52 protein-coding genes (1 of these 52 running past the window's edge) are annotated in these 57,467 nt (G+C 57.7%); 29 read left to right on the forward strand and 23 right to left on the reverse strand.

Annotated features, from left to right (window positions below; genetic code table 11):
• Both CLV83_RS06105 and CLV83_RS06110 read right to left on the reverse strand, forming a co-directional pair.
• A protein-coding gene (locus tag CLV83_RS06105; protein WP_132288951.1) for a restriction endonuclease subunit S crosses the window boundary here: on the reverse strand, positions 1-646 show its 5' portion. 713 nt of this gene lie to the left of the window's left edge; only the first 646 of its 1,359 coding nucleotides appear in the window; it begins with the start codon at positions 644-646; its stop codon lies beyond the left edge, outside the window.
• Positions 643-2,946 (reverse strand): type I restriction-modification system subunit M, encoded by a 2,304-nt coding sequence (locus CLV83_RS06110; protein ID WP_132288954.1) that lies wholly within the window; start codon positions 2,944-2,946, stop codon positions 643-645. Before CLV83_RS06110 ends, CLV83_RS06105 begins: the two co-directional genes overlap by 4 nt.
• Positions 2,947-3,272: 326 nt before the next feature.
• On the opposite strand from CLV83_RS06110, the gene CLV83_RS06115 reads away from it, so the two are divergent.
• Genes CLV83_RS06115 through CLV83_RS22680 form a run of 6 tightly spaced genes read left to right on the forward strand, consistent with a single transcriptional unit; the run spans position 3,273 to position 6,010 of the window.
• A complete protein-coding gene (locus CLV83_RS06115; RefSeq protein WP_132288957.1) occupies positions 3,273-3,959 on the forward strand; it encodes a hypothetical protein in 687 nt (228 codons plus the stop codon).
• Between the two features lie 34 nt (positions 3,960-3,993).
• Positions 3,994-4,323: a hypothetical protein gene (locus tag CLV83_RS06120; RefSeq protein WP_132288960.1), complete on the forward strand. Its 330-nt coding sequence runs from the start codon at positions 3,994-3,996 to the stop codon at positions 4,321-4,323.
• Positions 4,316-4,999 carry a hypothetical protein gene (locus CLV83_RS06125; protein WP_132288963.1) on the forward strand — a complete coding sequence of 228 codons (684 nt, stop codon included), beginning with the start codon at positions 4,316-4,318 and terminating at the stop codon, positions 4,997-4,999. Before CLV83_RS06120 ends, CLV83_RS06125 begins: the two co-directional genes overlap by 8 nt.
• A 58-nt stretch (positions 5,000-5,057) precedes the next feature.
• On the forward strand, positions 5,058-5,327 hold the full coding sequence (locus CLV83_RS06130; RefSeq protein ID WP_132288966.1) for a ParE family toxin-like protein: 270 nt from the start codon (positions 5,058-5,060) through the stop codon (positions 5,325-5,327).
• Positions 5,328-5,362: 35 nt separating this feature from the next.
• Positions 5,363-5,860 (forward strand): glycine-rich domain-containing protein, encoded by a 498-nt coding sequence (locus CLV83_RS06135; RefSeq protein ID WP_207894740.1) that lies wholly within the window; start codon positions 5,363-5,365, stop codon positions 5,858-5,860.
• Between the two features lie 15 nt (positions 5,861-5,875).
• Positions 5,876-6,010 carry an alpha-amylase gene (locus CLV83_RS22680; protein WP_207894741.1) on the forward strand — a complete coding sequence of 45 codons (135 nt, stop codon included), beginning with the start codon at positions 5,876-5,878 and terminating at the stop codon, positions 6,008-6,010.
• A 471-nt stretch (positions 6,011-6,481) separates the two neighbouring features.
• Here the strand turns inward: CLV83_RS22680 and CLV83_RS06140 are convergent, their stop codons facing one another.
• The gene (locus CLV83_RS06140) at positions 6,482-7,363 is read right to left on the reverse strand and encodes a LysR family transcriptional regulator (RefSeq protein ID WP_132288969.1); all 882 of its coding nucleotides are present in this window, start codon (positions 7,361-7,363) and stop codon (positions 6,482-6,484) included.
• Positions 7,364-7,507: 144 nt separating this feature from the next.
• Here CLV83_RS06140 and CLV83_RS06145 point away from each other — a divergent pair, with 144 nt between their 5' ends.
• A complete protein-coding gene (locus CLV83_RS06145) occupies positions 7,508-8,233 on the forward strand; it encodes a sulfite exporter TauE/SafE family protein (RefSeq protein ID WP_132288972.1) in 726 nt (241 codons plus the stop codon).
• Here the strand turns inward: CLV83_RS06145 and CLV83_RS06150 are convergent.
• From CLV83_RS06150 to CLV83_RS06165, 4 genes are all read right to left on the reverse strand, one after another.
• Positions 8,230-9,144: a DMT family transporter gene (locus tag CLV83_RS06150; RefSeq protein WP_243642289.1), complete on the reverse strand. Its 915-nt coding sequence runs from the start codon at positions 9,142-9,144 to the stop codon at positions 8,230-8,232. The two genes, CLV83_RS06145 and CLV83_RS06150, sit on opposite strands and share 4 nt — an antisense overlap.
• 155 nt (positions 9,145-9,299) lie before the next feature.
• The gene (locus CLV83_RS06155; protein WP_132288975.1) at positions 9,300-9,812 is read right to left on the reverse strand and encodes a DUF934 domain-containing protein; all 513 of its coding nucleotides are present in this window, start codon (positions 9,810-9,812) and stop codon (positions 9,300-9,302) included.
• Positions 9,809-11,539: a nitrite/sulfite reductase gene (locus CLV83_RS06160; protein WP_132288978.1), complete on the reverse strand. Its 1,731-nt coding sequence runs from the start codon at positions 11,537-11,539 to the stop codon at positions 9,809-9,811. Before CLV83_RS06160 ends, CLV83_RS06155 begins: the two co-directional genes overlap by 4 nt.
• A gap of 137 nt (positions 11,540-11,676) precedes the next feature.
• A complete protein-coding gene (locus tag CLV83_RS06165) occupies positions 11,677-13,080 on the reverse strand; it encodes an aminotransferase-like domain-containing protein (protein ID WP_132288981.1) in 1,404 nt (467 codons plus the stop codon).
• 129 nt (positions 13,081-13,209) lie between these two features.
• Here CLV83_RS06165 and ccoG point away from each other — a divergent pair, with 129 nt between their 5' ends.
• From ccoG to cydB, 3 genes are read left to right on the forward strand one after another with little or no spacing between them, the layout of a single operon-like run.
• Positions 13,210-14,568 carry a cytochrome c oxidase accessory protein CcoG gene (gene ccoG / locus CLV83_RS06170; protein ID WP_132288984.1) on the forward strand — a complete coding sequence of 453 codons (1,359 nt, stop codon included), beginning with the start codon at positions 13,210-13,212 and terminating at the stop codon, positions 14,566-14,568.
• A gap of 17 nt (positions 14,569-14,585) precedes the next feature.
• Positions 14,586-15,983: a cytochrome ubiquinol oxidase subunit I gene (locus CLV83_RS06175; RefSeq protein WP_132288987.1), complete on the forward strand. Its 1,398-nt coding sequence runs from the start codon at positions 14,586-14,588 to the stop codon at positions 15,981-15,983.
• A 2-nt stretch (positions 15,984-15,985) separates the two neighbouring features.
• Positions 15,986-16,990 (forward strand): cytochrome d ubiquinol oxidase subunit II, encoded by a 1,005-nt coding sequence (gene cydB / locus CLV83_RS06180; RefSeq protein ID WP_132288990.1) that lies wholly within the window; start codon positions 15,986-15,988, stop codon positions 16,988-16,990.
• A 149-nt stretch (positions 16,991-17,139) separates the two neighbouring features.
• Here cydB and CLV83_RS06185 read toward each other — a convergent pair whose 3' ends face one another.
• Together CLV83_RS06185 and CLV83_RS06190 are read right to left on the reverse strand one after the other, a co-directional pair.
• Positions 17,140-17,991 (reverse strand): thymidylate synthase, encoded by an 852-nt coding sequence (locus CLV83_RS06185; RefSeq protein ID WP_104001707.1) that lies wholly within the window; start codon positions 17,989-17,991, stop codon positions 17,140-17,142.
• Positions 17,992-18,004: 13 nt separating this feature from the next.
• Positions 18,005-19,405 (reverse strand): aminotransferase-like domain-containing protein, encoded by a 1,401-nt coding sequence (locus CLV83_RS06190; protein WP_207894744.1) that lies wholly within the window; start codon positions 19,403-19,405, stop codon positions 18,005-18,007.
• A 370-nt stretch (positions 19,406-19,775) separates the two neighbouring features.
• Between CLV83_RS06190 and CLV83_RS06195 the strand changes: the two genes are divergently transcribed.
• The 9 genes from CLV83_RS06195 to scpA all read left to right on the forward strand — a co-directional run bounded on the left by CLV83_RS06195 (position 19,776) and on the right by scpA (position 28,585).
• A complete protein-coding gene (locus CLV83_RS06195; RefSeq protein ID WP_104001706.1) occupies positions 19,776-20,258 on the forward strand; it encodes an MSMEG_0572/Sll0783 family nitrogen starvation response protein in 483 nt (160 codons plus the stop codon).
• A gap of 14 nt (positions 20,259-20,272) precedes the next feature.
• Positions 20,273-21,283: a Nit6803 family nitrilase gene (locus CLV83_RS06200; RefSeq protein ID WP_132288993.1), complete on the forward strand. Its 1,011-nt coding sequence runs from the start codon at positions 20,273-20,275 to the stop codon at positions 21,281-21,283.
• Positions 21,240-22,340 (forward strand): MSMEG_0568 family radical SAM protein, encoded by a 1,101-nt coding sequence (locus CLV83_RS06205; RefSeq protein WP_132288996.1) that lies wholly within the window; start codon positions 21,240-21,242, stop codon positions 22,338-22,340. Before CLV83_RS06200 ends, CLV83_RS06205 begins: the two co-directional genes overlap by 44 nt.
• Before the next feature lie 16 nt (positions 22,341-22,356).
• On the forward strand, positions 22,357-22,956 hold the full coding sequence (locus tag CLV83_RS06210) for an MSMEG_0567/Sll0786 family nitrogen starvation N-acetyltransferase (RefSeq protein WP_132288999.1): 600 nt from the start codon (positions 22,357-22,359) through the stop codon (positions 22,954-22,956).
• Positions 22,953-23,936 carry a sll0787 family AIR synthase-like protein gene (locus CLV83_RS06215; protein WP_132289002.1) on the forward strand — a complete coding sequence of 328 codons (984 nt, stop codon included), beginning with the start codon at positions 22,953-22,955 and terminating at the stop codon, positions 23,934-23,936. The genes CLV83_RS06210 and CLV83_RS06215 overlap by 4 nt, the downstream gene beginning before the upstream one ends.
• 69 nt (positions 23,937-24,005) lie before the next feature.
• Entirely contained in the window at positions 24,006-24,290 is a 285-nt protein-coding gene (locus CLV83_RS06220) for an MSMEG_0570 family nitrogen starvation response protein (RefSeq protein WP_132289005.1), read from the forward strand.
• 32 nt (positions 24,291-24,322) lie between these two features.
• Positions 24,323-25,615, forward strand: a complete 1,293-nt coding sequence (locus tag CLV83_RS06225) for an MSMEG_0569 family flavin-dependent oxidoreductase (protein WP_132289007.1) — start codon at positions 24,323-24,325, stop codon at positions 25,613-25,615.
• Between the two features lie 16 nt (positions 25,616-25,631).
• Positions 25,632-26,510 carry a Pnap_2097 family protein gene (locus CLV83_RS06230; RefSeq protein WP_132289010.1) on the forward strand — a complete coding sequence of 293 codons (879 nt, stop codon included), beginning with the start codon at positions 25,632-25,634 and terminating at the stop codon, positions 26,508-26,510.
• Positions 26,511-26,512: 2 nt separating this feature from the next.
• On the forward strand, positions 26,513-28,585 hold the full coding sequence (scpA, locus tag CLV83_RS06235; RefSeq protein WP_132289013.1) for a methylmalonyl-CoA mutase: 2,073 nt from the start codon (positions 26,513-26,515) through the stop codon (positions 28,583-28,585).
• 316 nt (positions 28,586-28,901) lie between these two features.
• Here the strand turns inward: scpA and CLV83_RS06240 are convergent, their stop codons facing one another.
• From CLV83_RS06240 to ilvC, 4 genes are all read right to left on the reverse strand, one after another.
• The gene (locus tag CLV83_RS06240) at positions 28,902-31,967 is read right to left on the reverse strand and encodes an AAA family ATPase (RefSeq protein ID WP_132289016.1); all 3,066 of its coding nucleotides are present in this window, start codon (positions 31,965-31,967) and stop codon (positions 28,902-28,904) included.
• Positions 31,964-33,112 (reverse strand): exonuclease SbcCD subunit D, encoded by a 1,149-nt coding sequence (locus CLV83_RS06245; RefSeq protein ID WP_132289019.1) that lies wholly within the window; start codon positions 33,110-33,112, stop codon positions 31,964-31,966. The genes CLV83_RS06240 and CLV83_RS06245 overlap by 4 nt, the downstream gene beginning before the upstream one ends.
• Before the next feature lie 135 nt (positions 33,113-33,247).
• The gene (modF, locus tag CLV83_RS06250) at positions 33,248-34,675 is read right to left on the reverse strand and encodes a molybdate ABC transporter ATP-binding protein ModF (protein WP_132289022.1); all 1,428 of its coding nucleotides are present in this window, start codon (positions 34,673-34,675) and stop codon (positions 33,248-33,250) included.
• A gap of 99 nt (positions 34,676-34,774) precedes the next feature.
• Positions 34,775-36,247, reverse strand: a complete 1,473-nt coding sequence (ilvC, locus tag CLV83_RS06255; protein WP_132289025.1) for a ketol-acid reductoisomerase — start codon at positions 36,245-36,247, stop codon at positions 34,775-34,777.
• 202 nt (positions 36,248-36,449) lie between these two features.
• Between ilvC and ilvY the strand changes: the two genes are divergently transcribed.
• Positions 36,450-37,358 carry an HTH-type transcriptional activator IlvY gene (ilvY, locus tag CLV83_RS06260; protein ID WP_132289029.1) on the forward strand — a complete coding sequence of 303 codons (909 nt, stop codon included), beginning with the start codon at positions 36,450-36,452 and terminating at the stop codon, positions 37,356-37,358.
• A 315-nt stretch (positions 37,359-37,673) separates the two neighbouring features.
• Here ilvY and sodN read toward each other — a convergent pair whose 3' ends face one another.
• The 3 genes from sodN to nikR form a co-directional block, all read right to left on the reverse strand.
• A complete protein-coding gene (gene sodN / locus CLV83_RS06270) occupies positions 37,674-38,180 on the reverse strand; it encodes a superoxide dismutase, Ni (RefSeq protein ID WP_132289035.1) in 507 nt (168 codons plus the stop codon).
• A gap of 104 nt (positions 38,181-38,284) precedes the next feature.
• Positions 38,285-38,743, reverse strand: a complete 459-nt coding sequence (locus CLV83_RS06275; RefSeq protein WP_132289038.1) for a hypothetical protein — start codon at positions 38,741-38,743, stop codon at positions 38,285-38,287.
• Between the two features lie 525 nt (positions 38,744-39,268).
• Positions 39,269-39,706 (reverse strand): nickel-responsive transcriptional regulator NikR, encoded by a 438-nt coding sequence (gene nikR, locus CLV83_RS06280; RefSeq protein WP_132289041.1) that lies wholly within the window; start codon positions 39,704-39,706, stop codon positions 39,269-39,271.
• 125 nt (positions 39,707-39,831) lie between these two features.
• On the opposite strand from nikR, the gene CLV83_RS06285 reads away from it, so the two are divergent.
• The 6 genes from CLV83_RS06285 to CLV83_RS06310 all read left to right on the forward strand — a co-directional run bounded on the left by CLV83_RS06285 (position 39,832) and on the right by CLV83_RS06310 (position 45,980).
• Positions 39,832-41,427 (forward strand): ABC transporter substrate-binding protein, encoded by a 1,596-nt coding sequence (locus tag CLV83_RS06285; protein ID WP_243642290.1) that lies wholly within the window; start codon positions 39,832-39,834, stop codon positions 41,425-41,427.
• A 6-nt stretch (positions 41,428-41,433) separates the two neighbouring features.
• Positions 41,434-42,435 (forward strand): ABC transporter permease, encoded by a 1,002-nt coding sequence (locus tag CLV83_RS06290; protein ID WP_132289044.1) that lies wholly within the window; start codon positions 41,434-41,436, stop codon positions 42,433-42,435.
• Positions 42,432-43,295, forward strand: a complete 864-nt coding sequence (locus CLV83_RS06295) for an ABC transporter permease (protein WP_132289047.1) — start codon at positions 42,432-42,434, stop codon at positions 43,293-43,295. Before CLV83_RS06290 ends, CLV83_RS06295 begins: the two co-directional genes overlap by 4 nt.
• Positions 43,292-44,137: an ATP-binding cassette domain-containing protein gene (locus CLV83_RS06300; protein ID WP_132289050.1), complete on the forward strand. Its 846-nt coding sequence runs from the start codon at positions 43,292-43,294 to the stop codon at positions 44,135-44,137. Before CLV83_RS06295 ends, CLV83_RS06300 begins: the two co-directional genes overlap by 4 nt.
• The gene (locus tag CLV83_RS06305) at positions 44,130-44,720 is read left to right on the forward strand and encodes an ABC transporter ATP-binding protein (RefSeq protein WP_132289053.1); all 591 of its coding nucleotides are present in this window, start codon (positions 44,130-44,132) and stop codon (positions 44,718-44,720) included. The genes CLV83_RS06300 and CLV83_RS06305 overlap by 8 nt, the downstream gene beginning before the upstream one ends.
• Positions 44,721-44,849: 129 nt before the next feature.
• Entirely contained in the window at positions 44,850-45,980 is a 1,131-nt protein-coding gene (locus CLV83_RS06310) for a 5-methyltetrahydropteroyltriglutamate--homocysteine S-methyltransferase (protein WP_132289056.1), read from the forward strand.
• A gap of 89 nt (positions 45,981-46,069) precedes the next feature.
• Here the strand turns inward: CLV83_RS06310 and CLV83_RS06315 are convergent, their stop codons facing one another.
• Genes CLV83_RS06315 through CLV83_RS06335 form a run of 5 tightly spaced genes read right to left on the reverse strand, consistent with a single transcriptional unit; the run spans position 46,070 to position 50,667 of the window.
• Entirely contained in the window at positions 46,070-46,840 is a 771-nt protein-coding gene (locus CLV83_RS06315; RefSeq protein ID WP_132289059.1) for an alpha/beta hydrolase family protein, read from the reverse strand.
• Positions 46,841-46,862: 22 nt separating this feature from the next.
• A complete protein-coding gene (locus CLV83_RS06320) occupies positions 46,863-47,672 on the reverse strand; it encodes an ABC transporter ATP-binding protein (protein WP_132289062.1) in 810 nt (269 codons plus the stop codon).
• 21 nt (positions 47,673-47,693) lie between these two features.
• Positions 47,694-48,680 (reverse strand): FecCD family ABC transporter permease, encoded by a 987-nt coding sequence (locus tag CLV83_RS06325; RefSeq protein WP_243642291.1) that lies wholly within the window; start codon positions 48,678-48,680, stop codon positions 47,694-47,696.
• Positions 48,681-48,733: 53 nt separating this feature from the next.
• Positions 48,734-49,717, reverse strand: coding sequence for a FecCD family ABC transporter permease (locus tag CLV83_RS06330; protein WP_243642292.1), 984 nt, complete (start codon positions 49,715-49,717; stop codon positions 48,734-48,736).
• Entirely contained in the window at positions 49,714-50,667 is a 954-nt protein-coding gene (locus CLV83_RS06335) for an ABC transporter substrate-binding protein (protein ID WP_243642293.1), read from the reverse strand. Before CLV83_RS06335 ends, CLV83_RS06330 begins: the two co-directional genes overlap by 4 nt.
• Before the next feature lie 128 nt (positions 50,668-50,795).
• Between CLV83_RS06335 and CLV83_RS06340 the strand changes: the two genes are divergently transcribed.
• The 3 genes from CLV83_RS06340 (at position 50,796) to CLV83_RS06350 (ending at position 56,186) form a co-directional block, all read left to right on the forward strand.
• Positions 50,796-51,455: a GntR family transcriptional regulator gene (locus tag CLV83_RS06340; protein ID WP_132289068.1), complete on the forward strand. Its 660-nt coding sequence runs from the start codon at positions 50,796-50,798 to the stop codon at positions 51,453-51,455.
• Between the two features lie 277 nt (positions 51,456-51,732).
• Complete coding sequence (locus CLV83_RS06345; RefSeq protein ID WP_243642294.1) at positions 51,733-53,739, forward strand: TonB-dependent receptor family protein; 2,007 nt, start codon at positions 51,733-51,735, stop codon at positions 53,737-53,739.
• A 164-nt stretch (positions 53,740-53,903) separates the two neighbouring features.
• The gene (locus tag CLV83_RS06350; RefSeq protein ID WP_132289075.1) at positions 53,904-56,186 is read left to right on the forward strand and encodes an ATP-dependent DNA helicase; all 2,283 of its coding nucleotides are present in this window, start codon (positions 53,904-53,906) and stop codon (positions 56,184-56,186) included.
• A gap of 15 nt (positions 56,187-56,201) precedes the next feature.
• Here CLV83_RS06350 and CLV83_RS06355 read toward each other — a convergent pair whose 3' ends face one another.
• Entirely contained in the window at positions 56,202-56,495 is a 294-nt protein-coding gene (locus CLV83_RS06355; protein ID WP_132289078.1) for an HNH endonuclease, read from the reverse strand.
• A 5-nt stretch (positions 56,496-56,500) separates the two neighbouring features.
• Entirely contained in the window at positions 56,501-57,427 is a 927-nt protein-coding gene (locus tag CLV83_RS06360) for a LysR family transcriptional regulator (RefSeq protein ID WP_132289081.1), read from the reverse strand.
• Between the last annotated feature and the right edge of the window lie 40 nt (positions 57,428-57,467).

Below are 57,467 nucleotides of genomic sequence, written 5' to 3' on the forward strand. Positions count from 1 at the left end.
CGGCATGACTTATCACCGCCTGACGCTTCTCTTTCAGCAGCTTTATCAATTGCTGCTGTTTTTCGATCAGGGTGTCGATCTTGGCGGTTTCGTGGTCGAGGAATTCCGCAATTTTTTCCTGCTCACTGATAGTAGGAACAGCTAATTCTAAGTTTGAAAACTCGGAATATCTGAACTCGGTAGATCGTTCCCTAATGCCCTTGGCAAGAGAGGTAATAAAATCCGTAACGGCCAACTGTCTAACAAGATAGCCGTAATAAGGCATATGAATTTTTATACGCGCTACGCAAACCGAACATACGGGCGAGCACTTTCCATCTGAATCGCTAACGCCTATAGCCCCAGCGAAACCATCCATCGCATGGATAAGTAGATCACCTTTCCTTACGCCTTGATACCCAATTTCCTTAATTGATTCTGTAAAACCATCGACCCTACGATTTACTCGTAGAGTTACTTGGCCGTCTCTGAATGCCGTTACAACACCATCGTTTTTTCGAACTGGCCGTTGTTTACGAGTAAATATATAACGCGATCTAACCAGCTGCCAATGAATAGGCATCTTACCGAGCCAACCGATACCGGAGTCTTTATAGTCAGAGTAGCTCTGGTACCTATTATTTGAAGAAGATGTATCTATCTTCATGAATGAACCTCCTGTAGAAGGCTCATGATATCAGCACTCACCTTATCCAAATCCGCATCAATCTCTTCCAAACTACGCGGCGGCTGGTAGACGTAAAAATGCCGATTAAACGGAATCTCATAGCCAACGATCCCGATCTCACCATCCTTGTCATCACGCTTGTTCGCGTCGATCCAGGCGTCGGGTACATGGGGCGCCACTTCGCGGTCGAAATAAGCTTCGATCAGTGCTTCCACCCGTTTTGACGGATCCAGCGGTACGTTTTCGTTATCGCGCAGGTCGCCATCGGGCTGGTATTCGACCACAGCAGGCTTACCGTTAACGGTGGCTTCAAAAGCTCCGTACTTCGGCTGGGCTTCCTCTTTCAGTACCTTCTTGATTACCCGCGCTGCTTGGGGGTTCTTCCAGGTGATGGCGTCCAGCAGCTGCTTTTTCTGTTTGGCGTCCAGCTTGATGGCCGTGGCCTTCAGCGCCTTTTTCAGCTCATCTTCAAACTGGTTAAAGTCATCGCACTGGCCAGAGACGATAGCACCCTCGCCCATCTGCTGTGCCAGTTGATCGCACAGTTGTTTTGCTGCATCCAGCAGTGCTTTCTGTTCGCGCCAGAGTTTGGCACTGAGCAGGTCCTTGATCTGTTTCTCCTTGAGTTCAGGGAAGCTGGCTTTCATCTCTACCCTGATCTCTTTCTCGAACGCTGCCAGCTCACCATAAGTGGCATCGCTCCACTGCTGGCCGAATTGCTCCCAGATCCACTGCATCGGTGCATTAAAGGGTTTGGGCGCAAAGCGCAGTGCTTCCAGGCGCGTATCATCCATCTGCACCGACAGGCGCAGCGGACGCTCGATGGTGAGGCGGCGGTAGCCGAAGTCGGTGGTATTGAAGATCTTGGTCAGCGGCTGGCCGTTGGTCGGGTCGGTGGCGCTGGCTTCATCAAAGGCACCGAATTCGCGGGTGATGGTGCGAATATCATCTTCGGTCAGGTATTTGCGCTTGGAGCCCAGCGACTTGCGCATCTTGCTGGAAAGGTTCACGCCGTTGATCAGCTGCACCTTGCCTTTGCGCTCGGCGGGCTTCTTGTTGGAGAGCACCCAGATATAGGTGGCGATACCCGTGTTGTAGAACATATCGGTGGGCAGCGCGACGATGGTTTCCAGCAGGTCGGTTTCCAGAATATAACGGCGGATCTCGCTCTCGCCGCTACCGGCGCCGCCGGTAAACAGTGGCGAGCCATTGAGGATGATACCGATACGGCCACCGCCTTCGATGGAGTCACCATCGGAGGGTGTGCGGTCACGCAGCTTGCTGATCAGGTGCATCAGGAACAGCAGCGAGCCATCGGATACACGCGGCAGACCTGGCCCAAAGCGGCCGTCGTAGCCCTTGATTGTGTGCTCATCCTTGATTTCGCCTTCGACCTTTTTCCAGTCCACACCGAACGGCGGGTTGGAGAGCATGTAGTCAAATTTGTCGGCGTAGAGCTGGTCGTTGGAGAGGGTGTTGCCCAGCTTGATGTTATTGACCTCCTGCCCCTTGATCAGCATATCCGCCTTGCAGATCGCGTAGGACTCGGGGTTCAACTCCTGACCGTAGGCGCGGATCACGGCGTTGTTGTTCATCTGAACCACATACTCCATGCCGCTGGAGAGGAAGCCGCCCGTACCCGCTGTGGGGTCGTATACGGTGCGGATGATCCCCTCTTTGGTCAGAGCTGCGTCATCCTCCATAAACACCAGCGAGGTGGTCAGGTGGACGATATCACGCGGGGTGAAGTGCTCACCCGCTGTCTCATTGGAGCTTTCCGCGAAGCGGCGGATCAGCTCTTCAAACACCAGTCCCATCTCGTGGTTGGAAAGGCGCTCTGGGCTGAGGTCGGTATCCTTGAACTTCTGCACCACCTTAAAGAGCAGGTTTACGTCGTTCAGCTGGCCGATAAATTCGTCGAACTTGAAGTATTCAAAGATCTCCCGCGCATCACGGGAGAAACACTGCACGTAGTTCTCCAGGTTATCCTTGATACCCGTCTCGCCAAGGGTCGCCAGCGTCATCGGTGAGGTATTAAAGAACGCCTGCTTGGTGGCCCGAAGCACCATCTTCTCGGCTGCATCTTCAGGCAGCCCCATGCCTTTGACCTTCTCATGAGCGGCCAGCACCGCTGCTTTGTCAGCCTCAAGTACACACTCAAGACGGCGCAGCAGCGTAAACGGCAGGATCACACGCCCATACTGACTCTGCTTGAAATCACCACGAAGAAGATCCGCCACAGACCAGATAAACGCGGCGGTTTGAGAGAAGTTTTCCATGGAAGTAATTGCCTAATCCATTAAGGCGGGCGTATGTAAGGATGAAGGATCGCCCGCGTAATTCTGTTTGGAAATCAGTGTACTACATTGGGCTCTTTCTCGGCATCGCCAACCGTTTAGATGATGCTTAACGTTTTTATTGAACTGCGATGGCGCTCACTCATAGAGAGTTCGACGCTGCTTTCTCAGTTCAGTCATTGGACGTTCGGGCTCCGTGTCAGGACTTGAAACAGCCTCCAGTTCTAATCCTTTTGTCCAACGTAGGAACATAGAAAAGCTAATCCAAAACGCGCTAATATTGCGACACAAAACACAAGGGATACAGAATGGATTCAAGGACGAAGCAGCCCGTTAAGGCTCAGATTTCGAAATTTCTTATTGCCGCTGACTGGCGTCTTAGCCGAGCCTTACATTGGTGTTTTACCACTATCTGTTTTCTAGGGTTGTTGGCTCTTGGCGGAGTCAGCCTGACAAACTGTTACATGAGAATCTTTGAGTATCAGGATGCCTGGTACGACCTCTCTTTAGCGGAATGGGTGTTTTTTCTTCTCGCCATAGCTCTGACCACACGGCTTGTTTTCATAGCAAAACGAGGGACGGCACGCTGGTGGCATAGCCCGGTCGCTTTTCTCAAATTAATGGGGACTTTTTCGGTTATCGAAGCGGTAATTATCAGCTTTGCTGTAGCAATCGATTACTTCAATGCGAATGACTCCTCATTGTCTGCATATTTTACGTTCGACGAGCTACATGGCGATAAGGTGCTGCTGGGCCTGGTCCTAATCTCACTCTACATGTCGACCCCGCCGGTTCCGCGTGCCAAGGGAGCAGCTAACGAAGTCGAAGTAGAGAAGGACGCAGAGGACAAAGAGACAGAAGTCGAAGTAGAGGAAGAGGTAGAAAAAACGAAATCAGCGCAAACAGAAACAGAGGTCGAAGCGGAAGACGTGAAAGATGCTAAAGCCTCCAACGACCCATGGATGAAAGACACCCCCTATTCCAGCACCAACTGATTGCTTAATCAGTCCGCTTAGCAAGGATGTACGCATGAAAAAGCAAACCTTGATTCCGCTCGCTTTTGTGGCACTTTTTGTGAGCCAAGAATCAGAGGCACAAAATCAGTTTTCCCTGGTTGAAAGCTGCGGAGAGCTTATCGGTATCTATAAATCACACACGGAAAAGCGTCTATTAGCGGCACAAACGACTTCACTTGCCGAAAGCCTTCGTGCCGGGTATTGCATAGGCGTTCTCGAGGAGAATGCCCGCAAGAACAGGTACTGTCGTCGCTCCTGGTTCGAACGGGCCTCGCTTATCGCTCAAGTTAAAGACTGGAATGGTTTTTCAGAAGAAGAGCTTCTGGAGCGTAGCTGTGACTGATAAAAACGATGGCATTCTGCTCGCCGATGCCATCCAGAAACTTTTCGGCATCAAGTTAGCAAAGCATAAAAAGTTCAAGGAGCAGATGGAGTCGTTGATGCGTAGCGGCTTGATCGAATACAGAAAGGCCCCTATCGAGTTCACCGCGTCTTCCCGCAACCACAAGCTCATCGATCGGCAACAGCTGACCAAACTTCACAATGCAGTCCTGCTCCACGCGTTTTTTCCGATGCCGAAGGTGATCACAGATATCTTCTCGGATCATTCCAAACGCCTTGAACAGGCAAATGTGATCTCGCTTTTGCTCACAGGCCGGAATTCAGTTGCCGGTATCGGGCTGTTACGACAAGAGGTCCTTAGATTTCTCGAGGCTCTCAAGTCCGATCAGGACTTAACGGTCACAAGGTTGCCGAACCCTTTTCAAGAGTTACCCCAGCTATCTTTCGGCGGTATCAGTAACGTCATGCAGGCACTCCTACTGCAAAGTGCAGCACTGTCGGATGCCGATAGCATGATCGCCCACTTTCTGAACGATGACCTTGGACAAGCCTACCGGCTTGCTTTAGAAATCGAGTCCGACCAGGAAATTGTGAACTTGTACAAGCAAAGGATTATCGAGGCCCACAATGCCGCGTCAGACTTCGACAATTTTCTCGATGATATTTTCAACCAATAAACCTTTTTAGTGCATTGCACTTGCCCAGACTGGCTCTATCACAACCAAGGAGCCAGTCATGAACAGCGTCAAATCTTTACTGATATCAACCCGCTTCCCGATTCCTCCCTGCCATCAAAAGCGCGCCCGATACATAGAAAAAGCGATCGCTGAGGGCGCTCCCTTCGCTTCGTTGGGTGGACAACGAATCGCGGCCTGCCCCTCGCTTGTGCGTTTCCGCCTAGGCCGCCAGTGGCGTCTCATCTTCCGTGAAGAACACAACACGCTTGTTCCTCATCGATTGATTTCTCGACAGGCATTTGATGCCGAGCTGAACCGAAGGCGCTAATCCGAGCGCATCAATCACTAGATGGAGAACACGCTATGAATGCGATGGTTAAAGCTACAAACACTGCTGAATCCTTGCACCCGCTCGTCGCGGCTATTGATTTCGAACGTTTGAAATACAAAAACACAGCGAGCCGTGAAGCGGAAATGGCCCCTGATGAATGGGACCGCGCGCAACTGGAATACCAACGCTTCCTGTCTCTGAAAATGCTGTATCCGCAGGAGGTGCTTGTACCGAGCAAGCAGGTAGATGCGATATGGCACGCCCATATCCTGGATACGCGTGCTTACCGCGCAGACTGTGAACGTCTATTTGGACGTTTTATCGATCATTACCCGTACTTTGGCATCTACGGTGATGACGACTACCAAGCGCTGCAAGACGCTTTCGAAAACACCTGCACGCTCTACGAACGCCATTTCGGCAAATTGCCGCATGACATGGAAGAGCAAGCTCAAGCTGCACGCTGCGCTGACCATGCATGCCACGTACCCAGCAGCTGCGCATGCCGTGTGCCTGGCGCCTGTAACTAATCAAGGAGTATGAAGATGACCAAGAAAATCCGCCCGCAGGACAACTCATCCAATATCAAAAACCCTAACAAAGGAACGCCTGGAACCAATCGCCAACGTGACCAAAACCAAGGCAACCGTGGTAAGCAATTGAACCCCAATAAGAAATAATTTACCCGTTAAAGCCGGCCCGTTTGGGCCGGCTTTTTCCATAACCTGATTCTATTAATTTGGCTACGTACCAGACAATGAAAGCTCTCTTCGAATTCTCCGCTTGAGGGCTGTTCATCGGGGGCAGTACAGTAAGGTCAAAGCTCCCGCCGACTCAGCGCGAAAGAGCCCAAAGGTATCCGCTTCCTCAACCCTGGCATCATGGACAAGCAGAGGGCGAGCACCCGCCACCGCATCTGGCAACAAATTATCTAAGAACTACTGCACCTAGGTCGTTAACGGACTTAATCTCTTTAACCATGGCCAGCTCCAGACTAACCGAGCGGTTATTTTTATCTCTGCGAGGCTGGGTAACACCGAAATACTAACCGTTCGTTTAGTTTGGCAAGGTTTGTTTCGTCTCCTCTTGTCTGGCCCAGCGTTGGACAGACAACCGATTCTCCAAAGGTTAGCTGGTCTGTTGTGCGTTTATTAGCTTCTGAGCTTTAACAGCTCCTGCCAAAGCGCACTGGCTTCCCGGCTTAATGGATGCTCATTCAACCTGATCAGGTAGATCGGCACCTCACTCTCCGACGGGAAGTTTTCTATCCGCAGCTGGATAAGCTCTCCGGATGCCAGCTCCTGCTCGACCATATGGGCCGGAATCCGCGCCCACCCCATTTCAGCGAGCAGCAGCGCCTTCTTCATCTGGTAGTCAGTGACGTACCAGAGATGGCCACCGGGAATGACGTTCAGGTGATCGAAGGGCGACTGAGAGCCACTGTCGGTGATCAGGATATGAGGCCGCGACCTCAGTACTGACTGGGGCACTTCATCCCCGCTTAGATCAGGTAAAAAGCCAGGTGCTGCAACGGTCACCATCTGTACGCGCGATATCTCTGCAAACTCATATCTTTGATCCAGCCCACGGTGCGGGCCGATGGCGATTTCAGCGGTTTCCAGGTGCAGCTGTTCCAGCACACCCGACAGGTGCTCCGTCTGGATATGCAGGCGCAGCTCTGGATGATCGCTGCAAAATTGCCGAATGATATCCAGCCCCGGCGGCAGCGAGCACATGGCAGTCAGCGCGATCGACAGCGTAGGCGCTGGATCTGTCGCCAGGCGGTGGCCAAGCTGCTCCAGCTCATCAGCCTGGGACATCAGCTTGCGCGCCTGATGGTAGAAGGTCTTGCCTTCACTGGTCAGTTGCGGGCGGTAGTGGCTGCGATCAAACAGCTGCAGGTCGAACTCCTCCTCCAGCACCCGCACCGAGGCACTAACGCTGGACTGTGTCTTAAACAGATGGCTGGCCGCCGCACGGAAGCTGCCCCACTCCACCACGGCGATAAACGCCCTTAACTGCTCGTTGGTCATGCTTCCCCCATCGCTTTCTACCCGGCCCAAGCGCTAACCGACCGAACATGATCGGATTAGACGATCATATTAACAAAAACATAGCGTTATCTTTGAATCATTCAGAGGCTTAAGCTAAGCACCTGAATTGATTAAGGAGAAGCGATGGACATAGCGTTAGTGTGCCTGCTTGCAGCAGGCCTGATTACCGGATTTTCAAAATTTTCCATTGGCGGGATGGGGGCGCTGATACTGCCGATTCTTCTGATCGCCTTTCCTGGCCCCGAGGTACTGGCGATCACCCTGCCCATGTATATCCTCACCGATATTCTCGCCGCGGGAACCTACCGAAAGAACATTGACTGGAGCGTGCTGGCGCGACTTGTTCCCCTGTGCGCTGTCGGCATCGCCGTCGGAGCCTGGCTGCTTTCCGGGCTGTCCAACGGTCATTTCAAGCTCCTGCTCGGCTGCCTCATCCTGGGTATGCTGATACTGGGAATCCTGCTGGACCTGCGCGATACAACCTTTATGAAGCTACCCATCGTAGGGCACCTGATGGGCGCGATCACCGGGTTCATAAGCATGACAGCGAACTCAGCCGGGCCGCTGGTCAGCCTCTACCTGATGGAACAAAAGCTGAGTAAGGAAAGCTATATAGCGACGCGGGCCTGGAGCTTTTTCCTGATCAACTTGTTCAAGGTGCCCTTCTTCCTACATCTCGGACTGCTGCACAAAGAAACCCTGTGGTTTGGAGTACAAGCGCTGCCGGGACTCGCCGTGGGAGGCTTTCTCGGATACTGGCTACTGCGTCGTCTGGAGTTCAAGCAGATAAAGTGGTTGATCCGCGGTATGTCTACGCTGGCGGCGGTTCAACTCTTTGGATTCGGTTAAGGCTGAGAGGCTGCCGGATCAACAGCGGGGCTTTTTCTGCGCCACATAAGGAAAAGCCCGGAACTGACGATCACCGCGCTGCCGAGCCAGAATGAAGGGTTCAGCGGCTCTTCAAAGACGAAGAAACCGAGCGCCACACCAAACAGAAGCCTTGAGTATCTGAACGGAGTGACCGTTGAGACTTCGCCAGTACGCATCGCCTTCATCAGTGCCATATAGGCGATAACGCCAAAGAAAATCGTGCCCAGCACAGCCAGGCTGGTCGGCGCATCGGGAATGACAAACCGGGTCCCGCTCCATAGCGATACCACCACGCCGGCAATGATAATCGCGATAAACCCGTAAAACCCAAGTGCAAAGGTGCTGAAGGATACCGGTGCCGCTCTGCTGGCCAGATCACGCCCGGCAAAGCCGATCAGTCCGACCACCGCAAGCAGCGAAAGCAGCGAAAAGTCATCACCACTGGGACGCAGAATAATCAGCACGCCGATGAGACCGATGGCAATCGCCAGCCACTTAAGCAGGCTGACCCGCTCGCCAAAAAGCAGCGCAGCACCCAGCACGACTACAACGGGCGTTGCCTGCAGAATAGCGGTGGTAGCCGACAGCGGTGTTAGCGCCAGGGCGAGAAAGTAAAACATGCGACCGATCACCTCGGAGATCATCCTCACCCGCATGACCGGCGATTTTACCGCCGCGAAAACAGGCTCTTTGCGCCAAAGCAGCCCGAGCCAGAAAACCAGCGCGCCGCCGATACCAAACAGCAACATCACCTGCCCGCTCTCGATAGCCTGGGCAGCCTCCTTGAACAGGGCATCTTCGAGCGCGAAACAGGCCATTGCCATCGTCATCCAGAGAATGCCTACCAGGTTAGCGCGCCCATGGGTTTGTATCTGTGAGGGTTTAGTCAAAACATCTTCCTTCAAGGGCGAGCTCAACGATTGAGCGTAAATAGCAGCTGCCGGACGCCATGTTAGCAGGAGCCGGCGCATCAGTCGGTTAATTCAAAGAGACGCCGCTCTTGAAAGCTCACCTTATGATTACCAGCTCATGTCACGCACTCACATTACGAACCTGGGCCGCGTCTCCTGAAAAGAGGCTCGGGGTTCGCTGCGGATCCCGCGTAGATCAGATCGAAACCTTCCAGCCCCTTGAGCGCATCGGCGACCGATTTGTCTTCACGTACCACAAAGGAACTGAAACCACAGTGGCGCATCAGCGCCAGCTGGTCACGCAACACATCGCCAACCGCTCTCAGGTCGCCTTTGAATTTGTAACGGGTTCTCAGCAGGTTGGCCTGGCTGTATGCACGACCATCACGAAAGCTGGGGAACTGCAGCGCGATCAGAGGAATCCTGTCGATCCAGGGGAACACCTCTTCCAGCTCATCGTCCGGCCCCAAAAGCACGCCGCAGCTATCCGTTTCCTCCCCTTCGACCAGCACCCGCTTTTTCCAGCGCTCCAGCGACAAAATCGCTTTGCCACCCGTTGCCCGCTCCTGTTCATCGTCAACCAGCACCCAGTCGTCATCGACCAGGTGGGTGGCAACTCCATCGATCATACCAAGGGTGTTATTCATGCGCTGACCTCCGCCTTGACCGGGTTTTGCTGGGATTGTTGGTCGCCTTTCTGGCCGTCATTCAGGTTATCGTTCTGGCGATAAACGCCCTCCTTGAACGGTTCGAGCCCGATGCGCCGCACCGTGTCCACGAACCGCTCCTCCAATTCGCGGTAATTGAGGTAAACGGAGAGCAGTCGATCGATCGCCTCCGGCACCTCCTCTGCGCGGAATGCCCGGCCCAGCACCTTGCCGATGGCGCTCTCTTTGCCCTGGGAGCCGCCAATGGTGATCTGGAAGAACTCCTCCCCCTTTTTGTCGACGCCGAGGATACCGATATTGCCGATATGGTGGTGGCCACAGGCGTTCACGCAGCCGGAGATATTCAGACTCAGCCCGCCCAGATCATGCAGGAAATCGAGATCATCGAAACGCTGTTGGATGGCACGCGCCACCGGCAGAGATCGGGTGCTGGCCAACGAGCAGTAATCGCCACCCGGGCAGGAGATCACATCGCTCAACAACCCCACGTTAGGCGTTGCCAGGTTATTTGCCTGCAGGGCTTTCCAGAGTAGGTAGAGGTCGCGTTTGCGGATATCGGGCAGCACCAGGTTCTGCTCATGTGCCACTCGGATCTCACCGAAACCATACTTGTCGGCAAGGTCCGCCACGGTGCGCATCTGCTCACCGGTGACATCTCCCGGCGGGGCCGCCGCGCCCGGTTTGGTTGATAGCACCACCGAGGCGTAGCCCGGCACCTTGTGCGCCTGGGTGTTGTTCTGCGCCCATACGGCAAAGGCGGCATCCCGCGCCAGCCAGGCGCCATATTCCGGATCCAGCGCATCGATGCGCTCATACGCTGGCGGCGCAAAACCCCTCGCCACGCGGTCATATTCCTCGTTGGTCAGCTCCGCGACACCATCGCGAATCTGCTCCCACTCCCGCTCCACCTCTTTGGCAAAGGTTTCGACCCCGAGGGCTTTAACCAGAATCTTGATACGCGCCTTGTACTTGTTATCGCGGCGGCCGTAGCGGTTATAGACCCGCAGCACCGCCTCGACATAAGTCAGCAGGTGCTGCCAGGGCAGACCTTCACGCACGGTTTCATTCAGAATCGGCGTGCGGCCCAAACCGCCACCCACCATCACCTTCAGCAGCATTTCACCGCTTTCGCCGCGGTATAGATAGAGGCCGATATCGTGCGAACGCACTGCCGCCCGGTCGGAATCGGACGAGGAGATCGCGATCTTGAACTTACGCGGCAGGAACAGAAACTCCGGGTTTACCGTGGACCACTGGCGCATGATCTCGGCCAGCGGGCGCGGGTCAATCAGCTCGTCCCCGGCGACACCGGCAAAGGCTTCCGTGGTGATATTGCGCACACAGTTACCGGAGGTCTGGATCGCGTGCATATCGCTATTGGCGAGCACCTGCAGGATATCGGGCACCTGCTCCAGCTCAACCCAGTTGAACTGAATATTCTGCCGCGTGGTGAAATGGCCATAGCCGCGGTCGTACTCGTCGGCAATCCTGGCCAGCGTGCGCAACTGATCGGACGCCAGGGTGCCGTATGGAATGGCGACCCTGAGCATATAGGCATGACGCTGCAGGTAGACACCGTTCTGCAAGCGTAGCGGCAGAAACTCCTCCTCGCTCAACGCGCCACTGAGGCGGCGTGAAACCTGATCGCGGAACTGTTCGACCCGCGCCTGCACCAGGGCGCGGTCATAGGAATCGTAGTGGTACACCTGATCTTCCCCCTGAAAGTTGGTGGTCAGGCTGGCAGACTACCGGCGGGGACAGATAAGGATCAGGCTCAAAATATTAAATATGAATGGGTACAGTTTTAAATAGGTGCAGTCATAAACAGGTACAGTGATAAGTCTCAGATCTGCAGCAGTTCTGGCAAGCGCCTCAGCGCCCGGGTTCGGGAGGCGTTCCATGGATGAGCAAAACTGATGCGCAGACAGTTGGCGAACTGCCCGGACACCGAGAATAGCGGACCCGGCGTAATAACCACGCCCTGCTCAAGCCCCTCGCCATAGGCCGCCAGCGTATCCACATGTTCGGGTAGCTCAACCCAAACGGCCAGGCCGCCCTGGGGCGCCGTCACGCGCACCTCGCCCGGCCAGGCATGGAGCTCTGCGATCAGCTGGTCGCGATTACCACGCAGCTCATTGCGCTGCCGGCGCAGGTGCGCACTAAAACCGCCATCGGCCATGAACTCGGCAACACCCTGCTGAAGATAACGGCTGCTGGCCAGCTGGGTGACCAGCTTCAGGTGCTGAATGCGATCATGCCAGCGCGCCCCGGACACCCACCCCAGACGCAGGTCCCGCGACAGACACTTGGAGAAGGAACTGCACAGAATGACGCGGTTATCGCTATCCAGTGCTTTGAGTGGATCCGGCGCCGAACCCTGAGCGGTATCGGCGTAGATATCATCCTCGATCACGGCCAGGTTATGGCGCTCTGCCAATGCCAGCAGCCGCTGCTTCGACGCCAGCGGCATCAACGCACCACCAGGCGTGCCAAACGCCGGTGAGACGATGCAGGCCCTGACCTTCCAGCGCTCCAGCACCTCTTCCAGGGCATCGATATCAATGCCGCTTTCCACCGAGGTGGGCACCTCGACAACACGCAGGTCGAGTTGCTCCAGCAGTTGCAGCACGCCATAAAAGCCGGGAGATTCGACAGCGACCACATCACCGCGCTCACAGCAGGCCATCAGCGCCAGAAACAACGCATGCTGGCAGCCAGAGGTAATACAGAGCTGCTCCGGTGAAACACTCCAGCCGCGCCGTGCGGCATGCAGCGCAAGCTGCTCGCGCAGTTGGCGATCCCCGGCCGGTTCATCGTAGTACTGATAGTCTTCACCCTTCTGACGCCGCAGCGAACGACCGATGGAGCGGTTCAGCGCCACGATGCCGGGCGGCAGATCGCCACTGTTCAGATCCGGCAGCAGATCAAACGCGGCACTGCGCCGCATGATATCCAGCAGTAGATCACTGACACTGACGGGGCGCGGCGCTTCGATACGGGCGCGGCTCAGCGGCTTTTTTACACCGTCAGGCTGCAGCGCGACAAAATAGCCCGCCTTGGGACGCGCCTCCAGCAGCCCCTGAGCCTCCAGCCGTTGCAGCGCATGCTGCACGGTAGCCTTGGACAACCCCTGCTCCTGACACAGGGTGCGAATCGAAGGCAGGCGCTCCCCCAGGCGCCAGCGCTGCTCCAAAATCCCCTGTAGCAACCAGTTCTCCAGTTGCTGGTAGCGATACTCAGATTCCATCTCGCTCTCTGCTTTCCAGTTTGTGGCTTCGCTTAATCTGTACCGATTAAGTTTAATTTATTTATACCTGAACCTATTAAACGCACAAGCGTAATCTGGGCCCAGTTAAAAAAGCTGGGATGTACCGCAATGGAAAAGATACCCGTCGTTCAAGATTACACGCCGCCCTTTGCCCGAGATGGCAAGTTTCACGTCCGCCTCACCAAAGGCCGCTTTCAGAATCTGCGCCGACTCAGCAGTTGGCCGATGCTCGCTCTGTTCTTTGGCCTGGTATGGGTGCAGGTGGATGGGCAACCCTGGCTGATGTTCTCGTTCGCGCAGCGCAAGCTGATCCTGTTCGGTAATGCGCTCTCCTGGCATGACCTGCCACTGCTGGCCGGGCTGATGATCGCCGGTGCCTGCCTGCTGTTTTTTCTCGCCGTCGCCTGGGGGCGTGTCTGGTGTGGCTTTGCCTGTCCGCAGAGTATCTGGACCTGGCTGTTTATCCGTATCGAGGATCTGACCGAGGGGCGCGCCAGCGTCAGGGCCCGCGCCGAAAACAAAGCGATGAACGCAGAGCGATTGCTACGCCGCAGTGCCAAGCACCTGCTCTGGATCGTTCTCGCCACCCTAACCGCGCTCACCTTTACCGGCTATTTCATCCCTATCCGTGAACTGGTCGGTAGTGCTCTGCAGCTTGAGATGGGCACCGGCGTTGCCGGCTGGCTGGTGATCATGGCCGGGCTGACCTACGCCAATGCCGGCCTGGTGCGTGAGAAAATCTGCCTGCACGCCTGCCCCTATTCCCGCTTTCAGGGGGTGATGTTCGATCGCGATACCCGCACGGTCAGCTACGATACCGCCCGCGGCGAGCCCCGCGCCAACCGGCGCAACGCCGATGCCAACAGTGGCGACTGCATCGACTGCGGCCTTTGCGTTCAGGTCTGCCCCACCGGTATCGATATTCGTGACGGCCTGCAAGCGGCCTGCATCGACTGCGCTGCCTGCATCGATGCCTGCGATACGGTGATGAGCAAACTGAACCGCCCCACCGGGCTGATCCGCTTTGCCTCCGAAGCCCAGCTTGAACACAAGCACTCACCGCTGCTGCGCCCGCGACTGGCCGGATATGCTGCGGTGATGCTCACAGCCTGCAGCGCCGTCGTTTACGGCTTTACCGGCACCACCGATCTGCTGGTGGAGATCCGCCGCGATCGTGGCGCACTCTTCACCCAGCTGGATGAGCACCATATCTGCAACAACTACCGCATCAAGGTTGAGGGCTTTGATCTCTCTGACTCGCTGGTGCGTATCTCGGTTAATGGAGAGGGTCAGTTTGAACTCTTCGGCCCTGCAGAAATCGACCTTAATGAAAGCAACGCCACCTGGCTGCCTTACCGGGTCTGCAATCAGGAAGGCCTGCCAGCAAGAACAGAACTGACATTTCACTTTGAAGGCACCCAGGTTCACGCCTCAAAAGAGACAACCTTCCTGGCTAAAACGATCTAGGCGATCAAGGAGTCACCGTGCACGACACTGCGTTATTGCTGGCACGGATCCAGTTTGGGTTCACCGTGTCTTTCCATATCATTTTTCCCGCCATCACCATCGGGCTGGCCAGTTACCTGGCGGTACTGGAAGGGTGCTGGCTGCGCACGCGTAACCCGGTATTCAAGCAGCTCTACCACTTCTGGAGCCGAATATTCGCGCTCAACTTCGGCATGGGCGTGGTATCCGGTGTGGTCATGGCCTACGAGTTCGGCACCAACTGGAGCGGGTTCTCCTCTTTTGCTGGCAGTATCACCGGCCCACTGCTCGCTTACGAGGTGCTCACCGCCTTCTTCGTAGAGGCGGGCTTTCTCGGCGTGATGCTGTTTGGCTGGAACAAGGTGGGCGAGAAAATACACTTCTTTGCCACCATCATGGTCGCCATCGGCACGCTGATCTCCACCACCTGGATACTGGCATCCAACTCCTGGATGCACACCCCCGCCGGCTACGAAATCGTTGACGGCGCAGTGGTACCTACCGACTGGCTCGCGATCATCTTCAACCCGTCGTTTCCTTATCGTCTCGTGCATATGGGCCTGGCTGCGTTTCTCTGCACCGCACTGTTGGTCGGCGCTAGCGCCGCCTGGCACCTGCTCAAGGGGCGGGACTCCGCAGCGATCCGCACCATGCTGGCGATGTCGATCATCATGCTGGCGGTCACTACGCCGTTGCAGATCATCGCCGGCGACGCCCATGGCCTGAATACACTGGAGCACCAACCGGCCAAAGTGGCGGCCATGGAGGGGCATTGGCGCAATGAAGGCGAAGGTGAAGGCGTACCACTACTGCTCTTTGGCTGGCCCGACAACGAAGCGGAAACCACTCACTATGCGTTCGGTATTCCGCGCCTTGGCAGCCTGATACTGACCCATAGCTGGGACGGCACCTTCAAGGGATTATCGGAGTTTCCGGCGGACGAGCGACCCAATGCAACCGCCGTATTCTGGACGTTCCGGGTCATGGTGGGCCTGGGTATGCTGATGCTGGTGCTTGGCCTCTGGGGCAGCTGGGCCCTGTGGCGGCGTAAGCTTTTTGGCAACCCTTATCTACTGCGCTTTGCCCTGCTGATGGGACCCTCCGGGCTTATCGCGCTGCTGGCGGGTTGGTTTACCACCGAGCTGGGGCGCCAGCCCTGGGTTGTTTATGGCGTGCTGAAAACCGCCGATGCCGCCAGCCCTCATCAGGTGAATGAGCTCACTATCACCCTGGTGCTTTTCGTGCTGGTTTATGTGCTGATCTTCGGTACCGGTATCCGCTATATGCTTAGCCTGATAAGGAAAGGGCCTGATCACAGCGACGAGGATGACGATAGCGACACCACGCTGTCCACTGTGCGCCGGCCGAACATCTCTGACGCTAACCGGGGGGAATAACCATGGGTGTCGATACCGCTGTAATCTGGGCCGTCATCATCCTGATTGGCATCATGCTCTATGTCATCGCTGATGGCTTTGATCTGGGCGTGGGCCTGCTGTTTCCCTTTGTCTCATCCGACGATGACCGTGATCGGATGATGGCCAGTGTGGCGCCGATCTGGGATGGCAACGAGACCTGGCTGGTCATGGGCGGCGCTGCGTTGATGGCGGCCTTTCCCTTGGCCTACGCCGTGGTGCTCAGCGCCCTTTACCTGCCGATTGTGTTTATGCTGATCGGCTTGATACTGCGTGGGGTCGCCTTCGAAGCACGGGCGAAATCCAGCGATAAAAGCCGTCACCTCTGGGACAAGGCATTTTTCGGTGGTTCGCTGCTGGCGAGCTTATCCCAGGGCGTCATCCTTGGTGCCTATATGAGTGGCATCGAGATGGCCAATGGCCAGTTCGCGGGCGGCGCCTGGGACTGGTTCAGCCCCTTCGCTCTATTCTGCGGCGTGGCGCTGACGGCCGCCTACGCACTGCTGGGCAGCACCTGGCTGATCATGAAAACGGATGACATCCTGCAGAACATCATGCGCAGGCTGACCAAGCCGCTGGTCTGGATGTTGCTGCTGTTTATGCTGGTGATTTCCGTATGGACGCCGCTGGCTCACGAGGCGATTGCCGAGCGCTGGTTCAGCACGCCAAACCTGTTCTGGCTTGCGCCCTTGCCGATACTGACGCTGGTCGCCTGTGTACTGCTGCTGCGTTCGGTAGCTCATGGCGAGAGTGCACCGTTCGTGATGACGCTGCTGGTGATGATGCTGGGCTTCCTCGGCTTGGGGATCAGCCTCTGGCCCAACGTGATACCGCCTTCGGTGAGCATCTGGGAGGCTTCTTCTCCCGCGTCCAGTCAGGGTTTCGCACTGGTCGGCGCCCTGGTGACCATACCGATCATCCTGATGTACAGCGCCTGGTCCTACTATGTGTTCCGCGGCAAGGTGAGTGCTGAAGACGCGTATCACTGATGGATATCACTGATATGCTGAAATCAAAAAGCCTGCATCAACTGCTGTGACTGGTGGCGATCTGGAGCGCCAGTGTCAGTGTCACCTATCTGGCGGCACTGATACTGCGGGCCCTGATCCCTTCGGCCTGATGTTTAAACCCAAACCTTTTAAACCGAAAACGGATAAGCGATCGGCGGATGACTCTGGTAACCCTCGACCTTGAAATCGTCGAGGGTGACCCAGTTTTCGAGATCATCCAGGGTGCGGATATCCGGATTGATCTCGAGGCTGGGTAGCGGGAAGGGTTCCCGTTTGAGCTGCACATCGCGCAGCAACTCCAGCTGGTCCTCATAGATATGCGCATTGACGATCTTGTGAAAGGCGGTACCCGGCTTATGGCCGGTGATCTGCGCGATCAGTCGCAACAGCGCAAACACCTGCACCTGATTGAAGTTCAGACCCAGCGGCACATCGCAGGAGCGCTGATAGGAGGTCAGATAAAGCGTGTCGCCGAGTAGCGAGAAGGTATGGGTGTGCATGCAGGGTCGCAGGCAACCGAGATGAAACTCACCGGGGTTATAGAAGCTCAGGATCTCGCCACGGTCGTCTATGCCCCGTTTCAGATTACCTACCAGCTTGGCCAGCTGGTCGACCTCTTTTCCCTCAGGCGTGCGCCAGTGACGCCCCTGAACACCATAAACCCGCCCCATATCGTCCGCCCCTTTACGGCAGGGGTTCGCCAGCCAGTCGGCATTCTCGTTGGAATTGGCATCCCAGGTTTTGGTACCCAGCTTGCGAAAGTCGGCGGCATTGTCATAACCGCGGATATAACCGAGCAGCTCTGCGATGGCCGCTTTCCAGTAGCTTTTACGGGTCGTGATCAGCGGCAGCTCATTGGCGGCTACGTTATAGCTGAGATCCGCGTTAATCAGTGTCAGACAGCGCTTGCCGGTGCGCTGATTGGTCACCCATTCGCCTTCATCGATGATGCGTCGACATAAATCCAGGTACTGTTTCATCAGGCGCTCCGGTTCAGGTTGTCAGTGATGACAGGTAGGCGGGCTGATCGATAAGGTCGGCCACATGCTGTAGCCCCTCTTCCCATATGTCGCGACTGATCGGACCACCAAAGCATAGCCGCAGTGCGTCCGGCGGGTTGTTATCGGTGCTGAATGCTGCGCTCGATACCGCACTGACGCCGTGACCCCGCAATTGAACGGCCAGTTCCGAGGGGTTCCAGTTCGATGCCTTCGGCAGTTTCAGCCAGAGATGAAAGGCCCCTTTGGCCGAGGCGATACGCTGGCGCCCCAGGTATTGTTCGGCCAGTTTCAGCCGTGCGATCGCTTCGTTGCGGATCGCCTTGCGCATCGCCTCAGCGGTACCATCCAGAATCCAGCTGCTCACCAGCTCATCCACCAGCGGACTCGACATCACATAGAGCGCGCGCATGGCGCCGGCAAAGCGCTGCGCCTGACGGCGCGAAGGTGCATGCACAAACGCAGAACGCAGCCCAGGCCCAAAGCACTTGGCCGTACCCATGATGTAGTAGGTCAGCTCCGGCGCCAGGTCGGCGATCGGGGTCTCCGGTTCTTCGCTCAGCAAGGTGTAGGCGTCATCTTCAATGATCGGAATGCTGTAGCGCAGCGCCACATCTGCCAGCGCCTCGCGCCGGCTCTGAGGAATCGTCGTGGTGGTCGGGTTTTGAATGGTCGGGTTAAGATACAGCACGGCCACGTTACCCTGCTTGCACACCTCCTCAAACGGACGCACCAGCGGGCCATCGGCATCGCGCTCCAGTGAGTGCAGGGTCAGCCCCAGCTGCGCAGCGATCGCTTTAATGCCGGGATAGGCCAGGCTTTCGACGCATACAAGCTTACCGGGATCGACCAGTTTGGTGAGCAGCCCCACCAACGCGCTATGAATACCGGGACAGACCAGCACCTGCTCAGGCACCGCACGACTCAATCGCTGATCCAGCCATTTAAGCGCCGCCTCTTTCGAACGTGGCGAGCCGCCAAACGCCTGATAGCGCAGCATCGAGTACAGATCATGTTGCGCCATCACCGAAATCGCGGTGTCACGCACCTGCTCCACCAGCGTCGGAATCGACGGCTCGATCATCAGGTTCATGGTCATCTCATAGTCACCTCGGCTGGGCTGAACGCTAACCGTCCTTCCCTTCACAAAGGTGCCAGAGCCGGGATGAGAGTCGATCAATCCCCGTGCCCGAGCTTCGTTGTAGGCTCGCGCCGCCGTGGTGTAGTTGATACCGACAGCCGAGGCCAGATCACGCAGGGTGGGTAGCCGATCCCTTGCCTGGAGGCGCCCACTATCAACGTCCTCTTCTATCAGATCGGCAATCAGGCGATAAGCAGGCGTCCCTTTCTCTGATTCCAACCGATGGCGCCAACGCTGAAGCTCGTGTGTACTCATTAATGCAATCAACTCTTCTCTATAAATCGGATAGTTGCAACCAGGCATTCTACTCCATTTGTTATATCGAAAATATCTACCGACAATAACCAATTGATTGGATTGAGCGCCCCAACAGAGAGCATATAGAGACTTAACGCACTAATACTGCACAATCAAGCGCTTAAATTAGAAAATATGCATAATATACAAAACTCATGCATCTGAATTTTTATCCGATTTTTGAGTTAGACACCAATCATTGATTGCATATTGATTGCAATCATACCCAAATCAATTGGCATATCGATTGCTCCATTCTGATTGCACAAAATCAAACGCGACTTTGCTTTTGGTTCAACTCAAGACAAAAAAGATGGAGTAACAGACTATGCCAACCGTAACCCAGCCACAGCACAAAGCCGGTGATTTCTTCGTCGATTACGAAGAGAAAGTGTTTGAAGATGTTCAGGCGAAACCTGGCGAAAAAGCGCTGGTGACCTTCCATACCGTTGCCTTTGAAGGCTCCATCGGCCTGGTCAACATGCTTCAGGCCACCCGCCTGCAGCGCAAAGGCTACGAGACTTCCATTCTGCTTTACGGACCCGGCGTTACCCTGGGTCTTCAGCGTGGCTTCCCCACCATCGGTGATGAAGCGTTCCCGGGTCATCAGAACTACGCCAACCAGCTGAAGAAGTTCATGGCGGAAGGCGGCAAGGTGTACGCCTGCCGCTTTGCCCTGCAGGCGCTCTATGGCCACGGCGAGCCGTCTCTGGTTGAGGGGATCCGCCCGATCAATCCGCTGGATGTGATGGACCTGAAACTCCTGCACATGCGCGACAACGCGGTCATCCTCGATACCTGGACCCTGTAAGGAGCGTAGCGGCCATGACCACCTCTAAAGTGGTACGGGCCGCTGCCGTTCAGATCGCTCCGGATCTTCGGAGCGCGAACGGCACGCTGGCCAACGTACTGAATGCAATGGATGAAGCGGCAGCGAAAGGCGTCGAATTGATCGTCTTTCCGGAGACCTTTGTCCCCTACTATCCCTACTTCTCTTTTGTTTACCCCGCCGTGGCCTGCGGCGCCGAGCACCTGCGCCTCTATGAAGAAGCGGTTGTGGTGCCGGGGCCGATCTCCGACGCGGTAGCCGAGCGTGCCCGCAAGCACGCCATGGTGGTCGTGCTTGGCGTGAACGAGCGTGATCATGGCAGCCTCTACAACACCCAGCTGATCTTTAACGCTGACGGCAAACTGCTGCTTAAGCGCCGCAAGATCACGCCCACCTACCATGAGCGCATGATCTGGGGTCAGGGCGACGCCGCCGGCCTTAAGGTTGCCGATACCGCCGTCGGCAGGGTCGGTGCTCTGGCCTGTTGGGAGCACTACAACCCGCTGGCCCGCTATGCACTGATGGCCCAGCACGAGCAGATCCATTGCAGCCAGTTCCCCGGCTCACTGGTCGGCCCCGTGTTTACCGATCAGATCGAAGCGACCATTCGCCACCACGCGCTGGAGTCCGGCTGTTTCGTGGTCAACTCCACCGGCTGGCTGCATGACGAACAGATCGAGTCGATCACCCCGGATGAGAAGCTGCAGCAAGCCCTGCGTGATGGCTGCAACACAGCCATTATCTCGCCGGAGGGCAAGCACTTGGCGACGCCACTGACCGAGGGTGAAGGGATGGTGATTGCCGATCTCGATTTCAGCCTCATTACCAAACGCAAGCGGATGATGGATTCCGTGGGCCATTACGCCCGCCCTGAGCTGCTGAGCCTGGCGATCAACGACGAGCCCGCCCGCTATAGCCGTCCACTTGCCCCCACTGCGGATGAAAGCCTCCAAGGAGCCGATGATGAGCCTAAGCAAGTCAACCCAGCGCCAGCATTTGATTACTGAGCTGCAGACCCGCGGCCTGCGCCTGAACAGTGCCGATCAGGACCATGTCAGCCGCCGTGGCGGTGCCGGCCCTTCCGATCATCAGGCGGTGACCATCGATGCCACCACGCTGATGGTACCGATCTATACCCAGTCGGCCTGGCGCTCCCCTTTTGCAGTGGAGTCTGACGAGAGCGGCCACCGATTGGTCGAGAATGCGATTCCGCTGGCGGATATCACCTTTGCCGAGACACCGCGTTTTTACGACCGCAGCACCGAGGACGGCATCCCCTACTCGCAGATCGCCACGCTGCACAGCAAGGACGTGCTGGCCACCACCGTGCTGCAAACCTGTATCCGCTATGAGAGCCGGCGCAAGGCGTGCAAGTTCTGCTCGATCGGTCAGTCGCTGCAGGCGGGTCGCACCATCGCCCGCAAAACACCGCAGCAACTGGCTGAAGTGGCAAAAGCCGCGGTTGAGCTTGATGGCGTGCAGCACATGGTGATGACGACCGGGACGCCTGCGACCGCGGATCGTGGTGCCGCCATTCTTTGCGACAGTGCGCAGGCGATCCGCGCGGCGGTGGATCTGCCACTCCAGGCCCAGTGCGAACCGCCCAATGATCCCATCTGGTATCAGCGCATGAAGGATGCCGGTATCGACACCCTCGGTATGCATCTGGAGGTGGTAACCCCTGAGCTGCGCAAGGAGCTGATGCCAGGTAAGGCGGAGGTTTCCATCGAGGAGTATCTGCTTGCCTTTCGCGATGCGGTTGCAGTCTTTGGTCGTGGCCAGGTCAGCACCTACATCCTGGCGGGCCTTGGGGATAGCAAGGAGGCGATTCTTGAGATCTGCGAGCAGCTGATCGAGATCGGCGTTTACCCCTTCGTGGTGCCGTTCGTGCCGATCACCGGTACGCCGCTGGAGGATCTGACACCGCCGGGCAGCGAGTTTATGGAGTCGATCCTGGCGCCTCTCGGCAAACGCCTGCAGCTGGCGAGCATGCGCTCCAGCGATATCAAGGCGGGCTGCGGCCGCTGTGGAGCCTGCTCCACCCTATCCGAGTACGAACACTGAGTGCGAGGGTTTCGTTATGACCAGTAAAAACCGCCATCCGGCCTACTCCGAATACACCATTAAATGGGCCAGCCTCGATTGGGAGGCCAACGAGGCCTACGCCCTGCGCCGACGCGTGTTCTGCGACGAGCAGTCGCTGTTTGAACAGGACGACCGGGATCTAACCGACCAATCGGCACAACTGCTGGTGGCGTTAGGCGGTCACGGCGGCTGGCATGAGCAGGTGGTGGGCACCGTGCGCATCCATGAAGAGGAGCCGGGAATCTGGTACGGCTCACGTCTGGCTGTTGATCCGGCGTTTCGTACCCAGGGCTATCTCGGGGCCACGCTGATCAAGCTGGCGGTTTCCAGTGCCCATGCACTGGGTTGTCGCTGCTTTCTGGCGCGGGTGCAGTCGCAGAACGAAACCCTGTTCCGTCGCCTGCACTGGGCCCGCATCGGCGAAGAGAGCGTGCGTGGGCTGCCCCACGTCATCATGCAGGCGGAGCTGGATCACTACCCACCCTGCCATACCCCCTTTGGCGGTTTCGTGCTGCGCGGTCGTAACCGCCGCTCAACGGCGGAGATTGCACCGGGACTGCTCGAGCTGGCCAGCGCCCTGGAGACAGGCGCATGAGCATTGAGCTGCGCACGCTGATTGAACAGGTCAGTCAGTACGCCGGTATCGCCCACAAAGAGGATATCGCCCGGCTGGCTCCACAACTGCCCCCCCTGCCGCAAGGCTGGCACCCCAACGGCGATGACGCGGCCGCGATTCCCGGGCCCGAGGGTTACTCGCTGCTGGCAATGGAGGGGTTTCTCAATGCCTTTGTTGAACAGGACCCCTGGTTTGCCGGCTGGTGTGGCGTAATGGTCAATATCAGCGATATCGCCGCCATGGGTGGTCGGCCGTTGGCGGTGGTCAACGCGCTGTGGAATCGGGATGTCGATCACGCCCAGCAGATTTTCGCCGGCATGAGTGCCGCTGCCGAGACATTCGGCGTACCGATTATCGGCGGCCACACCAACCTGCGTGCTAATCAAGCGCAACTCGCCGTCTCCATTCTCGGTCATGCGAAACAGCTGCTCAGTGCGTTTGCGGCACAACCTGGGCAGGTGCTGGTCGCCGCCATCGACCATCGGGGTGCCTTCCGTGCGCCCTACCTAAACTGGAACGCCGCCACGCAGGCGCCGGCCCAACGCCTGCGCGACGATATCGCGCTACTACCCGAAATCGCCGAGCAAGGGCTTGCCAGCGCCGCCAAGGATATCAGCCAGGCGGGACTGATCGGCACCGCGCTGATGCTGCTGGAAAGCTCTGGCGTGGGCGCCCGTATCGATCTGGATGCGATCGAAAAACCTGAAGGCGTCAGCTGGGCCGACTGGCTCTGCGCCTTTCCAAGCTTTGGCTACCTGCTGACGACAGATCAGGCGTCACTGCCGGCGCTGCTGGCGCAATTCCACAGCCGTGATATCAGCGCCTCAGCCATCGGCACGATCACCGACGACCAACAGCTCTGGGTGACGCATGACGCGCAAAAGGTGCAGGTACGCGACCTTGGCAGCCAACCGCTGATGGGGTTTCACCCAGAGACCGACACGGCCTCAGCGCGCTGACAACGCCTCAGACCCAGCCTTTAACAGTGCTTTAAAAAACGCCCCTAAGATATTGATGGAGAATTAAAAATGCCCGCAATTAACTTCAACGTCCGCTGGCCCGACGGCAGCGAAGACAGCTGTTACTCCCCCTCAACCGTGGTGCGCGACCACTTCAAGACGGGCGACAAAATGCCACTGGCCGAGTTCGTCAGCAAAGCGGAGGTGGCGCTCGATTCCGCCAGCCACCGCGTCGAGCAGAAATTTGGCTACTTCTGCTCCAGCGCCATGGACCAGCTGTCCGTCATCAAGGCAAAAGCCGCGCGTTTTGAAACCAGCGAGCACCCCGAGATTGAGATCACCCACATCTCCTGAACCGATAACCGATAAAGACGATGGATACCCACATGAGTAACGAGCAAACAACCAAACAGCACTACCCCGTTATTGTTATCGGCGGCGGCCAGGCGGGCCTGTCGATCAGCTACTTCCTTAAGCAGTTGCAGATTGACCACCTTGTGCTTGAGAAAAACACCCTGATGCACGGCTGGAAAAATGAGCGCTGGGACGCCTTCACCCTGGTAACGCCCAACTGGCAGTGCGACCTGCCCGGCCACCCCTATGATGGCGATGACCCCAAAGGGTTTATGACCCGCGATGAAACCATCGGCTACCTGGAGCGCTTTGCAGCGAAGGTGAACGCCCCGGTGCGTGAAGGCGTGAGCGTTAATAGCGTTGAGACCGACGCTGACGGCGTGTACCAGCTCTCCACTTCGGACGGCAACTTCAGTGCCGACCAGGTTGTGGTCGCCTCCGGTGGCTACCACATTCCGGTGATTCCGCGGATGGCGGAACGGGTGCCGGAAGCGGTGTTTCAGATGCACTCGGCCCAGTACAAGAACGCCGACCAGTTCCGCGAAGGTGCCGTGTTGGTGGTGGGCTCAGGCCAGTCGGGCGCGCAGATCGCCGAAGATCTGCACCTGTCCGGGCGCAAGGTGTTCCTCGCCACCGGCAATGCACCGCGCGTCTCACGCTTCTACCGTGGCAAGGATGTGGTGGAGTGGCTGGACGACATGGGTTACTACCAGATATCCGTCAACGAACATCCACTGGGCAAGAACGTTCGCAACAACACCAACCACTATGTCACCGGCCGTGATGGCGGTCGCGATATCGACCTGCGCGAATTCGCCAAGGAAGGGATGGAGCTCTACGGCCAGATGACCGAGTTTGACGGCGAAAACCTGATCTTCCAGCCCAACCTCGCGGACAACCTGAACAAGGCGGATGCCACCCTCAACAACATCAACGCCCGCATTGATGCCTGGATCGAAAAACAGGGCATCGAAACCGAGGAAGGTCCCTCCATTTACACCCCGGTGTGGGAGCCGCAACAGGAGCGCACCTCGCTGAACCTGGCTGGCTCGGGCATCACCAGCATTCTCTGGTGTATCGGCTTCCGTCCCGATTTCGGCTGGCTGGATGCGGCCGTGTTCAATGGCCAGGGCCATCCCAAACATGAGCGCGGCGTCACCCAGCAGCCGGGCCTCTACTTTATTGGCCTTCCCTGGCTGCATACCTGGGGCTCCGGGCGCTTCTCCGGTGTACGCGAAGACGCAGAACACCTGGCCCAGCAGATCGTGCGCTATCAGGCGCAGGTGAAAAGTGGCGCGAACGCCAAGGACGCCGTCACGGCCTGAATGGAGAGATGACCCGATGATCAGCTGTAACGCGCAATTTGTCGCCGGCATGCCCAACCTGTCTCTGTGCGGCTTGAGTGAGAACTGGCTGCTCAAGGAGTGCGGCAACCAGCATTGGCTCGCGCTGGCAAAGCAGTTCGGCCAAACCCTGCCGGATTTCAGGGCGGCGGATGGCTCAACGGTTTATGCCGCCTTTGTGGCGGTAAAAATGGATGATGCCCGTTTGCAGCTGATCAACGAAAACGATCATTTCAGCATCGAAACCCGCCTGAGCCCCATTGGGCGGGCGCGCTTCTTCAGCAGCCATCAACTGCTCTGTAATGGCCAAACCTGTGCGCGGGTGGAGATGCTCTCGACCCAGGTGAGCCGGCGGGAAGCGGGAAACAACCAGAGTGTTGTGCGTACCGAGCTGGCCACTGAGACTTCGACTCACTCAGCCAGCGATGCACTGCTGACACTGAACGCGCAAGCGATCAGGCTGGCGGACTCCGCCAAAGCCTTTCGCAACGAACACTGGCAGGAGTGGCTGGGACTCAAGCCCGACACCTCCGGCAAGCTGCCCGGTGTCATTCACCACCCCTGCCCCCATAACGATTTTAACGGCGCAGACTTTCTCTACTTCGCCAATTTCCAGGCCGCTGCCGACCGCGCCGAGTGGAGCTGGAATCGCAATCGCCAGCTGTGGCAGATCGCCGACCGGCAGTTGAACTACTACGGCAATATCAATATCGGCGATGCGCTGCACCTGAGCTTCGCCACGCTGAAATCCGATGAACGCACGCTGCTGCACTGGCTCAGCGTGCGCCGGGACTCAGACGGTCAGAAAATCGCCGATATCCTGACCCGTAAACAGCGCCTGAACGGCGCGGAATATCGCTGGGCCAACCGGGGGTGAGCATGGTAGAGCGCAAACCTTTTTACAGTGCCGATGATATTCGCCATCTGGAGTATCAACACAGTCGCCCGGGCGAAGCGCCATTTCTGCGCGGTCCGTTTACGCAGATGTATCGGCACAAGCCCTGGACGATTCGCCAGTACACCGGCTTTGCCAATGCTGAAGCCTCCAACGCCGCATTCAAGCAGACGCTGGCTGAGGGTGGTCAGGGGCTATCCGTCGCTTTTGACCTGGCAACGCACCTGGGCTTTGATTCCGACCACCCCGCCGCCCAGGCCGATGTGGCGCGTACCGGTGTAGCGATCGACAGCGTTGAGGATATGAAGCGACTGTTTGATGGCATCGACCTCAGCCGTGTGTCGGTGTCGATGACCATGAACGGTGCGGTACTGCCGATCATGGCCGCATTTATCGTCGCCGGCGAAGAGAGCGGCGTGGCCCGCGAGCAGCTGCGCGGCACTATTCAGAACGATATTCTCAAAGAGTTCATGGTGCGCAACACCTATATCTTTGCACCCAAGCCTTCGCTGCGGATCTGCGCCGATGTGGTGGATTATCTGAGCGAGGCACTGCCTAACTTCAACAGCATGTCGATCTCCGGTTATCACTTTCAGGAAGCGGGAGCAGAACCCGCGCTGGAGCTGGCACTGACACTGGCGAACGCCCGCGCATACCTGGATGCGATCAGCGCGCGGGGTCTGGATCTGGATCATTTCTGCCACCGGCTCAGCTTCTTCTTCGGCGTTGGCATGAACTTTTTTGATGAAATCGCCAAACTGCGGGCGGCGCGCCTGCTCTGGTGCGAAGAGGTTGAACGTCGCGGCGCCAGATCGGATCGCGCCAAGCGGATGAAGATGCACTGCCAGACCTCCGGCTGGTCATTGACCGCGCAGGAGCCACACAACAACCTGATTCGTACTACCATCGAAGCGATGGCCGGCGTCTTTGGCGGCACCCAGTCGCTGCACACCAACGCCTACGACGAAGCGCTGTCTCTGCCGACAGAGCACTCCGCACGCCTCGCACGTAACACCCAGCTGATTCTGCAACAGGAAACCGGCATCTGTGATGTGGCCGACCCCTGGGGCGGCTCCTACATGATGGAATCCCTGACCCAGCAGATGGCTGACAAAGTACGCGATTACCTTCGCCAGATCGATGCCCTGGGCGGAATTCTGGCCGCGCTGGAATCAGGCTGGGTCAGCAAGCAGATCCACGGCCAGGCACTGAGAACCCAGAGCCGTATCGACAACGGCCAGCATCCGATTATCGGTGTTAACCGTTTTGTCAGTGATGATGAGGCCCGCCCGCCAGTGCGCGCTATCGATGCCGGTGAGGTACTGAATCAGCAGCGCCAGCGCCTGCAGCGACTCAAAGAAACACGCGACACCCGCCGGGTAGAAGCGGCGCTGGCCGATCTTACCGCGGCCGCCGCTTCGCCAACGGCCAACCTGCTGGCATTCACCATTGAGGCGATCCGCGCCCGCGCCACGCTTGGCGAGTGCACCCAGGCCCTGCTGAAACAGATGCGCCGCCATCAGGCAGATGCGCATTACCTCGCCGGCCTCTATGGCATAGAGCGTCGCCAGGATACCCAGTGGCACAGCATCCGCCGGGAGGTTGAGGCCTACCACCAACAGTTGGGCCAAGCACCCCGCGCCCTGCTGGTAAAACTGGGGCTCGATGGCCACGACCGTGGCGTTCGCGTAGTTGCCTCCGGACTCAAGGATGCAGGCTTTGACGTGGATATCAGTCCGCTATTCAGCACGCCAGAGCAGGTACAGCGCATGCTCGATGCAGCCCCCTACGATGCCCTGGGTATCTCGCTCCTATCCGGCGCTCACCTGCCACTGGTGGAACAGCTGCTCAATACACTCGGACAGGAGGCCTGCGACCGGCTGGGCGTGTTTGTTGGCGGGATTATCCCCGATCAGGATATCCCGGCCCTCACCACAATGGGCGTCGATGCGGTTTTTCCGCCGGGAAATTCCATGGAAGCGATTATCAGCGAGCTGATCGCTGTGCTGGCCGAAAAGCACTCAGCGCGGGGCTTCAAATCGGTCAGTTACCGCTGATCACTCAAGGAGCAGATACGGTATCTCCGCTACACCTGCATGCCTGCACGTCACTCTTTCAATGGCCACCGGTGAACTGTCACTAGGCAGTGGCAGAGTGGGTTTGGGCTCCAGGGGGTATTGTGCAAATATCTGCCCATTAATAACGATGCACACAGGTTTTGAGCAAAGATTTGCTCAATCGATTATCGCGGAGCTGACTCAGCCAATGACGATTTCTATCAGGAGCAACGCCTCAAGACCTTTAGCGGGATCATGAGGCGTTCTGTTTTCCCAGATAACGATTACGGGACCTGCCACTTCACCGCTTAGGTCATTACGCCTGACTCATCGAAACATAGCTGCCATCCCGCCCGCACTTCACATCGATTCTCAGCGGCATCTGATCCTTGAGCTCGGATACGTGGGAGATAATGCCGATGGTACGGCCAGTGGCCTGGAGTTCCACCAGCATATCGATGGCCAGTTGCAGGGATTCCTGGTCGAGGCTGCCGAAGCCTTCGTCGATAAACAGCGTATCCAGTTGGATACCACCGGAGCGCTGCTGAACCACTTCGGAGAGCGCCAGCGCCAGCGACAACGAGGCCATGAACGACTCACCGCCGGACAGGGTTGCCACGGGTCGTGTCTTACCGCTGTAGGCGTCGTCGATGGCGAGATCGAGACCCGCGGTGACGTTGCGCTTCTGCTCGGTCTCGTTCTGCCGCACCAGGCGGTACTGCCCCTTGCTCATGGTATAGAGGCGCTGGCTCGCCACGCTGAGTACCGAGTCCAGCAGGTTGCCTAGCACAAAGCGCTCCAGGCTGACGCGCACTTCCCCTCGGCCGGAGGCGGCTTTCGCCATTTTGCCGACCACTTCGTACTGCTGCTTAACCGCTTGCTGCTGCTCCTCCAGAGAACGGATCTTCTCCAGGGTGCGCTCAAACAACGCTTTCTGCTGCTGAGCCTCGGCCCAGCTATGCTCAGCCTGCTGATAGGCGCTTTCCGCCTGCTGATAGCGCTCCTGCAGCGCTTCAAGTTCCGGCGGCTGCTGATCTTTCAGCTGCTCTGCCATCAAGGCCAGCTGCGCCTGCAGTGACTTCACTGTTTCGTCGTACTGGACGATGCGGGCACGCAACGTCTCGGCCGATGCCTCGTCCATCAGGCTAGCTTCAAAGTCAGACTGGGATTCAAACTCACTCTCGGACAGAGCGTTCTGCCAGGCTGTGAGTTGCTCCGCCCGGTTGCCCTGTAGCTCATCGAGCTGTCGCGTCAGCGAGTCCAGTGCCGAGTTTGCCGCCGTTAAGCGGTTGGATGCTTCTGAGTGGCGCTTCTGCGCCGCCTGATAGGCCTGCTCCAGTTTCTCGATAGCCAGTTGGGTATCGCGAATCGCCGTACTCAGCGCATCCAGACTGCGATAGTTCTCCGGCAGTTCGTTTTCGGCAGAGATCAGGCGACTCTCGGCCGCGGCTTTATCGCCAGACAGCTTCGGCAGCGTCCTGTTGAGTTCCGTTTGCTCAGCCTGGAGGAGCTCGCGCTTGGACTCCTCCGATTTTTGTATCGCTTTAAGTGACTCCAGTCTGTGTTCGCAGGCACTGATCTGATTGAGCTGCTGATCGAGCCGCGCATATTCATCCTTCAACGCTTCTGCGGAAAAGAACAGATCGACTTCCAGCTCCTGCCGGAGCTCCGCGATCAACTGCTGCTGGCTCTGCACGGCACTTTGGCGCTCAGACACGCGCGTCTCGGCAGTGTGACGTTCGGTCAGGCGAGCACTGGCGATGGCTCGGGCCTGCTCGACCGCATCCTGATCAACCGGCGCGGAATCGTCCGCAAACTGCGCAGGATTGGGGTGTTCCAGGCTGCCACAGACCGGACAGGGATGGTCCAGCTCCAGTTTTTTTGCCAGTACGGCCGCCTGGTTGGTAAACCAGATCATCTCCAGACGATCCGCCTGGGTGCTGGCTTGTTGATGCGCGCTGTTCGCTTGTCCCAGCGCCGCCTGAGCCTCGGTAACCGCCTGCTCACGCCTGGCTTGCTCAGCCAGGGCGCCATCCAGTTTGATTGCCAGCTCCCAACGGCGCTTGGCACTTAGCAACTGCTCGGTAAGCTCGGCCTTCTGGCCGACTTGCCCAGTGAGCATTTCAATCTCGGCATTACGCTCTTTCAACGACTCGTCGAACCTTGCGATACCCTGCTCGAGCTCGCTCATTCTAGCGGCGGCGGCAGTGTGGGCTGCGTTTGCCTTACGCACCTCATCCCTCAGGGATTCATAACCGGCCAGCACCTTTTGATAGCCGGTCAGGCGCGTTTCTGTCGTTTTTAACTCATCACGCTGCTTGTAGCTCTCTTCTGTAGCTTTGAGATGCTCTGCGGCGGAGGCAGCTTCGGTTGAGGCCTGCTGGGCGGTAACTGCCGCTCGCTCGCGCTCTTCCTGTCGCTTCTGAATCTGCTGATCCAGCACCCGTAACGCTTTCCACTCCGGTGCTATGGCAGCCGCTTTTTCCGCGCGGCGAAGTTTGTCGCGTGCACTATCAACGGCGGGTTTACGCGATTGACGCTCAGCCAGCTCCTGCTGCTTGAGCGTTTGCTGTTCGAAGCTCTTTTTCAGCGTTTCGGCGGATTTCAGCTTCTGTTCTTCCACGCTCTTGATGGCGTAAGCATCGGACTTGGCCTGATTCTTCGCCTCGACGGCCTCGACCGCCGTCGCAATCGCCTCGATCAGCGCATCCACATCTTCCAGATGCAGCTCCAGCAGCGCTTCGGTTTTGCTGTCTTCAAACTTCTTGTGCTGGCGCTCTATATCGCCGGCGCGGTCTTTCAACCGCTGTTCGATGCGCTGGTAGATCTCGGTCTGGAACAGGGTCGACAGGATCGCCTGACGATCGTCGGACTTGGCCAGCAGCAGCTCGCGGAATTTGCCCTGGGGCAGCACCATCACCTGGCGGAACTGGTCTGCCGTCAGGCCAAGGATCTCTTTAATGCGGGCATCGGCATCGGTTTTCTTTTTCGGCACCAGGGTCTCTTCGCTGCCGTCTTCGGCGATACGCAGCAGATGTGCGGTAGCTTTCTGCTCGGTCTCACCGCCACCACGTTTGGCCGGGCGCATCTGTGTCGGTACGCGATGGATACGGTAGCGCTGGCCGCGGATGCTGAACTCCAGCTCGATCTCGGTCAGCGTCTCGGGCTCGGCGTAGTCGCAGCGGATGCCCAGCTCTTTGCGCTCGGAATCGGTGGTTTCGCCATACAGCGCGTAGCAGACCGCGTGCAGAATGGAGGACTTACCCGCACCCGTGGGGCCATCAATCAGGAACAACGGGTTATCGCCGAGTTTGGCAAAGTCGATCTGTTCCCTGCCGGCAAAGGGTCCAAAGGCGGTCAACGTTAACTGGTGCAGTTTCATTCCTGTCCCTCCATGGCAGCCTGGGCTTCGTTGATCACTTCCAGCAGCAGCTTGTTCTGCTCCTCGGTCAGCTCATCGCCCATCACCTGGGTGAAGAAGTCCTTGAACACCAGGTCCTCACTGCGTTTGGCGCTGACATCGGCCACCAGTTGGCTGCCGTGGGAAACGCTGAACTGGGTACGTTCCAGCTCCAGCGTATTGGGATAGACCTGGCGTAGCTGCGCCATGGGCTCCAACAGATCCTGTTTGTCGGTCAGGCGGGCAAGAATGTAGTCGTCGGCATGAGGGTCGCTGCGGCCCTGCTCAACCAGCTCTTCAAGGGTGCCTTCGATCACGCGCATGTCGCGCCGCGGTATCAGCGGCAGATGCTCCCAAGAGGTTCCCTGCTCGCTGATCTCAACCAGGGTCACACCCTTGCGCTGTTTATGTTCAGAGAAGGAGTACTTCAGCAGGGAGCCGCTATAGCGGATATGCTCCGCGCCCTTGTATTGCGGCGCATGCAGATGACCCAGGGCCACGTAATCAAAGCTCTGCAGCGGCTGATAGGAAACCCGGTCCGCACCGCCAATGGAGAGACGGCGCTCGGAGTCGCTCTCCTCGGCACCATCGATAAAACAGTGGCTGATCAATACGGCGGGGGCATCGCCACTGCGCGCCTGCTCCGCCAGCTCGGCCAGATGGGTATGCGCCTCGTCGTAGGTTTTCACCTCCACATCAAACGCCTCCCTCACCTCCACCGGGTCGTGATACGAGATACCGAAAAACTGGATCGGGCCGGTCGCCGTCTGCACCTCAACCGGTGTGGCGACCTTGCGGATATCGCCAAGGATATGCACCCCGGCGCCGGACATGAACTGGGCGCCAAAGCGCAGCCGTTTCGCGCTGTCGTGGTTACCGGAGATCATAATCACCGGGATGGAAAGCTCTTCGGTAAAACGCGCCAGAAAGGCATTCAGCGCATCTACGGCGTCCGCAGGCGGCACAGAACGGTCATAGATATCACCGGCAACCACCAGGGCATCCACCTGATGCTCCGCCGCGTACTGCTTGACCTGTTCCAGCACATGCAGCTGATCATCGAGCAGAGAGATATTCTGGAATAACCGGCCGATGTGCCAGTCCGAGGTGTGAAGAAACTTGGCCATGGACCTTCCTTGCGGGTGCAGTCTTTTAGAGCAGATCAGCTCAAGTGATCGAGGGCCAAGACATTACCAAGGCCCTTATCGATCTTCCAGCTAAGCCTCGGTTGCCGAGGCCTTTTAAGCGATTTACAACGCGGTTCAGGAGTGCTTGGTCAGCGCCAGGAAGTTCTCGATACCGGCGATCTGGTCTTCCGCGTGGTGGTTCACGTAGAGCACGGTGGTGTTTTTCGCCTCGCAGATCTTCTCGATCAGCGCCAGCACGAGTTGGCGGTTCATGTCGTCCAGCCCCAGGCAGGGTTCGTCGAGGATCAACAGCGGCGGGTGTTTCACCATGGCGCGGGCGATCAGCAGCAGGCGCTGGTCACCGTAGGAGAGCTTGTTGAACGGCTGATCCGCACGATCGCTCATACCCAGCAGGGCCAACCACTGATCGGCGATCTCCTTCTGCTTGTCGGTGGACTTGGTGTACATACCGATGCTGTCGTAGAAGCCGGAGATGATCACGTTCTTGCAGCTGGTGCTGACACGATACTCCCACTGCAACGCGGTGGAGACGTAGCCAATAAACTGCTTGATCTGCCAGATACTCTCGCCGTTACCGCGCTGAAAGCCGAAGACGAAGATATCGTTCACATAGCACTGCGGGTGGTCACCGGTGATCAGTGACAGCAGGCAGGTTTTGCCGCTGCCGTTGGGGCCACTCAGCTGCCAGTGCTGGCCGCGCTCAATGGTCCAGTCGAGGCCGTCGATAATGACGTCGTCGCCGTACTTAACGCGGATGTTTTTCAGGTTCACCAGCGGCTGCTCCGGGTCGAGCGCCGGCAGTGTACTGGCAGGGTCCGCTTCGGGAACATCCAGGTCGGTGGTTTTCAGGTGCAGCAGCTGGTACAGCTCGTTAAAGGCGGTTTCATCCTGACGATCCACGGTGTGGGTCAGCCGGCCCTTATCGACGTAGGCCACGTGGGTAATGAATGCCGGCATCTCGTCAAAGCGGTTCAGCACCAGGATCATCGGCACGTCATCGACAATCGCAGCGAGATGCTCCTGAAGCATCACCAGAGTATTGGCATCCAGGCCATCAAAGGGCTCATCCAGGATCAACAGATCCGGCTTGCTGGAGAGCGCGCGGATCAGCATCATTTTGCGGGTTTCGCCGGTAGAGAGCTTACGGAAGGCTCGATCCAGCAACCCGGTGAGGCCGAACTTTTCGACCAGTTCGCTGGCCAGATCGGGATCGGCGCAGTCGTTAAAAATCATTTCGCGGACAGGTGTACCCTCGGCGATAACATCCATGATGTCGGCGTCATCTTTTTTCAGTTCCTGGGCGATCAGCTCGGCCTGGGCCTCAAAGGAGACCAGCCCAACCTTACCCGGAACTCCGGACAGCGTGCCGCTTTCAATCTCACCCGCACCGGCCAGAACGGCGCCCAATGCGGATTTGCCGGCGCCGTTGGTGCCGGTAATCACCCAATGCTGGTCGGGTGTGATGCTCCAGTCGATCTCGCTCAGTTTAAAGCGATCATCAAAGTTCACTGTTAAATTTTGCAGGCAGATAGAAGCAGTCATCGTTACGAATCCAGGCAAAGAGTTAAGAATTTACAGACAAAAAAGCCGGACTTCCCATAAGGAGGCCCGGCCTTTTCTGTTTAACGGGCTAGAAGCCGATTAAACGATTTTCTTCATGTCAGCCATGTGGCCGCGCAGTACGGAACCAACAGCTTCAACCGGGTGGCTGCGCAGAGCGGTGTTGACTTCGATCAGGCGAGCGTTGTCGACGCCGTTGTCTTCTACGCTCAGGCCTTTGCCGATCACGTCAGACTTGATGCCTTTCATGAAGTCAGCCAGCAGCGGTACGCAAGCGTGGTTGTACAGGTAGCAACCGTACTCTGCAGTATCAGAGATGGTAGCGTTCATTTCGTACAGTTTCTTACGCGCGATGGTGTTGGCGATCAGCGGAGTTTCGTGCAGAGACTCGTAGTAAGCAGACTCAGCGATGATGCCGGCAGCGGTCATGGTTTCAAACGCCAGCTCAACGCCCGCTTTAACCATGGCAACCATCAGGATGCCGTTATCGAAGAATTCCTGCTCGGAGATTTCTACATCGCCAGCCGGAGTCTTTTCGAAGTTGGTTTCAGCGGTTTCTGCGCGCCAGGTGTGCAGTTTGATGTCATCGTTGGCCCAGTCTTCCATCATGCCGGAAGAGAAGTTGCCGTTCATGATGTCGTCCTGGTGCTTGTTGTACAGCGGACGCATGATCTGCTTCAGCTCTTCAGCCAGGTCAAATGCCTTGATCTTGGCCGGGTTGGACAGACGGTCCAGCATGTTGGTCACGCCGCCGTATTTCAGAGCTTCGGTGATGGTTTCCCAACCGTACTGGATCAGCTTGGAAGCGTAGCCAGCGTCGATGCCCTCTTCGACCATTTTGTCGAAGCACAGGATAGAACCGGTCTGCAGCATACCGCACAGGATAGTCTGCTCGCCCATCAGGTCAGACTTCACTTCAGCGATGAAGGAAGACATCAGAACGCCAGCCTTGTGACCGCCGGTACCGACAGCGTAAGCCTTGGCCAGAGCCAGACCTTCACCTTTCGGGTCGTTGTCTTCGTGAACAGCGATCAGGGTCGGAACACCGAAACCACGCACGTATTCAGCGCGGACTTCAGAACCCGGGCACTTCGGAGCAACCATGATAACGGTCAGGTCGTCACGGATTTTCATGCCTTCTTCAACGATGTTGAAACCGTGAGAGTAAGACAGGCAAGCGCCCTCTTTCATCAGCGGCATAACAGCGTTAACAACAGCGGTATGCTGCTTATCGGGAGTCAGGTTCAGAACCACGTCCGCAGTCGGGATCAGTTCTTCGTAGGTGCCTACGGTGAAACCGTTTTCGGTAGCGTTTTTCCAGGACTGACGCTTCTCAGCGATGGCTTCCGGACGCAGTGCGTAAGACACATCCAGGCCGCTGTCACGCAGGTTCAGACCCTGGTTCAGGCCCTGGGCGCCACAGCCGACAACAACCATCTTTTTGCCTTTCAGCGCTTCAACGCCGTCAGCGAATTCAGAGAGGGCCATGAAACGGCATTTGCCGAGCTGTTCCAGCTGCTCGCGAAGCGGCAGTGTATTGAAGTAGTTAGCCATGTGACTCGTATCCTGATTTACATGATGAAAGCATCGCCGGCCGGGGCTGCCGATGCTCAAAATTTTGCACCCTGTTGGCAGGTGGTATTAACGCCTGCCCCGGATAAGTGACGCCACTCTATAGAAAATAGATCCTTGCGTAAATTGACATATCTGCAATGATACGTCCCTTATTTTGCAATACTCAGCTATCCTTCACTTTATGAATATCCGAGCCCTGCAACACTTCCTCGCGCTGGCCGAAACGCTGCACTTCGGCCGTGCCGCCGACGAGTGCAATATCAGCATCTCTGCCCTGTCACGTAACATCCGCCAGCTTGAGGAAGCCGTGGGTGCACCTTTATTTAAACGCGATAATCGCACCGTTGTGCTGACCCAGGAGGGCAAGCAGTTTCTCAAGTATGCCCGCGAATCCTGCCATCAATGGGACATGATCCGCTACGAGCTGGCCGATAACTCCGACCAGCTGCGCGGCGAGATCAGCCTCTATGGCTCGGTGACGGCCAGCTACAGCTTTCTGTTTGACCTGTTGAGCCGCTTCCGTATTGCCCATCCCGGCATCGAGATCAAGCTGCGCACCGGCGACCCGGAGCATGCCATCGCACATATTCTAGACGGTAGCGAAGACATTACGATTGCAGCGCGCCCTTCCAAACTTCCAAGAGGCATCGCCTTTAAGCCGATCGCTATTTCACCACTGCTGTTTATAGCCCCAGTGGAGCAGCAGGTGCCCAACGTACCGACCAACCCGCCGCTGGACCCGAAAGAGTGGGCCGATATCCCGATGATCCTGTCGGAAGGCGGCGTTTCCCGCTATCGCGTGGATGACTGGTTTGCGCAGCACGGCATCAAGCCGAAGATCTACGCCCAGGTCACCGGTAACGAGGCGATAGTCAGCATGGTGAGCCTCGGCTTTGGCATCGGCGTGGTGCCCAAGATCGTGCTGGATAACAGCCCCCTGGCTAACAGGATTCATGTGCTGGACGTTACGCCGGAACTGGAACCCTACGATATCGGCCTGTTCACGCTGAAGAAGAACCTGGCCAATCCGCTGGTAGAAGCGTTCTGGAACCTGATAGGCGTGCAAGAGCAAAGAGAGATGCAGCACTGAATCGAAGCTATCAAAAGCTCGATCAGTCGTGTCTTCGGCGACGGACCACAGCAATCACCCGGCCACGCAATGCAGACAAAGGCTGGCAACCCATCGCTTCTCGCGTGCTGCTTAAAGGGGAGTCACCGCTTAACCAGACGACCCCCTCCTCCACAGCATCCAGCCGCTTGATGATAAGCCCCAATGCAGGGTGCTCAAGCAGCACTCTTTGTCCGGGCCGGTAAAGAGAGGCCGGCCAGTGTAAAGCCGCTGCAAAATCGCCGGGCATCATACCCGGCGACATGCTTAATCCACTGACCCTGACGATCCTGATCATCAGGCCTCAGGTGTCAGCTGCGGGTACACCGTAATCTCTTCCGGCAGGTACGGGCACTTAGCACGGAAGGTGGATACCCCCTTGGTCTCCCAGAAGATCTCGGCGAACTGATTGACCAGTTCCAGCAGCTTCACGGCGTCATCGCGGTTGATCTCCTGCTTGGCTTTGGACGCGGCGAGCATGATGTTATGAGTCAACTCGTGAATCTGCGGGAACCTCTCGATCTGCGGCTGTTTGAAGTAATCGCCCCAGATGACGCGAATCTCCTCTTTGACGATCAGCCCATGCGCCTCTTTCTCTTTTGCCAGGCGGCTGACCTTGGCCATGGTATTTACGTCTGCCGGTGCTGACTTCAGCTCTTCCAGCAGATCGACCAGACGAATCACCGTCAGCGCAGCGATCTGAGCCGTGGCGGGATCGTAGATCTTGCAGGGGATATCGCAATGGGCCGACGCCTCTTCAAAGCCGACCAGGGTATCCATTTTCGCAAGCAGGTTATGCAGCATCTTCTCTGTCCTTATTTTCCGGTGGGATTCGTGTATTTGGTTATTTCGGTGTTTGGCGACTTGCGCCAGCGAACGGCCTCCGGGGCGCACCGCGAAGCCTGTTTTTAGTGGAGTCCTTTCTTTAGGTGTCCGGCGATTGGGCCGGGGCGGGAATGCAGCGAGAGCAGATCGGTACTGGAAAGCGCTGAGGCTTTTGAGGCCTGAGTAAGCTGCGGATAGGTCTGGCATAACAGGCAACGCTCCTGCCGGATAAACGCAGCGCCACGCAGGCAGGCTTCAAGCCCCGTATCCATCAGCAACCCTGTGGCATCATCGAGGAAGCGTTCGGCACTTTCGAAGCAGGCGTTGCAGGCTGACCACTCCTCCAATGCCACGAAGCTCTCTGCAAGATTAATCTCACAAACCATTACCGCCGCGACCGCAGGGTCTGGTTGCTGAACGGCTAGCTGCTCGAACTCCTGCAAAGCCAAATCCCTGGCTTTGCGATGGTGGGCGATCGCCTGGCGGTATTGATTATCCCGAAATGCCTGCTGGCCCAGCCGAGCCGCCTCTTTCCAGTTCATCCCTGTAACCCTCTCGCTATTGAGCCGCTATCCAACCAAGCTGATTCACCCCAGCTCATTGCCGGTGAGATCTGCTGAAATGGGCCAACCAATTACTTAACGATAATGATAATACATATCAGTTAGGTTATTATCAAAACGAATTACCGCATGGGGTCAGATTGTTGGTTCAGGCACCGCTGCCAGCTAATAAGAAGACAGGTACCGATGGTCGAACCCAAGACGGTCGAGAGCCAGACGGATAGCCGTTCGTTGGAAGTGCCTCAGGCGGAAGCTAGTGCGCGGGATTAACCGGGGCGGTTAATAAAAGAAAGGTTACCAAAATAAAGTAATATCTGGGTTTAAGAGTGTTGTCTATCTATTTGATTAAGAATTGGAAATCGTCTTTATCACTCGTACGTTCACGATGCATCTCACCAGACTCGCCTGACCGTAAAGCAGACCTTATGCAGGGCTCGCCCGCCCGTGGTTGAAGCTTCAACAGCCACGGGCGGATGCACAGAAAACCCGGTGGTTCCACCCTGCTCAGTGCTCGTGCGACTCGCCTTCGGTGTCCCCTTTCGGTGCCTGGGGCACAATCTGCAGCGAGCCGTGGCGCACCGAACGTTCGGCGATCACGTGGTCGGCGAAGTGCTGCACTTCGGAGGTCGGGCCTTTGAGAATACCGATCTCCAGGCAGTTATCGTGATCCAGATGCACATGCATGCTGGCAATGGTCAGATCGTGGTGGCTATGGAAAGTGCTGGTCAGACGGCGCGCCAGGTCCCTGGCAGCGTGGTCGTACACATAGCTGAGTACACCGAAGCAGTTCGACTGATTGCCTGTTTCACGCTTAGTCTGCCCGAGCCCTGCCCTGGCCAGATCACGGATCGCTTCAGAACGGTTCTGGTAACCGCGCTCCTCGATCAGATGATCGAGCTCTTCCATAAGGTCATCATCCAAAGTGACCGTCACACGTTGCATATCTTCTTCCTGCTTGAGTATGATGTTTTGCCTTATACATCATACCCTTTGGTTTTATTGTCTCGGAACCGCCCGCGGGTACCAGCCAAATCAACGGACGATTCGCCATCATAAGGAGCTGTCACATGGCAATGCCCCCCTTGCGCGCATTCGCGCTTGCCACTCTTTCTGTTTCAATGGCAGCACCGCTGACATTCAGCGCTGCGATCGCATCAGATAAGGCACCCAGCGAACTGGTGCTGGCGATCGGCGGCGAACCCAAGGAGGGTTTCGATCCTTTGCTGGGATGGGGACAGTACGGCCATCCGCTGTTTCAGTCTACGCTACTGACCCGTGACGCGAAACTTGAGACCCAGCCGGACCTGGCTAAAGAATGGACACTGTCAGATAATCGTCTCACCTGGACCATCACGCTGCGCGACGATGCGGTTTTCTCCGACGGTACACCGCTGACAGCGCACGATGTGGCGTTTACCTTTAATCAAGCGGCCAGTGCCGGTGGCGCCCTCGACCTGAGCGCGTTTGACTCCGCTGAAGCCGTTGATGATTTCAGCCTGGTGATCCACCTTAAAAAACCCTGGATCACCTTTACCGAGAACTTCTATTCACTGGGCATCGTACCCGCTGCCGAATATGGCCAGGATTATGGCCGTCATCCTATTGGTTCCGGCCCGTTCAAGCTGATCTCCTGGACTGAGGGCGAACAGTTAATCGTGGAACGCAACACCGAGTATTACGGCAAACAGCCGGAGTTCTCGAAGATCACCTTCCTGTTTACCGGTGAAGACACCAGCCTCGCGGCGGCCCGCGCCGGTCAGGTGGATATGGCTGCGGTACCGCCAGCCCTGGCCGATGCAGCGCCGAGCGGCTTCAAACAGGTGGTCGTTGAGTCCGTCGATAATCGCGGCATCACCTTCCCTATTCTCGCCGATGAGGGCAAAACCGACGCGGAGGGAAACAAGCTCGGTAACGCGGTCACCTCTGACCGGGCGATACGCCGCGCCATCAACCTGGGCGTGGATCGGGATCTGCTGGTCCAGGTCGCACTCTTCGGTCACGGTACGCCCGCTTCAGGCCCCGCCGACCGCCTGCCCTGGTCCAACCCGAAAGCAGCGGTCGAATACGATCTGGATGCCGCCAACGCGCTACTCGATCAGGCCGGCTGGCTGCGTGGCGAAGATGGTGTGCGTGAAAAAGAGGGTGTCCGCGCCGCCTTCCCGATTAACTATCTCGCTTCAGACTCCACCCGCAAGGCGCTGGCGATTACCCTGGCGGAGCAACTGAAAGCACTCGGAATAGAAGCAACCGCCATCGGTAAAAGCTGGGAGAGCCTGGGTCAGATCTTCCATTCCGAGCCGGTGGTCTTCGGCTGGGGCAGCCACACGCCGCTGGAGGTTTACAGCCTCTATCAGTCCGATTGGGCGGGTGCCGGCTATTACAATGTGGGTTACTTTTCCGATGCTGCGGTGGACGCCCATTTCGCTGCGGCCCAGGCGGCGCCCACCCTGGAAGCCTCCTACCCCGACTGGCAGGCAGCGGAATGGGACGGTACCACCGGATATGGCGCCAAAGGCGAAGCGGGCTGGGCCTGGCTGGTCAATCTGGAGCACATCTATTACGTCAACGAATGCCTCGACCTGGGCGAAACCCAGATTGAACCTCACGGCCACGGCTGGCCGATCACCTCGTTGATCCAGAACTGGACCTGGACCTGCGAGTAACTGCCGGTGACCTCTTCCCTTCGTTACACGTTAACCCGACTGCTGCGGCTTGTGCTTGTACTGGCCGCGGTAGCGGTTGTGGCGTTCTCGCTGGCCAAGCTGTCGCCGATCGATCCGGTGGATGCCTATCTTGGCCCGGATGTCGCCCGGGTCGGACCTGAACAGCGCGCACTGATCGCCGAGAAATGGGGGCTTAACCAGCCGCCCATCGAACAGTTCAGCCACTGGGCTCGCAACCTGCTCAGCGGCGACCTGGGTTTCTCCATGACCTATAACGCACCAGTGGCGGAGGTGCTGGCCAGCCGTGTACTCGCATCGCTGCCGCTGATGGGCCTGGCCTGGCTGCTCTCCGGACTGCTCGGCTTTGTGCTGGGCATACTGGCAGGCGCTTATTCCGGTTCGCTGCTGGACCGCGTTATTCGTGTTTACTCCTTTGTGCTCGCTTCCACGCCCACCTTCTGGCTGGCGATCCTCCTGCTGGTGATGTTTTCCGTCTCGCTGCAGTGGACTCCGGTCTGCTGCGCGGCGCCACCTGGCATGCTGGCCGACGAAGTCAGCCTCTGGCAACGGCTGCATCATCTGCTTCTGCCGCTGGCGACACTGACACTGCTTGGTGTGGCGCAGATCGCTCTGCACACCCGGGCGAAAATGGTGGAGATCATGCAGTCGGACTATGCGCTCTACGCACGAGCACAGGGCGCATCGCGTTTGGATATTGCCCTGCGCCACGGCGCCCGTAACGCGGCGCTGCCAGCACTGACCGTGCTTTTTGCGTCGATTGGCGAGCTGTTCGGCGGATCGGTACTGGCCGAGCAGGTGTTCGCCTACCCAGGCCTTGGCCGCGCAACGGTGGAAGCCGGTATTCGTGGTGATATCCCACTGCTGCTTGCCATCACCCTGTTCATGACGCTGCTGGTATCCAGCGGCAACATGATAGCCGACCTCCTTTACCGGCTTGTCGATCCCCGTATGCGCCAGGCTGAAACCCTGGAGTGGTCGCAGCCATGAATCATGCCGTCGCTCCTCAAGCCATGAATAGCCTCGTTATCCGCAGCAATAACCGCATCAGTACCCTGATGCTCACGGCCTTGGGACTGGGCGGCATTCTGCTGGTGGCTCTGGGATCTGTCCTGATCGGCGACAGGGGTATCACCATGGACTTTTCCGCCCGGATGCTGGCGCCCAGCTGGCAGCACTGGTTCGGCACCGACCAGTTTGGCCACGATATGCTGGCGCGCACGCTGCACGGCCTGAGTCTGAGCCTGAATGTGGGGCTGATCACCGCCGCACTCTCAACAGCGATAGCGGTTGTGCTGGCGATGTTGGCGGCAACCGGCGGGCGCTGGGCTGACGCGGTGGTCTCCTTTCTGATCGACACCACCCTCGGGCTGCCGCATCTGATGCTGCTGATCCTGATCGCCTTCGCGCTGGGCGGCGGTACCACTGCCGTCATTATCGCTGTCACCCTGACCCACTGGCCGCGTCTGACCCGCATACTGCGGGCCGAGATTCTGCAGGTGCGCAGCGCTGAGTATGTGCAGGCCTCACGTCAGTTTGGTAAATCCTGGTGGTATATCGGCCGGCACCATCTGCTGCCCCATCTGCTGCCACAGACACTGGTAGGCTTCACGCTGTTGTTCCCCCACGCCATTCTGCATGAAGCGGCGCTGACCTTTCTTGGTTTCGGCCTGGAACCCGGCAAACCTGCCATCGGCACCCTGCTGGCCGATTCCATGCGCTACCTGATGGCCGGCAACTGGTGGCTTGGATTGTTTCCCGGTCTTGGACTGCTGCTATTGGTGCTCAGTTTTGACGCCATCGGCAACGGCATCCGTAAACTCACCGATCCGAGGTTAAGTGAAGTATGAGCCTGCTGACCTTTGAAAATTTCTCCCTCGGCTTTCAACGTTACGACAGCCCGCTTAAGCGCAGCATCAAGCCGGTACTGGAGGAGATTTCACTCAGTATCGCCCCCGGTGAAATCGTTGCGATGATCGGTGCCTCCGGTGCCGGCAAGAGCCTGCTCGCACACGCGGTGTTCGGCATACTGCCGCCGAATATTGCGCTGAATGGTCGCATCAGTTTTGCCGGCGAAGCACTCAGCGCCAGCAACCAGGAACGTCACCGCGGCAGAAGTTTCTCGCTGGTGCCGCAATCGATCAGCTCACTGGACCCGCTGGCCCGCTGCGGTCAGCAACTGAAATGGGCGGCGCGGCGCGCAGGTCTCAAGGCAAACGCCCAAACCCTCAGCACAACACTGGCAAAATACGGCCTGGGCAAAGAGGTGTTACGGCTCTATCCGCACCAGCTATCCGGCGGCATGGCGCGACGGCTGATGCTGGCCATCGCCACCATCGGCGAACCTGACTTGGTGGTCGCAGACGAGCCCACCAGCGGCCTGGATGCAGAGACGGCCACCACCGTATTGCGGGAGCTGAGAGCGCTGGCGGATAAAGGCAAGGCGGTGCTGCTGATCACGCACAACCTGGCGGAAAGCCTGCCTTTCGCAGACCAGGTAGCGATACTCAGCGGAGGCCGACTGGTCAGCCTCGAGGCCACCTCCGCCTTCAGCGAAAACGGCGACAGGCTTAACTCCGCGTATGCGCAAAATCTCTGGCGCTCGCTACCGCAGCGTGATTTCAATCTAAGCCCGGCGCCTCAGATCCCGGACCCGATCCTGGAGCCGGTTCAGGAGCCCGCCTATGCTTGAGGCGAAGTGTCTGACTTTTGGTTATCCGCGCCAACCCGCCATTGTCGATGGAGTCAGCCTGACACTGAGGCCTGGTGAGATTACCGGCCTTACCGGCCCCTCGGGCTGCGGAAAATCTACCCTCGGCCGTCTGCTGGCGGGCGTATTGAAGCCCCAGAGCGGCTCTATTCAGCTTGCCGAACCCAGAGGCGGCGTGAACCCGGTTCAATACCTGCACCAGTCACCGATCTTCGCCGTAAACCCGCGCTGGCGCATCGGCAGGATCATCGAAGAAGCCTGGGCTCCGGACGAGGCCACCCGTGAGGCGCTGGGTGTATCAAGGGATTGGTATAACCGCTTTCCCCATGAGATATCCGGCGGCGAGCTACAGCGTGTGGCGATCCTGCGCGCCCTGGCGCCCGAGGTTCGCTACCTAATCGCAGACGAGATCACCGCCATGCTGGATCCCATCACCCAGGCCGATATCTGGTCCTTCCTGATGCAGCGCAGCTGCGAGGGCCTGTCGATCCTGGCGATCAGTCACGACCGTCACCTGCTGCAGCGCATCGCCTCCAAGGAAATCACGTTAACCCGCCTCGAATGAATTAGGTAAATTAATAGTTGGCAGGCAAGCGCTGAATTTCATTCATGGTTCAATGAAACATTTGCGCCTACAAACGATTCATCTTCCGTTACCATTGCGTTTTTTGAACGGACGCAAGAGGTAAACATCATGGCCAAGCCATTCCCTGCACACGCTGATATCGTCGGCAGCTACCTTCGCCCCAGCTACCTGCATCAGGCCCGCCGCGACTTCGCCTCCGGCGCTATCGACAAGGCAGCACTGACCGCCATCGAAGACCGCGCTATCACCGAACTGGTCGAAAACCAGAAGGCCGCCGGCCTCAAGGTGATCACCGATGGTGAGTTCCGCCGTGCGTTCTGGCACATCGACTTCCTCGAAAACCTGAACGGCGTTGAAGGCTACGTGCCGGAAGCCGGTTACAACCAGCAGTTCAAGGGCAAGGCAGCGCCCTCTTACAACATCCGCGTTAACGGCAAGATCAGCTTCAACGCTGAGCACCCGTTCCTGAACCACTTCGCGTTTCTGCAAAAGCTGGCGGAAAACGGCGATGGTTCCGTGGCCAAGGCAACGATCCCGAGCCCGACCATGATCCTGCGCCAGGAGCTGCTGGCCAACGATGGCTCCTCCAGCCTGCAGGCGATCTACCCGTCACTGGACGAGTTCTACGCCGACCTGGCCGCCACCTACCGCGATGCGGTCAAAGCGTTCTACGCCGCAGGCTGCCGTTACCTGCAGTTTGACGACACCAACTGGGCGTTTCTGGCCGATGCCACCAAGCAGCAGGAGATCAAGGACAAGGGCCTGGATCCGCAGGAGATCGCCACCATCTGTGCGCGCATCATCAACGAATCCCTGGCAGAGAAGCCGGCCGATATGGTGATCACCACCCATATCTGTCGCGGCAACCACGCCTCTTCCTGGCTCTTCTCCGGCGGCTACGAGCCGGTGGCCGAGCAGCTGTTCTCCACCGCCTACGACGGTTTCTTCCTGGAGTACGACAACGACCGCTCCGGAGACTTCGCACCGCTGCGCCACTGGTCGAACAACGGCAGCAAGATAGTCCTTGGCCTCGTGACCTCCAAGTTCGCAGAACTGGAAGACGCGGAAGTGATCAAGGCGCGCATTGAGGAAGCCACCCAGTACATCCCGCTGGAAAACCTCTGTCTGAGCCCGCAGTGCGGCTTCGCTTCCACCGAGGAAGGCAACAAGGTCAGCGAAGAAGCGCAGTGGAACAAGATCAAACTGATCTGCGCTATAGCTGAAGAGGTTTGGGGCTAAGCTTTCTCAGACCGGTGAGAACAGGAGCAGTCTGGATATTAAATTCAGGCTGCTCTTTTTCGACTATTCCTAACTGCCGCTAGCCCCAATCAGCATCGGCGCTGCCGACGCATTTCCTGCGCCAGAAATTCCTGCGCAGCCTCAATCAAGGCAAAACCATCGTGAGCGACTCCCGCAACGCTCTGATGTTGTGCGTTAACGCCCAGGGCCACGAGATGCCTTGCGAGCAGCTTCAGCGATTCCTGTCTGTCTGGCCATTTCGTTTCACTCGGCGATGACTTAGGCGCACAATCTTCTTCACCAATCAGCAGTTGCGCCGGGACATCGACGAGACCGGCCTCCAGGCTCTGCTGAGTTTCACTGGCCAGTTTCCAGAGTTCATCCCCTTCCGCGGGGAGGCTGACACTGCCGGGCGCGGCAATAGAGATCGCTCTCACGCGGGAAGCATTGAGATACCAGAAACGGTGCGCAAACTGAGCGCCACCGGAAAAGCCGAACAGGTAGAAACGCTGTTCCAGTCTGTAGCGCTCACCAAGCTCAGAGACCATATGCAGCAGCGCCCGGTCATAGCGAAAGCTCAGTGGAGGCTTAAGTTTGTATCCATCCTCATCACCTGCCGAACCCACCGGGAAGAGCGGCGCGAGAATCACACAACCCTGCTGCTCGGCAAACTCTATAAAGTGGTCACGAAAGCTCTCTGCTGTTCTGGCAGATCCATGCACGACGACTAGTAACGGCAGCGGCTTTTCATCGCCTCCGCAACGTTCCGGTACGTAAGCGCAATAGGAGAATCGAGAGTCGGCCTTGCAAGCGGTAAAGGGAACCAGCCCCTTAAAGTAACGTTTCTGTAGCTGTCGCATTGTGCGGTCCCGCTTCCCTGCGCTATTGAGCCTTGTCCGACTGATTTACACACTTATTCGCAGAACCCCGGGCAATGCAGTGCAGCTTACCGCTTTTGCCGGTAACGCATTCCGCTTCGACCCTGAACACCTCGTGTAACAGATCAGCGGTAATCACATCGGTTGGTGCTCCTTCTGCGATCAGCGCCCCTTCCTTCATGACGAGAACGTTGTCAGAGTACTGTGCAGCCTGGTTAAGGTCGTGCAATGACATGACAACACTAAGCCCGGCCTCGCGGTTAAGACGCTCCAGCAGTTCAAGCACCTCCAACTGATGCCCCCAGTCGAGAAAAGTTGTCGGCTCGTCCAGCAGGAGTATTTCCGCCTGTTGAGCAATCGCCATGGCGATCCATACGCGCTGCTGCTGACCGCCAGACAACGCCTCGATGGGGCGTTCGGCATAAGCTTCAACGCCGGTTTCATTCATCGCCCAGTGGACAATTTTTCTGTCCTGGTCGCAGGCCCCTCGCATAAGCCCCTGGTACGGAAAACGACCGTAGCCCACCAGGTCTTTCACACGAATACTCTCCGGTGCCTGCGGCTTCTGCGGCAGAAAGGCAAGCTTCAGCGCCAGCTCACGTCGGCTAATTGATCCCAGGGGGTGGTTATCGATCCTGACGCTTCCGCTGTAAGGCTTGAGAAGCCCGGCCAGGGCTTTGAGCAGTGTGCTTTTACCGCAGCCATTCGGACCGATCAGCGCGGTCATCTTATGCCGCGGGATCTGAACCGAGAGCTCAGGGACAATCACCTGGCCCTGGTAGCCAAGCCTCACCTTTTCAGCCGATAAACTCATCGCGTATTGATACTCCATTCCTCAGGGCTGGCGTCTTAACAGGTATAGAAATGCGGGCACGCCGATCAGCGCCGCCAACACCCCAACCGGCAATTCATAGGGAGCCAGCACCAGCCGCCCCACCAGATCACCGGCCAATACGATCACTGCGCCGGCAATCGCGGTCATCAGGTATTGCAGCGCCATATGACCCGGTGCAATACCACGCGCCAGATGAGGCACCACGAGGCCGATAAAACCTATGGGCCCGGCAACCGCCACCGCGCTGGCGGTTAACAGCGTGGCAGTCGCGATGGTCAGCAAGCGCCAGAGACCAAGGTTCAGCCCCAGGCTCAACGCCTGTTCATCTACCAGCCTCAACAGTCGCATGGGGCGGTAGATCAATAGAGCTGCCAACAAGCCCATTGCGCTCCACGGAAGCAGTACACTCAGATGTTGCCAACTTCTGCCGTTCAAACTCCCGGCCAGCCAGGCTGCAATTGTTTCGGTGTGAGCCTGACCCCATAGCCCGAGGAGCCCGGTGACCAGTGCGTTAAGAATGGCGGCACAAACCACTCCGGTCAGGATCAGCCGTAAGGGTGTTAAGGCCGAGCCGCCGCTTAAGCCGTACACCAGGGCTGCCGCCAGCAAACCGCCCACCAAAGCCGCAGCGGGAAGCCAGACCAGTACGCTCTCGCCCTGCAGGTATATTTCAACGCCACTGGATAGGGTGCCCGCGCCGACCACGACCAGCACAGCGCCAAGGCTTGCACCTGCCGATATACCTAACAAACCTGCATCGGCCAGTGGGTTGCGCGTCAGGCTTTGCAGCATGAATCCGGCCAGCGCCAGTTGAGCACCGACCAGTGCTGCCATAAGCGCCCTGGGTAGTCGTAACTCCCAGATCACCCTCACCACATGCTCCTGCCCCGACCCCACCAGTAACGTCTGGATAACCTCCATCGGCGATAGCTCAGAGGCACCCAGAAACAGATTAAGCGCCAGCACCACAGGCAGCAGGCTGACCAAAAGAACCAGCCCTAACCAAGAGCCAGATACACTTAACCTGTTATTGCCGGCGTTCATGCAAGCACCCGCGATGTCCGCGACACGATCCACAACAGCCAGGGGCCGCCCAGAAGCGCCGTCAGTACACCCAGCGGGACCTCCTGCACGCCCGGTGTGAGGCGGGCCAGCAGGTCAGCCAGCAGTAACAGCAGAGCACCGATAAGGGCGTTCATCGGCAGCCAGCTTGCGCGCTGTTCATCGAAAAGCCTGCGGGTTATGTGAGGGACCACCAGGCCAACAAAGCCAACCGGGCCGGCGACGACGACTGCAGCGGTAGTCATCAGCGCAGTCATCATCAGAAAGAACAGTTTCCAGCGATTCACGGACACTCCCAGCGTCTGTGCCACGGCATCATCAAGCAGCAGCACGCGGAAGCGGCTTGATAGCAAAAACGTGACCAGCATCGGTACCAGGATCCAGATGCCAAGCTGGTCCAGCAGTTCCCAGCCACGACCAGCCAGACCTCCCGCCAGCCAGAAGAACAGCTCGCTGGCTTCGGCGCCGGAAAACAGCAGCATTGCCGACATCAGAGATACGCAGACCGTACTGATCGCCACGCCGGCCAACACCAGTCGCAGCGGCTGAATCTGCCCCTTCCATGCCAGCGTAAAGGTCGCCACACCCGCTGCCAGGCCGCCTCCAAATCCAACCAGAGGCAGCCAGCGCGTATCGACCTGAACAACCGAGATAACAACGACGATGGCGCAGGCGGCTCCGGCCACTACACCAGTAAGATCGGGCGATGCCAGAGGGTTGCGTGCGACGCCCTGCATAATGCCACCGGCAGTGGCCAGCGCAGCACCAACAAGCAGAGCCATGATTGATCGGGGCAAGCGCAGCTCGAACAGCACGATTTGGCTTAGTCTGTCCCCATCACCCGAGGCCGCGGACCAGATCTGACCTGGTGTAAACAGAGCGTCGCCCAGCATCAGGGAAATAAACAGAGCAGATGCCAGAACAAACGCACCGACGCCGACTGCTATCACTGCTTTGATCAATGCTCAGCCCCAGTATATGGGTGACTACGCAGCGACAGGGGCACATCAGGCATCGGAAAAAGATCAGGGTAAAGCAGGTGCGCCATCTCTTGGGCTACCATTACCCGCGCCTTAGGCCCTGCCGCTTCCTTCCAATGCTGACCCACCTCATAAACCCTGCCGTTCTTAACAGCGCTCAAGTAGGGCCAGATCGGGTTGCGGGTAAATGCGCGTTCGTGATTTGAATCGAATAGAAAAATCACATCTGGATCTCGCTCCAGCAGCGTTTCAAGCCGGATACGATAACCCAGCGGTAACCCCTGCTCCGGCGCATCCAGCGAGCCACCCACGTTGGTCACATTCAACCTGCGCAGCAGCTCGGCCGTAAGGAAGTGGTCATAGTAGATAAACGGGGCTTCGGCGCCTGTCACCAGCAGGGCTGCCGACACGCCACCCGGTGCACGGGTCTGCATATCCTCCAGCAGGGAGCTGAATTCAGCGTTTAATGCCTCGGTCTGTTCCGTCCTGCCCAGCGCTTCTCCCGCCAGAGAAACCGCACGATAGCTATCGTCGAGAGTAATAAGGTTCAGCGCCATGTAAGGAGCTATCTCGGAAAACCGTTCCACATCCTTTTCGGTGTAGCGCCGGATCGCGAGGATAAGATCAGGATCCACTTCAGACAAAAGCTCAAGATTAACCTGTGCCCGAGTCCCGATAACGGGCACATCATCAAGCGCATCACCCAGATAGTCGGGATGGCTGAAGGGGCCAAAGCGGGTCACGGCAACCGGAGTCATGCCCACCGAATTTAATAGATCGGCGCCAAAGTTGGATACAGCAGCAACACGTTTGGCTGGCGCATCCAGGGACAGCGCCTCTCCCCTGTCATCCGTCAGGGTCAGCGCTTGCGCAAGAACAGAGAACAGCAAACCAACGCCCATCAAGGCAGCTGATGCAAATCGAAACATCATTCACTCTCATTTAATACCGGCTCGCGACATTATGTCATAATTGGCGCCAATATCGACAGGTATTTCCCCTGTACGCGCCGGTGTAGAATGCAGTGCGCTGTAACAGGGATAAATTTCTAAGGACACCGATGACAAACGCGAAGAAAACGCTGACCGACCAAACCACCCAGGACCTGGTCGCCCGCCTGAAGCAAAAGATCACCAGCGGCGAATATCGCCCTGGAGAGTGGCTCAAACAGATCGATATCGAACAGACGTTCGAAGTTAACCGGTTTACCGTGCGTTCGGCTTTCAGTGAACTTCAAAGCAGCGGTTTTCTTCACCACGAACCCTACAAGGGTTACCGTGTTATCGAGCACTCGCTGCAGGAGCGCATCGAACTGACAGAGGCACGGGAAGTCATCGAGTGCGCGGCGGCTGCCAATGTGCTCGCCAACATCGATGACGCCGGGCTGGAGCAGCTTGAGTCACTGGCCGAGGCATTTCTGCAGGCGGTCGAAGAGGACATGTCTGAAGAGATGTTCCGACTGAACGCAGAGTTCCACCGCTGCTTTAACGCCTATTACCGCAACCTGCACCTGTCCCAGATGATCGATGACCTCAGAGAGCGCGGCGTTGGCAGTGCCAATCGCGGCTGGTCGAAAAAGGCGATCCAGCGCGACAGCGCGCTCGACCACATCAACATGGTGCAGGCACTGAAAGAGAAAAACCTCGTTCGCCTTCAAGCCGTTATACATGCCCATCTAAACCGCTGGCGCCAGGCATACCCGGAACTCTCGCGTCGCTGAGATAGCTCCGCGACCAGCGCACTTATGATAAAACGAGTGCGAATCATTATCATTATATTGTATTGGCGCCAATTTCGTCCTACTATCGCTCCCCGTATCGAGTTGAGCATTCGCAGTGGCCGATCCGTCCCCTCCTCTTGCTGAGGGCCAAAGCCACTTGCGACTGCTTCACAACGTCTGAATCTATTACGAGGACAGCAGTAAGATGAGCGCCGCACAGCGACAGTCAGCCCCGCGTTTCAAAAGGAAGGCTCTATTTTATGGATGCCTGGCAGCGATGATGTCATCGGCTGTCCAGGCGGAAACCAACCTGGAAGCGATTGTCGTCTCCGGCGACTGGCTCGGAAACGGCAGCGAAGAGGATGTCAGAACCTATCCCGGCGCCCGGGATGTGGTATCCGCGGAGGAGCTTCACGAGCGCGGTGCGCTCAACCTGGAAGACGCTCTGCGCAGCACCCCGGGACTGCAGGTTCTCGACGAAACTGGTACCGGAATTCTGCCGAACATCGGCGTGCGCGGCATGAATCCACTGCGCAGTGAGCGCGTGCAGTTCCTCGTCGATGGCTACCCCATCGCGATTGGTCCGTACACAAACGTGGGCGTTTCCCTATTCCCTGTCACGCTGCCAAGCGTAGACAGCATCGATATGGTTCGCGGAGGCGCAGCTGTTCACTATGGGCCCAATAACCTGGGGGGTGTCGTTAACCTGCATACACGCCCAATCCCCCGGGAGCTGGAACAGACCGTCAGGGAACAGATCACCATCGCCGAGGAAACCGGTCATCTGCTGAACGATTTCTACTACCGGATCGGTGGCGCCGTTAACGAAGATCTCGCGCTTCAATTCCAGATCAATACTCAGAATGGTGATGGCGCAAGAGATCACTCGGATACCGACGTCTCCAACTTTATACTCGATGCACTGTACACGCCGAATGATCAACACGAGATTGCTGCGCAGCTGCAGTACTACGATGTGGACGCAGAATTACCCGGTGCGCTGAGTGCCCAGGCCTACCGGGACGATATCACCCAGTCGCAGCGCCCCTACGACGCTTATGACGCCGACATGCTGCGCGGCACCCTGACCTGGACCTACACGCCGACGAATGATGTGGAGTTCCAATGGCGTAACTTCGCTCACGATGCAGACCGTACCTTCTTTTTCGGCCAGCGCCTTGGCACCGGCGACCACTGGGCCGACCCGTCTCTTGAGTCCACTCACGTCGCAGACTCACCCCGCCTGTTCACCGTCTACGGCACCGAGCCGCGCCTAACAGTATGGAACGGTAACCACAAGATGATCTTCGGTGCGCGGTATATCCGCGAAGAGGTTGAGTTTGACGTTAACCGGCTTGAACTTGCCACGGGCGCATACAGCAACGTACGCGACTGGAATTTTGAGACCGATGCCTGGGCGCTCTATGCCAGCGACACTATTTACATGATGAATGACCGCGTCGAGCTGACGCCGGGCATTCGCTACGAGACAGTGCGCACCGACTACTCCGACGGTATCTCCGGCTTTGAGGACGACAACAACGTCGACGAGGTACTCCCCGGCCTGACTCTAGGCTTCCATGCCACGGATAACCTCTTCCTGTTTGCAAACACCCAGCGCTCCTTGGTACCGGTCCAGACGGCTCAGGTCACCAAACCTGGCGAGGTAGGTAATGAAACCGCCTGGAACTATGAGATAGGCACCCGTCTGCGCGCCAGCGACAACCTGGATATTGGCGCCACGCTGTTTCGCATTGAGCACGAAGACCTTATCCAGTACCACAGACCCAGCGACACCTACCAGAACCTTGGCGAAGCACGTTCCCAGGGACTGGAGCTGACCAGCAGCTGGCAGGCCAGCGAACGTCTGACACTGGAAGCGAACTACACCTATCTCGATACCGAACAGCTCTCCGGCGACTTCAAAGGCAACGAGCTGGCAAATGCATCACGACATCACCTGGGCGCCAGCGCGCATTACCGCTACGGTCCTTGGCAGGCGAGCCTGAGCGGTACCCATGTCAGCGAAAGCTACACCGACGCAGCCAATACCAACGAAGAAGCCGCAGATGGCAGCGCAGGCCGGCTACCGGCCTACACACTCGTAAACACCCGCGTTTCACGAGACCTGAAGCTTGGCGACGACAAACAGTTACAGCTTGCGGTGTCGGCGAACAACCTGCTGGACGAGGAGTACTATTTCCGGGGTGCCGATGTGAGCCCAATAGGCCGTATCCCGGGACAGGGCCGCTCGTTTATTCTCTCCGCACAGCTCGACTTCTAAATTCTTAAACTTATCCTGGCCCGGACCTAACCGGGTCAGGACAGCGATCTCGCACTCACTCATTTCACCATCCATCTCACCATCCATCTCAGCTCTGGATCAAACTCCTACTTCCCCCTAAGCTGTGCGTCTGATTTAAAGTACCTGCTCTAAGGATTCCCCGTATGAAGGTGGCCGTCCGGTCCCTGTGTGAATTAGCCGCGCGCTCCGGTGGACTGGAGTACCGGTATACGCCTTCGCCCAACGCCGATGAGGGGATCCGCGGACATAAGACGCTGCAGAAACGTCGCGGGACTGATTACGAACCTGAGTACCTGCTTGAAGGGGAATGCGAAGGGATTCAGCTGCGCGGTCGTGCCGACGGCTATCAGGCTGGAGAGCCTGCGCCGCTCCTGGAAGAGATCAAAACCCACCGTGGCGATCTGTCCCGTGTTGGCGAGGGCCAGCAAGCGCTGCATTGGGCGCAGCTGAAGGTCTACGGCGCCCTGCTCTGTAATCGTGATCACCTGGCTGAAGTTCGGCTGCGGCTGGTTTACTACGATGTGGCCAAGGATCTCGAAACACCACTGGATGAGTGCTGGAGCGCCGCTGATCTAAACGGCTTCCTCAATGATCTCTGCCTTCGCTACCGGGCCTGGCATCAGCAGGAAGAGGAACATCGCCACAGCCGTGATCAGGCGCTGCTGGCGCTTAAGTTCCCCTACGCAGATTTCAGGCCGAATCAGCGCCACCTCAGCGAAACCGTCTACAAAGGCGTCTGCACGTCCCGCACCCTGCTGATGGAAGCACCCACCGGGATCGGCAAAACCCTGGGTGTGGTGTTCCCCTCGCTGGCGGCCATGCCGCGGCGGGAGCTGGACCGGCTATTCCTGCTCACCGCCCGCACCACCGGGCGCCAGCTGATTCTCGATAGCCTGAAACTGCTCAACCGCGACGCCACACTGCCACTGCGCATTCTGGAACTGACCGCCCGTGACAAGGCCTGCGAGCACCCCGACAAGGCCTGTCATGGTGAGTCCTGTCCTTTGGCGGATGGCTTTTTTGATCGCCTGCCCGCAGCCCGCCAGGCCGCCACAGAACTACGCTGGCTGGATCGCGAAGCGGTGCAGCGTCTCGCGGCGGAACATCGCATCTGCCCCTATTACCTGGCTCAGGAGATGGCGCGCTGGTGTGATCTGGTGGTCGGTGATGTTAACCACTATTTCGACCAGCAGGCGTTACTGCATGGTCTTAGCCGACAGAACGAATGGCGCGTGGTGCCGCTGATCGACGAGGCGCACAACCTGATCGACCGGGCCCGCTCCATGTACTCGGCGGATCTCAGCCAGTGGCTGTTCAAGGAAGCCGCCCGCAATGCGCCAGAGGCGCTGAGCAAAAGCTTTCGCGGCGTGCAGCGCGCCTGGCGCAAACTGGTGGATGCCCATATCGATACGGAATCGTTGCCAAGCCAGGAGCCCCGGCGCCTGCAGTTGACCGAAGTCCCCACTGAACTGAACGGCAGTCTGCTGCGTCTTGTGGGCGATCTGACCGAATATATGACCGATAACCCGGTCGAACCGGAGCTGCAGCGGGTACTGTTCGATACCATCGGGTTTATGAAACTGGCGGAGCAGTTTGGTGATCACTCCCTCTGTACGCTGACCGTCAGCGCAGGAAAGGCGCAGGGGAAACGGCGCCGTATCTCTGCGTCTCTGGCACTGGAGAACCTGATTCCGGCGGACTTCCTCAAAGAGCGCTTCGCGCTGGCGCACTCATCGGTGATGTTTTCTGCCACGCTGAATCCGGGGCGCTATTACCAGGACCTGCTGGGTCTGCCGGAGACCAGCCTTTGGCAGACGGTGGCCAGTCCGTTTTCCTCCTCACAGATCGATCTGCATACACTGGATATCAGCACCCGCTTTCGTGATCGCGCCGCGTCCGTGGCGCCCATCTGCGCGGATATCCAGACACAGTACCGCGCCGAACCCGGGAATTATCTGGTCTATCTGAGCAGCTTCGCCTACCTGGAACAGATCAGCACCCGCTTTACTCAGCAAAACCCTGACATTGCTATCGCGGTTCAGCATTCCGGCATGAGCGAAGAGGAGCGACTGGCCTTTATCGAACGTTTCAGAAGCGAGCGCGGCCTGGTGGGCTTTGCCGTCCTTGGTGGCGCCTTTTCAGAAGGAATAGACCTGCCCGGCGATGCGCTGGTGGGTGTCTTTGTTGCAACGCTGGGGTTGCCGCCCAATAACGAATTTCAGGAGCAGCTGGCGAAGCAGATGCAGCTCCGCTTTGGCCAGGGATATGCTTACACCTATCTCTACCCAGGCATTCGCAAGGTGATTCAGGCCGCGGGTAGACTGATCCGCACGCCGGAGGATCGCGGCGTTATCCACCTGATCGACGACCGCTTCCGTAAGCCTGATATACGGGCACTGCTGCCGACCTGGTGGTTTAAAAACTGAACGGCCATAACCTGATTACTGGCGGATCTTCTGCTTCTTTACCCAGCTGATATGGCGCTCGACTTCGGGGTCAGCGAGCAGCTTTTCCATGCTGTTCAGCTCCTGCCCCAGGGTCATCTCATCATGGAATTTGTGCACCGCCCTGTGACAGGGGTAACAAAGCCAGATGCCCTGCTGCAACTGCTCCGGGCTGTACTGTTTTTTGAAGCGCGGACGCCTGTGTACCTTGCGCGGAATCAGGTGATGAAAGGTTAACGGCGCCTCGCGCTGACAAAGCTCGCAATGCTTGATCTCGGGACTCTTTCGCATCGCCTCTACTCCTCGCCCCGTTCCAAAGATCCGGATGCAACGCCGCTTTCACGCAACGCATCGAGAAACAACTTGAACGCGGCAGAATGCTGACGCCGGCTCGGATAATAGAGATGAAACCCGGGAAAATAGGGGCACCACTCTTCCAGCACCGGCACCAATTGGCCGCTGCTCAGCGCCTCTTTCATCGTATCGTTAGGCAGGCAGCAGAGGCCGGCGCCATTGATCGCCGACTGGATAATCAGGTTCGCCACATTGCTGGTGAACTGCCCTTCGACCCGCACATTAAACTCGCGCCCATCCTCTGCGAATTCCCAGGCATAAAGCCCACCGGAGGTCGGCATACGCAGGTTGATACAGTTATGGTCGGTCAGGTCATGCGGGGTTTGCGGTACCCCGTTCTGCTCCAGATAATCAGGCGAGCCGGCAACCACCATCTTCAGATCGGGTCCGATCGGCACCGCGACCATATCTTTCTCGACATGCTCGCCCAGGCGCACACCGGCATCAAACCCCTCAGCCACCAGATCAACCATACGAGCCTCCACAGAGATCTCGATATTCAGCTCTGGATGTTCGCGCAACAGACGGTTACAGACAGGCAGCAGAATAAACTCCGCTGCCGTGCGGGTAGCGGTAATCCGCAGCGTGCCGGTGACCTTGTCCCGATAATCATTAAGCCGATCAAGCTGGGTTTCTATATCCGCGAACGCGGGCTCCAGCGTTGCCGCGAGCTTCCGCCCCGCCTCCGTGGGCGAAACACTGCGCGTGGTGCGGGTGAGCAGGCGAATATCGAGGCGCTCTTCAAGACGGCGCATGGTGTGGCTGACCGCGGATTGGGAGGTGCCCAGCTTGGCGGCGGCACGGGTGAAGCTACGCTCTTCGACCACTGCCAGAAAAGTGAGCAGATCGCCCACTTCATCCCTTTTCATTTATGAAATCCCAGCATAAATATAATTTAAAAATCGCATT

The sequence above is a fragment of the Marinobacterium mangrovicola genome (assembly GCF_004339595.1).
In the GTDB taxonomy this organism is placed as follows: domain Bacteria; phylum Pseudomonadota; class Gammaproteobacteria; order Pseudomonadales; family Balneatricaceae; genus Marinobacterium_D; species Marinobacterium_D mangrovicola.

Bases quoted from the DNA above. Each gene is read 5' to 3' on its own strand.
- CLV83_RS06110 (WP_132288954.1), bottom strand. From the start codon at position 2,946: ATGGAAAACTTCTCTCAAACCGCCGCGTTTATCTGGTCTGTGGCGGAT.
- CLV83_RS06115 (WP_132288957.1), top strand. From the start codon at position 3,273: ATGGATTCAAGGACGAAGCAGCCCGTTAAGGCTCAGATTTCGAAATTT.
- CLV83_RS06120 (WP_132288960.1), top strand. From the start codon at position 3,994: ATGAAAAAGCAAACCTTGATTCCGCTCGCTTTTGTGGCACTTTTTGTG.
- CLV83_RS06130 (WP_132288966.1), top strand. From the start codon at position 5,058: ATGAACAGCGTCAAATCTTTACTGATATCAACCCGCTTCCCGATTCCT.
- CLV83_RS06135 (WP_207894740.1), top strand. From the start codon at position 5,363: ATGAATGCGATGGTTAAAGCTACAAACACTGCTGAATCCTTGCACCCG.
- CLV83_RS22680 (WP_207894741.1), top strand. From the start codon at position 5,876: ATGACCAAGAAAATCCGCCCGCAGGACAACTCATCCAATATCAAAAAC.
- CLV83_RS06140 (WP_132288969.1), bottom strand. From the start codon at position 7,363: ATGACCAACGAGCAGTTAAGGGCGTTTATCGCCGTGGTGGAGTGGGGC.
- CLV83_RS06145 (WP_132288972.1), top strand. From the start codon at position 7,508: ATGGACATAGCGTTAGTGTGCCTGCTTGCAGCAGGCCTGATTACCGGA.
- CLV83_RS06155 (WP_132288975.1), bottom strand. From the start codon at position 9,812: ATGAATAACACCCTTGGTATGATCGATGGAGTTGCCACCCACCTGGTC.
- CLV83_RS06165 (WP_132288981.1), bottom strand. From the start codon at position 13,080: ATGGAATCTGAGTATCGCTACCAGCAACTGGAGAACTGGTTGCTACAG.
- ccoG (WP_132288984.1), top strand. From the start codon at position 13,210: ATGGAAAAGATACCCGTCGTTCAAGATTACACGCCGCCCTTTGCCCGA.
- cydB (WP_132288990.1), top strand. From the start codon at position 15,986: ATGGGTGTCGATACCGCTGTAATCTGGGCCGTCATCATCCTGATTGGC.
- CLV83_RS06185 (WP_104001707.1), bottom strand. From the start codon at position 17,991: ATGAAACAGTACCTGGATTTATGTCGACGCATCATCGATGAAGGCGAA.
- CLV83_RS06190 (WP_207894744.1), bottom strand. From the start codon at position 19,405: ATGAGTACACACGAGCTTCAGCGTTGGCGCCATCGGTTGGAATCAGAG.
- CLV83_RS06195 (WP_104001706.1), top strand. From the start codon at position 19,776: ATGCCAACCGTAACCCAGCCACAGCACAAAGCCGGTGATTTCTTCGTC.
- CLV83_RS06200 (WP_132288993.1), top strand. From the start codon at position 20,273: ATGACCACCTCTAAAGTGGTACGGGCCGCTGCCGTTCAGATCGCTCCG.
- CLV83_RS06205 (WP_132288996.1), top strand. From the start codon at position 21,240: ATGAGCCTAAGCAAGTCAACCCAGCGCCAGCATTTGATTACTGAGCTG.
- CLV83_RS06210 (WP_132288999.1), top strand. From the start codon at position 22,357: ATGACCAGTAAAAACCGCCATCCGGCCTACTCCGAATACACCATTAAA.
- CLV83_RS06215 (WP_132289002.1), top strand. From the start codon at position 22,953: ATGAGCATTGAGCTGCGCACGCTGATTGAACAGGTCAGTCAGTACGCC.
- CLV83_RS06220 (WP_132289005.1), top strand. From the start codon at position 24,006: ATGCCCGCAATTAACTTCAACGTCCGCTGGCCCGACGGCAGCGAAGAC.
- CLV83_RS06225 (WP_132289007.1), top strand. From the start codon at position 24,323: ATGAGTAACGAGCAAACAACCAAACAGCACTACCCCGTTATTGTTATC.
- CLV83_RS06230 (WP_132289010.1), top strand. From the start codon at position 25,632: ATGATCAGCTGTAACGCGCAATTTGTCGCCGGCATGCCCAACCTGTCT.
- scpA (WP_132289013.1), top strand. From the start codon at position 26,513: ATGGTAGAGCGCAAACCTTTTTACAGTGCCGATGATATTCGCCATCTG.
- CLV83_RS06240 (WP_132289016.1), bottom strand. From the start codon at position 31,967: ATGAAACTGCACCAGTTAACGTTGACCGCCTTTGGACCCTTTGCCGGC.
- CLV83_RS06245 (WP_132289019.1), bottom strand. From the start codon at position 33,112: ATGGCCAAGTTTCTTCACACCTCGGACTGGCACATCGGCCGGTTATTC.
- modF (WP_132289022.1), bottom strand. From the start codon at position 34,675: ATGACTGCTTCTATCTGCCTGCAAAATTTAACAGTGAACTTTGATGAT.
- ilvC (WP_132289025.1), bottom strand. From the start codon at position 36,247: ATGGCTAACTACTTCAATACACTGCCGCTTCGCGAGCAGCTGGAACAG.
- ilvY (WP_132289029.1), top strand. From the start codon at position 36,450: ATGAATATCCGAGCCCTGCAACACTTCCTCGCGCTGGCCGAAACGCTG.
- sodN (WP_132289035.1), bottom strand. From the start codon at position 38,180: ATGCTGCATAACCTGCTTGCGAAAATGGATACCCTGGTCGGCTTTGAA.
- CLV83_RS06275 (WP_132289038.1), bottom strand. From the start codon at position 38,743: ATGAACTGGAAAGAGGCGGCTCGGCTGGGCCAGCAGGCATTTCGGGAT.
- nikR (WP_132289041.1), bottom strand. From the start codon at position 39,706: ATGCAACGTGTGACGGTCACTTTGGATGATGACCTTATGGAAGAGCTC.
- CLV83_RS06285 (WP_243642290.1), top strand. From the start codon at position 39,832: ATGGCAATGCCCCCCTTGCGCGCATTCGCGCTTGCCACTCTTTCTGTT.
- CLV83_RS06295 (WP_132289047.1), top strand. From the start codon at position 42,432: ATGAATCATGCCGTCGCTCCTCAAGCCATGAATAGCCTCGTTATCCGC.
- CLV83_RS06300 (WP_132289050.1), top strand. From the start codon at position 43,292: ATGAGCCTGCTGACCTTTGAAAATTTCTCCCTCGGCTTTCAACGTTAC.
- CLV83_RS06305 (WP_132289053.1), top strand. From the start codon at position 44,130: ATGCTTGAGGCGAAGTGTCTGACTTTTGGTTATCCGCGCCAACCCGCC.
- CLV83_RS06310 (WP_132289056.1), top strand. From the start codon at position 44,850: ATGGCCAAGCCATTCCCTGCACACGCTGATATCGTCGGCAGCTACCTT.
- CLV83_RS06315 (WP_132289059.1), bottom strand. From the start codon at position 46,840: ATGCGACAGCTACAGAAACGTTACTTTAAGGGGCTGGTTCCCTTTACC.
- CLV83_RS06320 (WP_132289062.1), bottom strand. From the start codon at position 47,672: ATGAGTTTATCGGCTGAAAAGGTGAGGCTTGGCTACCAGGGCCAGGTG.
- CLV83_RS06335 (WP_243642293.1), bottom strand. From the start codon at position 50,667: ATGATGTTTCGATTTGCATCAGCTGCCTTGATGGGCGTTGGTTTGCTG.
- CLV83_RS06340 (WP_132289068.1), top strand. From the start codon at position 50,796: ATGACAAACGCGAAGAAAACGCTGACCGACCAAACCACCCAGGACCTG.
- CLV83_RS06345 (WP_243642294.1), top strand. From the start codon at position 51,733: ATGATGTCATCGGCTGTCCAGGCGGAAACCAACCTGGAAGCGATTGTC.
- CLV83_RS06350 (WP_132289075.1), top strand. From the start codon at position 53,904: ATGAAGGTGGCCGTCCGGTCCCTGTGTGAATTAGCCGCGCGCTCCGGT.
- CLV83_RS06355 (WP_132289078.1), bottom strand. From the start codon at position 56,495: ATGCGAAAGAGTCCCGAGATCAAGCATTGCGAGCTTTGTCAGCGCGAG.
- CLV83_RS06360 (WP_132289081.1), bottom strand. From the start codon at position 57,427: ATGAAAAGGGATGAAGTGGGCGATCTGCTCACTTTTCTGGCAGTGGTC.